Annotated in this window: 52 protein-coding genes and 1 pseudogene (2 of these 53 only partly in view); 30 read left to right on the forward strand and 23 right to left on the reverse strand. The window is 61.5% G+C overall.

Annotated elements, in window-relative coordinates:
- The 12 genes and pseudogenes from KW062_RS26770 to KW062_RS26825 form a co-directional block, all read left to right on the forward strand.
- Positions 1-18 (forward strand): annotated as a pseudogene (locus KW062_RS26770) (DUF4172 domain-containing protein); its annotated part reaches 203 nt to the left of the window's first position; the annotation flags it as partial.
- 173 nt (positions 19-191) lie between these two features.
- The gene (locus KW062_RS26775) at positions 192-986 is read left to right on the forward strand and encodes a lipopolysaccharide biosynthesis protein (protein WP_105755169.1); all 795 of its coding nucleotides are present in this window, start codon (positions 192-194) and stop codon (positions 984-986) included.
- An 81-nt stretch (positions 987-1,067) separates the two neighbouring features.
- Entirely contained in the window at positions 1,068-1,529 is a 462-nt protein-coding gene (locus KW062_RS26780; protein ID WP_027617153.1) for an Lrp/AsnC family transcriptional regulator, read from the forward strand.
- A gap of 140 nt (positions 1,530-1,669) precedes the next feature.
- On the forward strand, positions 1,670-3,352 hold the full coding sequence (locus KW062_RS26785) for a flavin monoamine oxidase family protein (protein ID WP_027617152.1): 1,683 nt from the start codon (positions 1,670-1,672) through the stop codon (positions 3,350-3,352).
- Positions 3,353-3,364: 12 nt separating this feature from the next.
- Positions 3,365-4,159, forward strand: a complete 795-nt coding sequence (locus tag KW062_RS26790) for a carbon-nitrogen hydrolase family protein (protein ID WP_105755170.1) — start codon at positions 3,365-3,367, stop codon at positions 4,157-4,159.
- 48 nt (positions 4,160-4,207) lie between these two features.
- Positions 4,208-6,673, forward strand: coding sequence for a pyrroloquinoline quinone biosynthesis protein PqqF (pqqF, locus tag KW062_RS26795; RefSeq protein WP_105755171.1), 2,466 nt, complete (start codon positions 4,208-4,210; stop codon positions 6,671-6,673).
- Between the two features lie 137 nt (positions 6,674-6,810).
- Positions 6,811-6,885, forward strand: a complete 75-nt coding sequence (pqqA, locus tag KW062_RS26800) for a pyrroloquinoline quinone precursor peptide PqqA (RefSeq protein WP_003194766.1) — start codon at positions 6,811-6,813, stop codon at positions 6,883-6,885.
- 85 nt (positions 6,886-6,970) lie between these two features.
- The gene (gene pqqB, locus KW062_RS26805) at positions 6,971-7,882 is read left to right on the forward strand and encodes a pyrroloquinoline quinone biosynthesis protein PqqB (RefSeq protein WP_105755172.1); all 912 of its coding nucleotides are present in this window, start codon (positions 6,971-6,973) and stop codon (positions 7,880-7,882) included.
- 68 nt (positions 7,883-7,950) lie between these two features.
- Positions 7,951-8,703 carry a pyrroloquinoline-quinone synthase PqqC gene (gene pqqC / locus KW062_RS26810; RefSeq protein ID WP_027617148.1) on the forward strand — a complete coding sequence of 251 codons (753 nt, stop codon included), beginning with the start codon at positions 7,951-7,953 and terminating at the stop codon, positions 8,701-8,703.
- Positions 8,700-8,975, forward strand: a complete 276-nt coding sequence (gene pqqD / locus KW062_RS26815) for a pyrroloquinoline quinone biosynthesis peptide chaperone PqqD (RefSeq protein ID WP_027617147.1) — start codon at positions 8,700-8,702, stop codon at positions 8,973-8,975. The genes pqqC and pqqD overlap by 4 nt, the downstream gene beginning before the upstream one ends.
- Positions 8,947-10,116: a pyrroloquinoline quinone biosynthesis protein PqqE gene (gene pqqE / locus KW062_RS26820; RefSeq protein WP_105755173.1), complete on the forward strand. Its 1,170-nt coding sequence runs from the start codon at positions 8,947-8,949 to the stop codon at positions 10,114-10,116. Before pqqD ends, pqqE begins: the two co-directional genes overlap by 29 nt.
- Positions 10,082-11,914 carry a S9 family peptidase gene (locus KW062_RS26825; protein WP_027617145.1) on the forward strand — a complete coding sequence of 611 codons (1,833 nt, stop codon included), beginning with the start codon at positions 10,082-10,084 and terminating at the stop codon, positions 11,912-11,914. Before pqqE ends, KW062_RS26825 begins: the two co-directional genes overlap by 35 nt.
- A 33-nt stretch (positions 11,915-11,947) precedes the next feature.
- Here the strand turns inward: KW062_RS26825 and KW062_RS26830 are convergent, their stop codons facing one another.
- The 3 genes from KW062_RS26830 to KW062_RS26840 all read right to left on the reverse strand — a co-directional run bounded on the left by KW062_RS26830 (position 11,948) and on the right by KW062_RS26840 (position 14,285).
- A complete protein-coding gene (locus KW062_RS26830) occupies positions 11,948-12,106 on the reverse strand; it encodes a YqaE/Pmp3 family membrane protein (protein ID WP_003228885.1) in 159 nt (52 codons plus the stop codon).
- Positions 12,107-12,363: 257 nt separating this feature from the next.
- A complete protein-coding gene (locus tag KW062_RS26835) occupies positions 12,364-13,590 on the reverse strand; it encodes an aspartate aminotransferase family protein (RefSeq protein WP_105755174.1) in 1,227 nt (408 codons plus the stop codon).
- A complete protein-coding gene (locus KW062_RS26840) occupies positions 13,587-14,285 on the reverse strand; it encodes an MOSC domain-containing protein (RefSeq protein WP_027617143.1) in 699 nt (232 codons plus the stop codon). The genes KW062_RS26835 and KW062_RS26840 overlap by 4 nt, the downstream gene beginning before the upstream one ends.
- A 101-nt stretch (positions 14,286-14,386) precedes the next feature.
- Here KW062_RS26840 and KW062_RS26845 point away from each other — a divergent pair, with 101 nt between their 5' ends.
- Positions 14,387-15,316, forward strand: a complete 930-nt coding sequence (locus KW062_RS26845) for a LysR family transcriptional regulator (protein ID WP_027617142.1) — start codon at positions 14,387-14,389, stop codon at positions 15,314-15,316.
- Positions 15,317-15,554: 238 nt separating this feature from the next.
- On the opposite strand, the gene KW062_RS26850 is transcribed toward KW062_RS26845, so the two are convergent.
- The 10 genes from KW062_RS26850 to bioB all read right to left on the reverse strand — a co-directional run bounded on the left by KW062_RS26850 (position 15,555) and on the right by bioB (position 28,007).
- Positions 15,555-17,333 (reverse strand): acyl-CoA dehydrogenase C-terminal domain-containing protein, encoded by a 1,779-nt coding sequence (locus KW062_RS26850; protein ID WP_027617141.1) that lies wholly within the window; start codon positions 17,331-17,333, stop codon positions 15,555-15,557.
- A 214-nt stretch (positions 17,334-17,547) separates the two neighbouring features.
- Entirely contained in the window at positions 17,548-19,344 is a 1,797-nt protein-coding gene (locus KW062_RS26855; RefSeq protein WP_027617140.1) for an acyl-CoA dehydrogenase C-terminal domain-containing protein, read from the reverse strand.
- 90 nt (positions 19,345-19,434) lie between these two features.
- Entirely contained in the window at positions 19,435-20,724 is a 1,290-nt protein-coding gene (locus KW062_RS26860) for a GGDEF domain-containing protein (RefSeq protein WP_105755175.1), read from the reverse strand.
- A 209-nt stretch (positions 20,725-20,933) separates the two neighbouring features.
- Positions 20,934-22,739 carry a phenylacyl-CoA dehydrogenase gene (locus tag KW062_RS26865; protein WP_105755176.1) on the reverse strand — a complete coding sequence of 602 codons (1,806 nt, stop codon included), beginning with the start codon at positions 22,737-22,739 and terminating at the stop codon, positions 20,934-20,936.
- A gap of 273 nt (positions 22,740-23,012) precedes the next feature.
- Complete coding sequence (locus KW062_RS26870; protein ID WP_027617137.1) at positions 23,013-23,309, reverse strand: hypothetical protein; 297 nt, start codon at positions 23,307-23,309, stop codon at positions 23,013-23,015.
- 101 nt (positions 23,310-23,410) lie between these two features.
- Positions 23,411-24,091 carry a dethiobiotin synthase gene (gene bioD, locus KW062_RS26875; protein ID WP_027617136.1) on the reverse strand — a complete coding sequence of 227 codons (681 nt, stop codon included), beginning with the start codon at positions 24,089-24,091 and terminating at the stop codon, positions 23,411-23,413.
- The gene (gene bioC / locus KW062_RS26880; protein WP_105755177.1) at positions 24,088-24,900 is read right to left on the reverse strand and encodes a malonyl-ACP O-methyltransferase BioC; all 813 of its coding nucleotides are present in this window, start codon (positions 24,898-24,900) and stop codon (positions 24,088-24,090) included. The genes bioD and bioC overlap by 4 nt, the downstream gene beginning before the upstream one ends.
- The gene (locus KW062_RS26885; protein ID WP_027617134.1) at positions 24,893-25,624 is read right to left on the reverse strand and encodes an alpha/beta fold hydrolase; all 732 of its coding nucleotides are present in this window, start codon (positions 25,622-25,624) and stop codon (positions 24,893-24,895) included. Before KW062_RS26885 ends, bioC begins: the two co-directional genes overlap by 8 nt.
- Positions 25,617-26,795, reverse strand: coding sequence for an 8-amino-7-oxononanoate synthase (gene bioF, locus KW062_RS26890; protein ID WP_027617133.1), 1,179 nt, complete (start codon positions 26,793-26,795; stop codon positions 25,617-25,619). The genes KW062_RS26885 and bioF overlap by 8 nt, the downstream gene beginning before the upstream one ends.
- Positions 26,796-26,951: 156 nt before the next feature.
- On the reverse strand, positions 26,952-28,007 hold the full coding sequence (bioB, locus tag KW062_RS26895) for a biotin synthase BioB (protein WP_027617132.1): 1,056 nt from the start codon (positions 28,005-28,007) through the stop codon (positions 26,952-26,954).
- A 103-nt stretch (positions 28,008-28,110) separates the two neighbouring features.
- Here bioB and KW062_RS26900 point away from each other — a divergent pair, with 103 nt between their 5' ends.
- The 5 genes from KW062_RS26900 (at position 28,111) to rarD (ending at position 33,853) form a co-directional block, all read left to right on the forward strand.
- The gene (locus tag KW062_RS26900) at positions 28,111-28,851 is read left to right on the forward strand and encodes a ComF family protein (protein ID WP_105755178.1); all 741 of its coding nucleotides are present in this window, start codon (positions 28,111-28,113) and stop codon (positions 28,849-28,851) included.
- A 58-nt stretch (positions 28,852-28,909) separates the two neighbouring features.
- On the forward strand, positions 28,910-29,674 hold the full coding sequence (locus KW062_RS26905) for a TOBE domain-containing protein (protein ID WP_105755179.1): 765 nt from the start codon (positions 28,910-28,912) through the stop codon (positions 29,672-29,674).
- Between the two features lie 70 nt (positions 29,675-29,744).
- A complete protein-coding gene (locus KW062_RS26910; protein WP_027617129.1) occupies positions 29,745-31,646 on the forward strand; it encodes a PhoX family protein in 1,902 nt (633 codons plus the stop codon).
- A gap of 180 nt (positions 31,647-31,826) precedes the next feature.
- Positions 31,827-32,801: a serine/threonine protein kinase gene (locus KW062_RS26915; RefSeq protein WP_027617128.1), complete on the forward strand. Its 975-nt coding sequence runs from the start codon at positions 31,827-31,829 to the stop codon at positions 32,799-32,801.
- A gap of 164 nt (positions 32,802-32,965) precedes the next feature.
- Entirely contained in the window at positions 32,966-33,853 is an 888-nt protein-coding gene (rarD, locus tag KW062_RS26920) for an EamA family transporter RarD (protein ID WP_027617127.1), read from the forward strand.
- A 213-nt stretch (positions 33,854-34,066) separates the two neighbouring features.
- Here rarD and KW062_RS26925 read toward each other — a convergent pair whose 3' ends face one another.
- Positions 34,067-34,585 carry a glycine cleavage system protein R gene (locus tag KW062_RS26925; RefSeq protein ID WP_027617126.1) on the reverse strand — a complete coding sequence of 173 codons (519 nt, stop codon included), beginning with the start codon at positions 34,583-34,585 and terminating at the stop codon, positions 34,067-34,069.
- A 546-nt stretch (positions 34,586-35,131) separates the two neighbouring features.
- Here KW062_RS26925 and KW062_RS26930 point away from each other — a divergent pair.
- A complete protein-coding gene (locus tag KW062_RS26930; protein WP_027617125.1) occupies positions 35,132-37,309 on the forward strand; it encodes a malate synthase G in 2,178 nt (725 codons plus the stop codon).
- A 54-nt stretch (positions 37,310-37,363) separates the two neighbouring features.
- Here KW062_RS26930 and KW062_RS26935 read toward each other — a convergent pair whose 3' ends face one another.
- Complete coding sequence (locus tag KW062_RS26935; protein WP_027617124.1) at positions 37,364-37,822, reverse strand: response regulator; 459 nt, start codon at positions 37,820-37,822, stop codon at positions 37,364-37,366.
- A gap of 238 nt (positions 37,823-38,060) precedes the next feature.
- Between KW062_RS26935 and KW062_RS26940 the strand changes: the two genes are divergently transcribed.
- The 8 genes from KW062_RS26940 (at position 38,061) to KW062_RS26975 (ending at position 47,048) form a co-directional block, all read left to right on the forward strand.
- The gene (locus tag KW062_RS26940; RefSeq protein WP_027617123.1) at positions 38,061-39,995 is read left to right on the forward strand and encodes a putative nucleotidyltransferase substrate binding domain-containing protein; all 1,935 of its coding nucleotides are present in this window, start codon (positions 38,061-38,063) and stop codon (positions 39,993-39,995) included.
- Positions 39,992-40,702: a 3'-5' exonuclease gene (locus tag KW062_RS26945; protein WP_027617122.1), complete on the forward strand. Its 711-nt coding sequence runs from the start codon at positions 39,992-39,994 to the stop codon at positions 40,700-40,702. Before KW062_RS26940 ends, KW062_RS26945 begins: the two co-directional genes overlap by 4 nt.
- A gap of 120 nt (positions 40,703-40,822) precedes the next feature.
- Entirely contained in the window at positions 40,823-41,341 is a 519-nt protein-coding gene (locus KW062_RS26950; RefSeq protein WP_027617121.1) for an RNA polymerase sigma factor, read from the forward strand.
- Positions 41,338-42,315, forward strand: a complete 978-nt coding sequence (locus KW062_RS26955; protein WP_027617120.1) for a FecR domain-containing protein — start codon at positions 41,338-41,340, stop codon at positions 42,313-42,315. The genes KW062_RS26950 and KW062_RS26955 overlap by 4 nt, the downstream gene beginning before the upstream one ends.
- Before the next feature lie 142 nt (positions 42,316-42,457).
- Positions 42,458-44,884 carry a TonB-dependent siderophore receptor gene (locus KW062_RS26960; RefSeq protein WP_105755180.1) on the forward strand — a complete coding sequence of 809 codons (2,427 nt, stop codon included), beginning with the start codon at positions 42,458-42,460 and terminating at the stop codon, positions 44,882-44,884.
- A 72-nt stretch (positions 44,885-44,956) separates the two neighbouring features.
- Positions 44,957-46,087 carry a PepSY-associated TM helix domain-containing protein gene (locus KW062_RS26965; protein ID WP_105755181.1) on the forward strand — a complete coding sequence of 377 codons (1,131 nt, stop codon included), beginning with the start codon at positions 44,957-44,959 and terminating at the stop codon, positions 46,085-46,087.
- The gene (locus KW062_RS26970; protein ID WP_027617117.1) at positions 46,084-46,263 is read left to right on the forward strand and encodes a hypothetical protein; all 180 of its coding nucleotides are present in this window, start codon (positions 46,084-46,086) and stop codon (positions 46,261-46,263) included. Before KW062_RS26965 ends, KW062_RS26970 begins: the two co-directional genes overlap by 4 nt.
- Before the next feature lie 155 nt (positions 46,264-46,418).
- Positions 46,419-47,048, forward strand: a complete 630-nt coding sequence (locus KW062_RS26975; protein ID WP_105755182.1) for a glutathione S-transferase — start codon at positions 46,419-46,421, stop codon at positions 47,046-47,048.
- A 123-nt stretch (positions 47,049-47,171) separates the two neighbouring features.
- On the opposite strand, the gene creD is transcribed toward KW062_RS26975, so the two are convergent.
- The 3 genes from creD to creB form a co-directional block, all read right to left on the reverse strand.
- Entirely contained in the window at positions 47,172-48,524 is a 1,353-nt protein-coding gene (gene creD / locus KW062_RS26980; protein WP_105755183.1) for a cell envelope integrity protein CreD, read from the reverse strand.
- Between the two features lie 88 nt (positions 48,525-48,612).
- Positions 48,613-50,034, reverse strand: coding sequence for a two-component system sensor histidine kinase CreC (creC, locus tag KW062_RS26985; RefSeq protein ID WP_027617114.1), 1,422 nt, complete (start codon positions 50,032-50,034; stop codon positions 48,613-48,615).
- The gene (gene creB, locus KW062_RS26990; protein ID WP_027617113.1) at positions 50,034-50,714 is read right to left on the reverse strand and encodes a two-component system response regulator CreB; all 681 of its coding nucleotides are present in this window, start codon (positions 50,712-50,714) and stop codon (positions 50,034-50,036) included. The genes creC and creB overlap by 1 nt, the downstream gene beginning before the upstream one ends.
- A 180-nt stretch (positions 50,715-50,894) precedes the next feature.
- On the opposite strand from creB, the gene KW062_RS26995 reads away from it, so the two are divergent.
- Positions 50,895-51,959, forward strand: a complete 1,065-nt coding sequence (locus KW062_RS26995) for an RHS repeat-associated core domain-containing protein (protein ID WP_105755184.1) — start codon at positions 50,895-50,897, stop codon at positions 51,957-51,959.
- Positions 51,960-51,985: 26 nt separating this feature from the next.
- Here the strand turns inward: KW062_RS26995 and rloA2 are convergent, their stop codons facing one another.
- Positions 51,986-52,489, reverse strand: a complete 504-nt coding sequence (gene rloA2, locus KW062_RS27000) for a retropepsin-like aspartic peptidase RloA2 (RefSeq protein WP_027617111.1) — start codon at positions 52,487-52,489, stop codon at positions 51,986-51,988.
- Positions 52,490-52,672: 183 nt separating this feature from the next.
- Here rloA2 and KW062_RS27005 point away from each other — a divergent pair, with 183 nt between their 5' ends.
- Positions 52,673-53,560 (forward strand): acyltransferase, encoded by an 888-nt coding sequence (locus KW062_RS27005; protein ID WP_105755185.1) that lies wholly within the window; start codon positions 52,673-52,675, stop codon positions 53,558-53,560.
- Between the two features lie 6 nt (positions 53,561-53,566).
- Here KW062_RS27005 and KW062_RS27010 read toward each other — a convergent pair whose 3' ends face one another.
- Positions 53,567-54,112, reverse strand: coding sequence for a DUF2780 domain-containing protein (locus KW062_RS27010; RefSeq protein ID WP_027617109.1), 546 nt, complete (start codon positions 54,110-54,112; stop codon positions 53,567-53,569).
- A 399-nt stretch (positions 54,113-54,511) separates the two neighbouring features.
- Here KW062_RS27010 and KW062_RS27015 point away from each other — a divergent pair, with 399 nt between their 5' ends.
- Positions 54,512-54,784: a hypothetical protein gene (locus KW062_RS27015; protein WP_027617108.1), complete on the forward strand. Its 273-nt coding sequence runs from the start codon at positions 54,512-54,514 to the stop codon at positions 54,782-54,784.
- 57 nt (positions 54,785-54,841) lie between these two features.
- Here KW062_RS27015 and fdhA read toward each other — a convergent pair whose 3' ends face one another.
- From fdhA to KW062_RS27030, 3 genes are all read right to left on the reverse strand, one after another.
- A complete protein-coding gene (gene fdhA / locus KW062_RS27020) occupies positions 54,842-56,041 on the reverse strand; it encodes a formaldehyde dehydrogenase, glutathione-independent (RefSeq protein WP_027617107.1) in 1,200 nt (399 codons plus the stop codon).
- 134 nt (positions 56,042-56,175) lie between these two features.
- Complete coding sequence (purU, locus tag KW062_RS27025) at positions 56,176-57,033, reverse strand: formyltetrahydrofolate deformylase (protein WP_027617106.1); 858 nt, start codon at positions 57,031-57,033, stop codon at positions 56,176-56,178.
- 142 nt (positions 57,034-57,175) lie between these two features.
- Positions 57,176-57,671, reverse strand: partial view of a sarcosine oxidase subunit gamma gene (locus tag KW062_RS27030; protein ID WP_105755979.1) — the 3' portion only. It continues 137 nt past the right edge of the window; 496 of the gene's 633 nt are visible here — the last part of the coding sequence; the start codon falls outside the window, past its right edge; it ends in the stop codon at positions 57,176-57,178.

Consider the following 57,671-nt stretch of genomic DNA (forward strand, 5'->3'; position numbering starts at 1 on the left):
GGGCTCGACGCCGAGTAGACACCAGCAACTTTTTCCCAAATTTGCGACCGCCCGACCATTCGTGCACGTTAGGGTTGGTCGCATCTGCAATGTTTTGTTAGATTCGGGCACAGCCCACACCGCAACACATCAGCTTTCAGGAAACAAAAACAACCACGATCAGCCAGCCGTACAACTATCGGACACCGAACATGGATGCAGTTCAGGTACAGCCATTCGTTGACTCCAGATTGAGTCATGCGCGTGATTTCAACGAGTGTCGCAACACCGAGTCCGGTGCGGTGTTCATTATTGCGTCCGGCAACTCGGCCAAAGACTTCCCGCTGGAAGACTTCGCCCACGTCCCGATGATTACCATGAACGGGGCGATTTCGCTGTTCAGTGGCACGGATATCAAGCCGTACTTCTACATCTGTACCGACATGAGCTTTCCCAGCCAGCAACCTGAGTTTTTCGAGCACGCGATGCGCATCAGCCAGCGGGTCGCGCTGTGGGCGGAGTTCGCTCGGCGCACCAACGCGCGGCCCAAAGGCCAGCTGTATACCCTCAAGCGCGCACCGAAACAGACTTGGCTCGACTACTTTTTCAGGAGCAACAAGAACCTGGTGCAGAGTCAGTCTTTGCTCGGGCACCGGGCGAAAAGCATCGGTTTCAGCAAGAACCTCAGCCAAGGCTTCTACGATGCCCGCACTGTCGCCTACCTGGCGCTGCAACTGACCTATCACCTGGGCTTCGACAAGGTCATCCTGGTGGGCGTCGACCTTGACCAGTCCAGCGGGCGTTTCTATGAAAAACCCGGCTCGGTGCTCTCCCCTTGCGGTCTCGACCAGCACTACCCCACGCGCATACTGCCTTCGCTGAAATTGATGAAGAAGAAAGTCATGGGCGAGCGCTTTGCGGTGTACAACCTGTCGCAGAACTCGCGTATTCCAACCACCATCATTCCGAAAATCGACTTGCAGGCGCTGCACACGCTGCTTGGCTGAAACCGCCGACAGACCCGCCATGACGCTGCCGGGGCAGGCATGTACCATGCTCGTCCATCGCTACCCGTGTCGGAGAACACCTTGCCTGTCCCACGCCCGCCTGCGCTCGATGAGATCGACCGCCAACTGATTGCCGCCCTGCAAATCAACGCGCGCGAAAGCGTGGCCATGCTCGCCCGGCAATTGGGCATCGCCCGCACCACGGTGACCTCACGGCTGGCACGCCTGGAAAAAGCCAAGGTGATCACCGGTTATGGCGTTCGTCTCGGCCAACGGGTCGTCGACGGCGGGTTGCAGGCTTACGTCGGCATCACCGTGCAGCCCCGTTCCGGCAAGGAAGTGCTGCGACGCCTAAGCAGCATGGCTCAGGTCCAGCAACTCTGTGCGGTGAGTGGCGAATTCGATTACGTGGCCTGGCTGCGCACTGACTCGCCCGAGCAACTCGACCAGTTGCTCGACCAGATTGGCAGTGTCGACGGCGTCGAGAAGACCACCACGTCGATCATCCTCAGCAGCAAGATCGATCGCGCACAACCAATCTGACCAAAATCTTCGTCAAAATGCATCACAGATATGCAAAACGACGACACTTTGCGTCTTATTAACGTGCGCTACGCTCCCTAGAATGGCGACAGTCTTTTCCTATACTCAGCCTCCCGTGCGAGTCGCCAGCAAGGTCAGCCATGAACAAGAACAATCGCCATCCTGCAGACGGTAAGAAACCGATCACCATCTTCGGCCCGGACTTTCCCTTCGCCTTCGACGACTGGATCGAACACCCGGCCGGCCTGGGCAGCATCCCTGCGCACAACCATGGCGCCGAAGTGGCGATTGTCGGTGCCGGAATCGCGGGCCTGGTGGCCGCGTACGAGCTGATGAAACTAGGCTTGAAACCGGTCGTCTACGAAGCCTCGAAAATGGGCGGGCGTCTGCGCTCCCAGGCGTTTGAAGGGACCGAAGGCATCGTCGCCGAACTCGGTGGCATGCGTTTCCCGGTGTCGTCCACCGCCTTCTACCACTACGTCGACAAACTCGGTTTGCAAACCAAGCCGTTCCCCAACCCACTGACCCCGGCGTCCGGCAGCACGGTGATCGACCTCGAAGGTCAGACCCACTACGCGCAGAAGCTTGCCGATCTGCCAGCGCTGTTCCAGGAAGTCGCCGACGCGTGGGCCGATGCCCTGGAGGACGGCTCGCGCTTTGGCGAGATCCAGCAGGCGATCCGCGACCGCGACGTACCGCGCCTCAAGGAGCTGTGGAACACCCTGGTGCCGCTGTGGGACGACCGCACCTTCTACGACTTCGTCGCCACCTCAAAAGCGTTCGCCAAGCTGTCGTTCCATCACCGCGAAGTGTTCGGTCAGGTAGGCTTCGGCACCGGCGGCTGGGACTCGGACTTCCCCAACTCGATGCTGGAAATCTTCCGGGTGGTAATGACCAACTGCGATGACCACCAGCATCTGGTGGTCGGCGGCGTCGAGCAGGTGCCGCTGGGCATCTGGCGCCATGTGCCGCAGCGCTGCGCCCACTGGCCGGAAGGCACCAGCCTCAGTTCGCTGCACAACGGCGCGCCACGCACCGGGGTCAAGCGCATCGCCCGCGCCGCCGATGGCCGCTTCAGTGTCACCGATAACTGGGGTGACACCCGCGAATACGCGGCTGTGCTGACCACCTGCCAGAGCTGGCTGCTGACCACCCAGATCGAGTGTGAAGAATCGCTGTTCTCGCAAAAGATGTGGATGGCCCTGGACCGCACCCGCTACATGCAATCGTCGAAGACCTTCGTCATGGTCGACCGGCCGTTCTGGAAAGACAAAGACCCGGAAACCGGCCGCGACCTGATGAGCATGACCCTCACCGATCGCCTGACCCGTGGCACCTATCTGTTCGACAATGGTGACGACAAGCCTGGCGTCATCTGCCTGTCGTACTCATGGATGAGCGATGCCCTGAAAATGCTCCCGCAACCGATCGACAAGCGGGTGAAACTGGCGCTGGATGCCCTGAAGAAGATCTACCCGAAAGTCGACATCGCCGCGCGGATCATCGGCGACCCGATTACCGTGTCCTGGGAAGCCGATCCGCATTTCCTCGGTGCATTCAAAGGCGCGCTGCCGGGCCACTACCGCTACAACCAGCGGATGTATGCGCACTTCATGCAGCAGGACATGCCGGCCGAACAGCGCGGGATTTTTATTGCCGGCGACGACGTATCCTGGACCCCGGCCTGGGTCGAAGGCGCGGTACAGACCTCGCTCAACGCGGTGTGGGGCATCATGAACCACTTTGGCGGGCAGACCCATGCCGAGAACCCGGGACCGGGTGATGTATTCAACGAGATCGGTCCGATTGCACTGCCCGAGTAAGAGGAGTCCGAAATGCGCGTAGCCCTTTACCAATGCCCGCCGCTGCCGCTCGACGTCGCCGGCAATCTGCGACGCTTGAAGCAGGTTGCCAATGAAGCCAGCGGCGCCGATTTGCTGGTGTTGCCGGAAATGTTCCTGACCGGCTACAACATCGGCGCCGAAGCGGTGGGTGCATTGGCGGAGGTCAGCAACGGCGATTCCGCACAGCAGATCGCCAGCATCGCCAAGGCTGCCGGGATGGCCATTGTCTATGGCTATCCCGAACGTGCCGAGGACGGGCAGATCTACAACGCCGTGCAACTGATCGACGCGAAAGGCGAGCGCCTGTGCAACTACCGCAAGACGCACCTGTTTGGCGACCTCGATCAGTCGATGTTCAGCGCCGGGCAGGATCAGTTGCCGATTGTCCAGCTCAACGGCTGGAAGCTCGGCTTCCTGATCTGCTACGACCTCGAGTTCCCGGAAAATGCCCGGCGCCTGGCCCTGGCCGGAGCCGAGCTGATCCTGGTACCGACCGCCAACATGACGCCCTTTGACTTCATCGCCGACGTCACCGTGCGCTCGCGGGCCTACGAGAATCAATGCTACGTGGCCTATGCCAATTACTGCGGCAGTGAGGAGCAAATTCACTACTGCGGTCAAAGCAGCATTGCCGCTCCGGATGGCAGCCGCATCGCCCAGGCCGGACTGGATGAAGCCCTGATCGTTGGCACCCTCGATCGGCCGTTGATGGTCAAATCACGCTCCGAAAACCGCTATTTCCTCGACCGGCGTCCCGAGCTGTACGGCGAGCCGGACAAGCACTGACCCGGGCTTTTCGCTAGCATGAGCACTTACCCAGTTGCGGAAGTGCTCATGCCTGCGCCGATCCACCTTCTCCCCCATAGCGAAACCCTGGCCAATGGCTTGCGGGTATCGCTTCGTCACGCCCCCGGCTTGCAACGCTGCGCCGCAGTCTTGCGTGTCGCTGCCGGCAGCCACGATGCACCCTCGGCCTGGCCAGGGCTGGCGCATTTTCTTGAGCACCTGTTGTTTCTCGGGACTGAACGCTTCCCCGCCGCTGACGGGTTGATGGCTTACGTGCAACGTCACGGTGGCCAATTGAACGCGCGGACCAACGATCGCCACACCGACTACTTCTTCGAGTTACCGCCGCAGACCTTTGCCGGCGGACTGGAGCGTTTGTGCGACATGCTGGCACACGCCCGCCTCGACCCCGAAGATCAACTGCGTGAGCGAGAAGTGCTGGAGGCGGAATTTATCGCCTGGTCGCGGGATGCCACGGCCCAACAACGCCAGGCCTTGTTTGCCGGATTGGCGGAGGATCATCCACTGTGTGGCTTCCACGCCGGCAACCGGGACAGCCTGGCGGTCCAACAGCCGCAGTTCCAACAGGCCCTGAACCACTGGTATCGACACTTTTACCAGACCGGGCAGATGACCCTGAGCCTGGTCGGCCCTCAGCCTGTGGATGAATTGCGCCAACTGGCGCAAAGCCTCAGCGCCCCGCTCCCCAACGGTGAGCGCCAGGGGCAAACGCCTCCTCCAGCCTTGATGACGACGACCGAGCAGCATTATCAACAGACTGACGGACACCGGCTCAATCTGCTGTTCGTCCTGCATGGGTTGCCGGACGGGGCCGAGCAGGCACTGGATTTCCTCTGCACCTGGCTCAACGCCTCGAAGCCCGGTGGCCTGCTGGCCGAATTACGCAATCGTCAATGGGTCGACAGTCTGAGCGCCAACCCGCTATACCACTTTACCGGCCAAGCCTTGCTGCACGTTGAGTTTGATCTCAGTGACGCTGGCCGAAACCACACCGAGAGCATCCGTGATCTGCTCAACGATTGGCTGAGTTTTTTTGCCCGACAAGCGGACTGGCCGGCGTTGCGCGAAGAGTACGCCCTGCTGCAACAGCGCAAGCGCCAATCAAGCAACGCCCTGGCCCTCGCCCGCCTGGACAACCAGGCGCTGCAGAGCTTCGCGCCCGAGAACCTGGTGCCAACGCTCAACACGATCGTGCAGCAACTCAATCCCGCACCTGTGGATAACCCGGCCAGCCAATGGCAGTTGCCGCCCCCCAATGGATTTCTGCGCAGCGCCGAAGAACCACCATCGGCCGGGCTGATTCGTGGGCAGACCAGCGCTCACCGCGGCCTGCGTACCTTCGCCCAGGACCGAACCCGTGGCCGCCGCGAGCGTTCGTCCATGCAGTTCAGCCAGGCCCTGCCCGATAGCAGCGGCGAAGGCGCGCTGTGTCTAAGCTGGCATTTCGATGCAGCGCCTGCGGGTGAGTTGCATGCCACCCTGGTACACAGCCTGCAGTCGCTGATCGAGGACGCGCGCCAGGCGGGCGTCGAGTTGTCGTTCAGCGAAATCGGCAATCAATGGCAGCTGAAACTTAGCGGCTGGCTCGAACCGCTGCCGGCGATCCTCGAACAGGCACTCCAACGCCTGACAAGCCCCGACGCAGCATCCCGCTCAGCCGCTGCGACGCCCGTCCCGTTAATCGCGATTCGACAACTGCTCAAGGCGTTGCCACAGGTTTGCCTCGACGCCCCGGCCGCCCCCGCTCTCAATGATCTGCATTCATTCTGGGCCAGCGCACAGTGGCATGGCCTGGCGGCAGGCCTGCCCGCCAGCGTGCAAACGGTGGTGACCCGCGTGCTCGCTCGAGTGCCCGGGACACCCGCCAATGAGCTGCCTTCATCGATGTCGATTAACGGACAACGCCTGTGGAGTGAGTTTCCGGACCACGGCACCGAGCAGGCTATCCTGCTGTTTTGTCCCACACCTACTCAGTCATTGGCTGACGAAGCCGCCTGGCGAATGCTTGCCCACCTCTGTCAGACGCCCTACTACCAGCGCCTTCGCGTCGAGTTGCAACTGGGCTACGCAGTGTTCAGCGGGGTGCGGCAAATCAACGGCCAAACCGGACTGTTGTTCGGTGTGCAGTCGCCAAATGTCAGCGCAACTGATCTTCTCGAGCACATCCTGACCTTCTCGCAGAGCCTGCCCCAGTTGATCGATAGCCTCTCTGACCAGGTGCTCCAGGATCAATTGCAGAGCCTCGCGGGACAACTTGAGCGCAGCAACCTGACATTGCCCCAGGCATTCGAGCTGCTGTGGCAGGGCAAACTGGCCAACCACTCGTCGGAATACCTGGTGCAACTGCATCAGTCCATTTTGCAGCTGCAACGCAGTGAGCTGCTGGACGCGGCTCGGCGCCTGAATCAGGCCGAGGGCGGCTGGAGAGGCCTGGCGAATGCGGCTTGCCCGCCGGATTGGCAACCAAACCCGCGATCCTTACCGCAGGTGTAACGGCTTTTCTTCAAGAGAGGACTGCAATAAGAAGAAACGTTTCAGTAAGATAGGCACCTAAGCATCTGAACATCTCCCGCTGGAGGTGGACTATATGTATAGGTTCAGTCGTACTACCCGCTTGAAGGAGCTTTCTCATGACTTGGTCAAAACCTGCTTACACCGATCTGCGTATCGGCTTTGAAGTCACCATGTACTTCGCCAGCCGTTGATCCTGCCTTCGGGTAGAACATGCGGTATCACGCCTCGGCCAACCCGGGGCGTTTTCATTTTTAGCGTTGATGTCTTGGAGCACCCATGTTTATCCAGATCCTCGGCTCCGCGGCTGGCGGCGGCTTCCCCCAATGGAACTGCAACTGCGCCAACTGCGCCGGCTTTCGCGACGGCAGCTTGCGGGCACAGGCGCGCAGCCAATCGTCCATCGCGATTTCCGATGATGGCCTGAACTGGGTCCTGTGCAACGCCTCTCCGGATATCCGCGCGCAACTCCAGGGTTTTGCGCCGATGCAGCCCGGCCGCGCCCTGCGTGATACCGGAATCGGCGCGATCATCCTGATGGACAGCCAGATCGACCACACCACCGGCCTGCTGATGCTGCGCGAAGGGTGCCCGCATCAGGTCTGGTGCACCGACATGGTCCATGAAGACCTGAGCAGCGGCTTCCCGCTGTTCACCATGCTCAGCCACTGGAATGGCGGTTTGAACTGGAACCGCATCGAGCTGGACCAGAGCTTCAGCATCCCGGCCTGCCCGAATCTGCGTTTCACCCCGCTGCCCCTGCGCAGTGCCGCGCCGCCGTACTCCCCGCACCGCTGCGACCCGCACCCGGGCGACAACATCGGCCTGATCGTCGAGGACCTGCGCACCGGCGGTAAATTGTTCTACGCCCCGGGCCTGGGCAAAGTCGACGGTCCCTTGCTGGAGATCATGAGCGACAGCAATTGCCTGCTGGTAGACGGCACCCTGTGGGACGACGACGAAATGCAGCGTCGCGGCGTCGGCACCCGCACCGGTCGGGAGATGGGCCATCTGGCGCAGAACGGCCCGGGCGGCATGCTCGAAGTGCTCGAACAATTGCCTCGCCAGCGCAAGGTGCTGATCCACATCAACAACACCAACCCGATCCTTGACGAGGATTCGCCCGAGCGCGCGGAGCTGGTGCGGCGCAATGTCGAAGTGGCGTATGACGGCATGAGTATCGAGTTGTAGCGGATAGCCCTATCACGGGCGCCCGACCAGACACCCAGAATCCACCGGCCATACCCCGGAGCCCCGCAATGACCAACCTCCCCCTATCCCCCGCAGATTTCGAAGCCGCCCTGCGTGCCAAGGGCGCCTATTACCACATCCACCACCCGTACCACGTGGCGATGTATGAAGGCCGGGCCACCCGCGAGCAGATCCAGGGCTGGGTCGCCAACCGCTTCTACTATCAGGTGAACATCCCCCTGAAGGACGCGGCGATCCTCGCCAATTGCCCGGACCGCGAAATCCGCCGCGAATGGATTCAGCGCCTGCTCGACCACGATGGCGCCCCCGGCGAGGACGGCGGCATCGAAGCCTGGTTGCGCCTGGGCCAGGCCGTCGGGCTCGACCCGGACCAACTGCGCTCCCAGGAACTGGTGTTGCCCGGGGTGCGTTTCGCCGTGGACGCTTACGTCAACTTCGCCCGCCGCGCCAATTGGCAGGAAGCCGCCAGCAGCTCACTGACCGAACTGTTCGCCCCGCAGATCCACCAATCGCGCCTCGACAGCTGGCCACAGCACTACCCGTGGATCGACCCGGCCGGCTATGAGTATTTCCGTACGCGCCTGGGCCAGGCGCGGCGCGATGTCGAGCATGGGCTGGCGATTACCCTGCAGCACTACACCACTTACGAAGGCCAGCAGCGCATGCTGGAAATTCTTCAATTCAAACTGGACATACTTTGGAGCATGCTCGATGCCATGAGCATGGCCTACGAACTGAATCGCCCGCCGTATCACAGCGTGACCGGACAACGGGTCTGGCATAAAGGGATCGCCCTATGAGTTTCGACCGCAGCAAAACCCCGACCTGGCGTCCTGGCTACCGCTTCCAGTACGAGCCGGCGCAAAAAGGCCACGTGCTGCTGTACCCCGAAGGCATGATCAAACTCAACGACAGCGCTGCGCTGATTGGTGGGCTGATCGACGGCCAGCGTGATGTCGCCGCGATCATTGCGGAACTCGACCAGCAGTTCCCCGGTGTGCCGGAGCTCGGCGAGGACATCGAGCAATTCATGGAGGTCGCCCGTGCACAGCACTGGATCGAACTCGGCTGAGCCATCGGCCCTGCCGGCCAAGCCCGAGATCGGCCTGCCGTTGTGGCTGCTCGCCGAGCTGACCTACCGCTGCCCCTTGCAATGCCCTTACTGCTCCAACCCGCTGGACTTCGCCGAGCAGGGCAAAGAGCTGACCACCGAGCAATGGCTCAAGGTGTTTCGCGAAGCGCGGGAGATGGGCGCCGCCCAACTGGGCTTTTCCGGCGGCGAGCCGCTGGTGCGCCACGACCTCGCCGAACTGATCGGCGAGGCACGCAAGCTGGGCTTCTACACCAACCTGATCACCTCCGGCATTGGCCTCACCGAACAAAAAATCAGCGACTTCAAGAAGGCTGGTCTCGACCACATTCAGATCAGTTTCCAGGCCAGCGACGAGCAGGTGAACAACCTCCTCGCCGGCTCGAAAAAAGCCTTCGCGCAGAAGCTGGAAATGGCCCGCGCGGTGAAAGCCCACGGCTATCCGATGGTGCTGAACTTCGTCACCCACCGGCACAACATCGACAAGATCGACCGCATCATCGAGCTGTGCATCGCACTCGAAGCGGACTTCGTCGAACTCGCCACCTGCCAGTTCTACGGCTGGGCCCAGCTCAACCGCGTGGGCCTGCTGCCAACCCGCGAACAACTGGTACGGGCCGAACGGATCACCAATGAATACCGGGCGAAACTCGAGGCCGAGGGCCATCCCTGCAAGCTGATTTTCGTCACCCCGGATTACTACGAAGAACGCCCCAAGGCCTGCATGAATGGTTGGGGCAGTATTTTTCTGACCGTGACTCCAGACGGCACCGCCCTGCCTTGTCATGGCGCCCGACAGTTGCCAGTGCAATTTCCCAACGTGCGCGAACACAGCATGCAGCACATCTGGTACGACTCGTTCGGCTTCAACCGCTTCCGTGGATACGACTGGATGCCGGAACCCTGCCGCTCCTGCGATGAGAAGGAAAAAGACTTCGGCGGCTGCCGCTGCCAGGCGTTCATGCTCACCGGCGATGCCAGCAATGCCGATCCGGTGTGCAGCAAATCCCCTCAGCACGGCGTGATCCTCAAGGCCCGCGAAGAAGCCGAGCACGCCACCCAGACCATCGAGCAACTGGCCTTTCGCAATGAACGAAACTCTCGCCTCATCGTTAAAGGCTGACGCCTTGAGCGCCCTGCAAGCCGTGTCCGCCGGTGTCGATTTTGCCGACTTGCGGGTCGGCAGCCAGGGCGTGTTCTGGAACGAATACCGCCCCGAAGACGCGGCCTGCCGAATCTGGCACTGGCAGAATGGCCGCGCCGTTTGCCTGACACCCACCGGGTTCAGCGTGCGCAGTCGGGTCTATGAGTACGGCGGCGGTTCGTTCTGCCTGAGCGATGGCGGCGTGGTGTTCGTCAACGAGACCGACCAGCAACTGTATTGCCAATCCCTGGCCGGTGAAGCTCCGAACGCGCTGACCTGCGGTGACTGTCGCTACGGCGATCTGCAATACAGCAACGGCCAGGTCTTGGCCGTCGAGGAACAGGGCAAACAGCACCGGCTGGTGGCCATCGACCTGCAAGGAGGGCAACGCCACCTGTTGGCAGAAGGCGCTGATTTTTACGCCGCACCGACCTTGAGTGCCGACGCTCGACAACTGGCCTGGATCGAGTGGAGCCGTCCACACCAGCCTTGGACCGCGACACGCTTGATGCTCGCCGAACGCAATGCCGCTGGCGACTTCGCCGCACCGCGCTGCGTGGCCGGCGCAACGTTCGAGGAGTCGCTGCAACAACCGCGCTTCGATGCCGCCGGGCGCCTGTATTGCCTGACCGACCGGGACGGCTTCTGGCAACCGTGGGTCGAGACTGAATCAGGTTTGCAGCCGCTCACCAGCAGCGCGGCGGACCACGCGCCGGCGCCCTGGCAACTGGGGGGCAGCAGTTGGCTGGCGCTGGGACCAGAGCACTACCTGGCGAGTTGGACCCTTGAAGGCTTTGGCCGCCTGGGTATCCGCGATGGCGAGCAGCTCGACGACTACACCGGGCGCTTCAGCCGCTTTCGCAACCTGGCGCTGGATGAGCAACACATCTACGCCATCGCCGCGTCGCCGGTCAGCCCTTCGGCGGTGGTCGCCATCGACCGGCGCAGTCATCAGGTCAAGGTGCTGGCTGGCGGCGTTGCGTTACTGCCCGCCGAGCAGATCAGCCACCCGCAAACCCTGCGCTATCCCAGCGGCGAGGGTGAAGCCCACGGGTTCTTTTATCCGGCCATGGGCGGCGCAACGAAACCGCCGCTGGTGGTATTCATCCATGGCGGACCGACCTCGGCCTGCTATCCGATGCTCGATCCGCGTATCCAGTATTGGGCACAGCGCGGGTTCGCCGTGGCCGACCTCAACTATCGCGGTAGCAGTGGCTACGGCCGGGCGTATCGGCAGGCGTTGCATTTGCGCTGGGGTGAGGTGGATGTCGAAGACGCCTGCGCGGTGGTCAGCTACCTCGCCGGACAGGGCTTGATCGATGGCGAGCAGGCGTTCATTCGCGGTGGCAGTGCCGGAGGCTACACCACCCTGTGCGCCCTGGCCTTTCACCAGGTTTTCAGTGCCGGCGCCAGCCTCTACGGGGTCAGTGATCCGGTGGCGCTGGGGCGCGCAACTCACAAATTCGAGGGCGATTACCTGGACTGGCTGATCGGCGACCCACAGGTCGACGCCAAACGCTACGCCGCCCGCACGCCGCTGCTGCACGCCGGAAATATTCGGGTGCCGGTGATTTTCTTTCAGGGTGAACTAGACGCCGTGGTCGTGCCGCAACAGACCCGCGACATGCTCAAGGCCCTGCAGGACAATGGCATCGCGGCCCAGGCCCACTACTACGCGGATGAGCGTCACGGCTTTCGCAAGGCCAGCAACCAGGCCCATGCGCTGGAGCAGGAGTGGCTGTTTTATCGCGAGGTGATGCAGCGCGGCAAAGATTGATCGCAGCGCGGGTTGGCGCTGCGATCCATAGGTTCAGCGTTTGGCGATGATGTACACCGCGTGGACGATACCCGGGATGTAGCCGCACAGGGTCAGCAGAATGTTCAACCAGAACGCGCCGCCAAATCCCACTTGCAGAAACACGCCCAGTGGCGGCAACAGAATGGCGATGATGATGCGAATGAAATCCATAGAGCGGCTCCTTGGTCAGGTGGGCTGCGATCAGCCACACAACTAATCGACCAATGGCGCTCGCCGGGGTTCCGTGGTGCGATTCAAACAGTAGTATCGCGAAACATACACGGCGCCCTCGGATTTCTCGCAAGCAAGCTCGCGCCTACAAAGCCTGGAGAAAGCCGCACAAAAAAAACGCCCCATACCAAAGGGATCAGGCATGGGGCGTTGCGTTAAACCGCGAGACGGTTCGGGAATTCGGGAGCGCGATCGACTCAGACGGCGATGCCTTTGCGGCATTGCAGTTGCGCGGTACGCACCCGGGAAAAGGCCCGCGCCAGGCGCAGGAGCATTTCGTCGATGTTGCCCTTGCTCACACTCAGGGCCGGGGTGAAGCGCAGGCAATCGGCGGTCGGGGCGCTGATCAGCAAGCCCTCGAACAACGCCGCCTTGACCACCGCTTCGGCGCAGTCATCGCTGAGGGTCAGGCCCCAGAGCAGCCCCTGACCACGCAGTTCGCCATGCCCATAACGATTAGCCAGGCGACTCAGGCCTTCGCGCAGGTGCTGGGCACTGTCGCGCAGGTGTTCGACGAAGCCGTGATCGAGCACGCTGTCGAGCACTGCCACGCCCGCCACGGCCATCAGGGCGTTGCCGTGAGGGCCGCCATCCAGATCGCCTGGTTCGAAACAACAGGCATTGCCACGGGCCAGCAAGGCCGCGACCGGCACGCCGCCACCGAGGCCGTTGCCCAGGGCTACGATGTCAGCTCGCACCCCGTAATACTGCTCAGCCAGGACATGCCCGCAACGGCCGACACCCGTCTGTACTTCGTCAAGAATCAACAGGATCCCCAACTCACGACACAAACGCTCGACACCCTTGAGGTAATGCTCGGTAGCGGGCACGACACCAGCGGCGGTCTGGATCGGCTCCAGCATGATCGCCACCGTTTGCGCGTCCACCGCCGCATGCAGCGCCGGCAAGTCATTGAAGGGCACGCAGTCAGAGGCCGGCAGGTGTTTAGCGTGACGGCTACCACAGGCGGTAATGATTCGCGAGGCACCGCCACGATGCAACTGGCCCCATTTACGCGCCAGGCGCATCGCTGCTTCGCAGGCTTCACTGCCGGTGTTGAGCAGATAAACCTGATCGCTGCCAGTGCTGGTGCACAAGCGCTCGGCCAGGTTCAACTGACTGCGGTTGAGCAGTCCGCAGCCCGGATTGATCAAGGCCTGAGCCTGCCCCGCCAGAGCTTTGACCAAAACCGTCGGGCTGTGACCGAGGCTATTGGCGCCCCCACCCTGAGTGAAATCCAGATAGGCGCGGTCGTCGCTGTCCCACAGCCAGGAACCCTGGCCACGAATAAAGACTTGCGCAGCGTGCTCGACACTCGTCATCAGATACTCGCGCGAAGGACTATGGCTGGCGGCAGATTGAAAACCCTCGGCCGCCAGGTCATCGAGGCTTGGCGGCGAGCGACGCAGATTGAACAGGTTCATGCACTCAAGCCCTCCAGGGGCAGGCCGAGCAAGCGGGCCGACCAGTCCTCGACACGACCAGTGCGCAAGCGCTTGATCGCCATGTCACGCCAGCGCGAAGACAGCGCCGGACAATCGATCAGTTTTTTCAAGCCGCCATGCTCCAGCGGTTCGCGATAGAAACTTCGCAACGCCGCGGCCACGCTCAGGCCGGGATAACTGCGCTGGATCAGTTCAAAAGGTTGCTCGGCGCTGACGAAGCCAGGCTTGAGCACACGGTAGAACCAGCCACAGCGCCCGGTGTCCTGGGCCAGTTGCGGCAGGATCGGCAGACCCCAGCGATGGCTCAGGCGATAGCACGGCGAGCGCGGCTGGCTCACCTGTAACAAGGCGCCGCCCCAGCGAAACAAATCGCCCAGGCACACATGCTCTTCGGTCAGGCCGTGGGTCGAAAGGTTTTCGCCGAACGCCGGGGCGCACCAATCGATCTGTGGATAACGTCTGCGCCAATAGGCGTAGTGCTCGGCCGGGTAGTGGTGCAGTGCGCGCTCAGGCCCGGTGTGAAAGCGCGGATCGCCGTGCTCGTCGCTGCCCAGGCCCTGTGGCCACAACCAGAGTCGATTGGCAATCAGCTGTTTGTCGGTATCGCTGATCAAACCCTGACCAAGATTTTTTGCCTTGCCTATGTAAACACCATCAACGTAAACGGTATTCATCGCCCTATCTGGACCTGTAAGCCTTGTGAATACGGTTAGACTAGGCTTCTGCAAGGCACTGAGCCATTTCGATTTCCCAGCTTTATCGATAAGAAATACTTATGGATTTTAAACAACTGCGTTATTTCGTCGCGGTGTACGAAGAAGGCCATGTCGGGCGGGCCGCCGAACGCCTGTCGATCTCCCAACCGGCGCTTTCGCAGCAGATCCGCCAACTGGAACAGAACCTCGACGTCAGCCTGTTCGAGCGCAGCAGCAAACGCCTGCTACCGACCCTGGCCGCGCACACCCTGTACAACCACGCCCTGCCCCTGCTCGACGGCTTGCAGCGGGCCCGCGAGGCGTTGGGCAACTTCAAGGGCCAAGCCCTGCGCACCCTGGCCATCGGCGTGCTGCAGACCGTGCATACCAGCCTGGTGCCGAAAATGCTCGAACGGGTGCGCACCGCGCAACCTCATCTGGTGGTGCAGATCTACGAATTGACCGGGCTGGAAATCGAAAGGCGCCTGCTCAACGGCTCGCTGGACATTGGCATCAGCTATCTGCCGCCGCGCCAGCCGGGTCTGCATGGGGTGTTGCTGTACGAAGATGAACTGACCCTGGTCATCCCCAACGACCATCCACTGCGGGAATTCAAGAAAGTCTCCATGAGTCAGGCGGCCGAACTGCCGATGCTGCTGTTGGGCGAAGAATTCCAGATCCGCCAGATCTGGCAGGGGCAACTGGCCAGCCTCGGACGCCGCCCGCAAGTGCAGGCCGAACTGAACAATATGGCGGGGATTCTCGACAGCTTGCCGCACACCCGGTTGGCAACCGTCCTACCCGGGCGTTCGCAACAGGAACACGCCAATCGGGCGCTGCTGTGGAAACCTTTGAGTGAGCCGCGAGTGCCGCTGAAGATCGGCCTGGTCTGTCGCGATGTGCAACGCCAGCAAGCGACGCTGGAGTTGTTACGCAATCTGCTGGAGGAGGTGATGCATGGCCCGGACGGGCGCTTGGCGAACCCTGGCGTGCTCGACGTACAGGGGTGAAAAACGAAGGCAACTTTTCTTGAGACCAAAGAAAACCCCGCCGAAGCGGGGCTTTGCAGACTGTTTCCCTGACATCCATTTCACTCCGCCGTCCTGGCAGAATCCTACGTGTCCGTGTTGTTGCTTTGCGCTTCCTGCGCGACGTCCATGTGAGCTAGATTAGCTTCGGATCCAATCTGCGAACAGGGGAGAACAGCAGCACGTCACGTAAGCAAATGCTTACATGCGGTTACATTCCTCAGAATTGCCCTGCATCCAGCAGGTACAACGACTCGCTACCGGCCTTGACCGAGGCGCTCAGCGAGTGAATCCGTGGTAGCAGGCGGGCAAAGTAGAAGCGTGCGGTGCCCAGTTTGCTGGCATAGAAATCGTCCTCTGTCTCCTTACCGAAAGCGGCCTTGGCCATCAGCGCCCACATGTAGGCATAAGCGACATAACCGAACACCTGCAAGTATTCGACCGAGGCCGCACCGATTTCGTTCGGGTTGTTTTTTACCCGATCCAGCAACCACGCCGTCAACTCGTCGAGAGTGTCCACTGCCGCGTTCAACGGCTGGATGAATTCGCTGAGGTCAGCATTGGCGGTTGCAGTGAAGTGACGGATTTCATCGGCAAACAACTTATAGAAAGCACCGCCGCTACCGACCACCTTGCGCCCCACCAGGTCCAGCGCCTGAATACCGTTGGTGCCTTCGTAGATCTGGGTGATACGCACGTCGCGCACCAGTTGCTCCTGGCCCCACTCGCGGATGTAGCCATGGCCGCCGAACACTTGCTGGCCGTGCACCGTGGTTTCCAGGCCGAGGTCGGTGAGGAAAGCCTTAGCCACAGGCGTCAGCAACGCCACCAGGTCCTCGGCGCGCTTGCGGGTGGCCGCGTCTTCGCTGAACTTGGCGGTGTCGAGTTGCATGGCGACATAGGTGGAGAACGCGCGACCGCCTTCGTTCGAGGCTTTCATGGTCAACAGCATGCGGCGTACGTCCGGATGGACGATGATCGGGTCGGCGACCTTGTCCTTGTTCTGCGCGCCGGTTGGCGCACGGCTTTGCAGACGATCACGGGCGTACTCGACGGCGTTCTGGTACGACCGCTCGCCCGTAGCCAGGCCCTGAATGCCGACACCCAGGCGCTCGTAGTTCATCATGGTGAACATCGCCGCCAGCCCTTTGTTCGGCTCGCCGACCAGGTAACCAACGGCTTCGTCAAAGTTCATGACACAGGTGGCGGACGCCTGGATGCCCATCTTGTGTTCAATCGAACCGCAGTTGGCCGGGTTGCGCGCACCCAGGCTGCCATCGGCGTTGACCATGAATTTCGGCACCAGGAACAGCGAAATGCCTTTCGGCCCCGCCGGCGCATCCGGCAGTTTGGCCAACACCAGGTGAATGATGTTTTCGGTCAGGTCGTGCTCACCGCCGGTGATGAAAATCTTGGTGCCGCTGACCTTGTACGAACCATCGGCCTGCGGTTCGGCCTTGGTGCGGATGATCCCCAGGTCGGTACCGGCGTGGGGCTCGGTCAGGCACATGGAGCCGGCCCAGACGCCGGCGTACATGTTCGGCAGGTAAGCGGCTTTCAGCTCTTCGCTGGCGTGGGCATTGATCGACAGGCAAGCGCCGGCGGTGAGCATCGGATACAGGCCGAATGACAGGCTGGCGGAGTTGACCATTTCCTCGACTTGGGCTGAGACCGCCTTGGGCATGCCCATGCCACCGAAGGCAGGATCACCGCCGACGCCGACCCAACCACCTTCAGCATAAGTCTGATAGGCCTGTGGGAAACCGGCCGGAGTGGTCACGGCACCGTCGCTCCAGTGGCAACCTTCTTCGTCAGCAGAACGGCTCAGCGGCGCGATACTTTTGCTGGTGACTTTGCCGGCCTCCTCGAGGATCGCCTCGACGGTTTCAGCATCGACGGTGTCGGCCAGCGCCGGGAGTTCAGCCCACAGCTTGGCGACCTCGAACACTTCATTGAGGACGAAGCGCATATCGCGCAGGGGCGCTTTGTAGTCAGCCATGGCAAACCTCGCAAGAACATGAAAAGTGAGTCCCAGGATCGGGATTCAAACAAGTCCCCGAGTGTACCCGAACAACTTTTGCGACACATAGGGTCAACTCGTGACTTGTTTGTAATTTTTAGTCATCAACAAAAAAGCCGCCGCCCGCAGCAACGACTACCAGCATAGCGGCAGGTTTACTGCAGACGGCGGCCTTGGCGATTCGCCGCTGCTTTTAGAGCGCGAACAACTCGGCCGGCAACTTCATCAGGCAATCGCTGCCCGCCTCCACGGCGGCGCGATGGGTGGCAGTGCGCGGCAGCAGACGCTTGAAGTAGAACTCACAGGTGGCCAGCTTGCCCTGGCAAAGCTCTTCATCACCCTCGCCTTCCTGCAATTGCGCCTGGGCCACCAGGGCCATGCGCAACCACAGGTAAGCCAGGACGATGTAACCGCTGTACATCAGGTAATCCAGCGCGGCAGCACCGACCTCGTCGGGATTCTTCATCGCCGCCATGCCGACCTGCGTGGTCAACTCGCCCCACTGCCGATTGAGTCCATCGAGCTGTGCCACATATGCCTTGAGTTGTGGATGCTCGGCGTTGGCTTCGCAGAATTTGTGGACAATCTTAGTAAAGCCGCGCAGCAGCTTGCCCTGGCTGCCCAGCACTTTGCGCCCCAGCAGATCCAGTGCCTGAATGCCGTTGGTGCCCTCATAGATCGGTGCAATGCGGCAGTCGCGCACAAGCTGTTCCATGCCCCACTCGCGGATAAACCCGTGGCCGCCAAACACCTGCATGCCATGGTTGGTCACCTCCAGGCCGGTCTCGGTCATGAACGCTTTGCAGATCGGCGTGAGGAACGCCAACAGGTCCTCGGCGTCCTGGCGCTGGCCGGGGTCGGCCGACAGATGCGCGGCATCGAGCAGTTGTGCGGTGAAATAGGTCAGCGCCCGATTGCCTTCGTTGAAGGCTTTCATGGTCAACAGCATGCGGCGCACATCGGGGTGGACGATGATCGGATCGGCGGCCTTTTCCGGCGCCTTGGGTCCGGTCAACGCGCGCATCTGCAGGCGCTCGTTGGCGTATTTAATCGCCCCCTGGAAGCTCGCTTCACCCAGACACAAGCCCTGCATGCCGGTGCCGAGCCGGGCGTGGTTCATCATGGTGAACATGCAATTGAGGCCCTTGTTCGCCTCGCCAATCAGGAACCCGGTGGCGCCATCGAAGTTCAGCACGCAAGTGGCCGACGCCTTGATGCCCATCTTGTGTTCAATCGAGCCACAGGACACGCCGTTACGCACTCCGGCCTCGCCCGCTGCATCGGGCAAAAACTTAGGCACGATAAACAGCGAGATGCCCTTGGTCCCGGCCGGTGCATCCGGCAACTTGGCCAGCACCAGGTGAATGATGTTGTCGCTCATGTCGTGCTCGCCGGCAGAGATGAAAATCTTGCTGCCGGAGATCGCGTAACTGCCGTCGGCCTGTGGTACCGCGCGGGTTTTGATAATGCCCAGGTCGGTGCCGCAATGGGCCTCGGTCAGGCACATGGTGCCGGTCCATTGCCCGGCCGTGAGTTTGCTCAGGTAGATGCTTTTCTGCTGCTCGGTGCCGTGAGCGTGGATCGCCGACATCGCACCGTGGGTCAGCCCCGGGTACATGCCCCAGGAGGTGTTGCTGGAGCCGACCATTTCACTGATCACCAGCCCCAGCGAACTCGGCAAGCCCTGGCCGCCATAGACCGGATCCGCCGCCAGACCGTGCCAGCCACCTTCGACATACTGGGCGAAGGCCTGCTTGAAACCCTTGGGCGTGGTCACCACGCCATTGTCGAAATGACAGCCCTCTTCGTCACCCGAGCGATTCAACGGCGCCAGCACGTTTTCGCAGAACCGCGCACCCTCCTCGAGAATCGCGCTGATCATGTCCGGGCTGGCGTCAACGGCGCCCAGCGCAGCGTAGTTGGCGTGGAAATCAAACACGTGGTCGATCAGAAAACGCATGTCACGCAGGGGAGCTTTGTACTCAGGCATGGTCATTCCTCAGTCAGCAGATCAGACCAAACTACTGCCCCGCATCACCCTGGACAATCACCGTGCAGACGCTGAATGCGTCATCATCACTCAATCCACAGCCTCGGCGCTGCGCACCGCGCCACGGCGGTTCTGACCGAAGGCCATGACACAATTTCGCCCCGCGCCCTTGGCACTGTAGAGCGCCTGGTCGGCGCTTTTCAGCACCTGGTCCGGCGTGCGCTGCTCGAGGCGTTCGGCCACGCCAATGCTGACCGTCACCGAGACCACCGAGGCGCTGGCACCGGAGCGCCGCTGGCGACCCTGCTGATCGTCCTTGGGGCGACTGTCCTGATTGCGCAGGTGCATCTGGTAGCTGGCAATCGACTCGCGGATTTCCTCCAGGTGCGGCAGGCATTCTTCGAGCGAACGCGCCGCGAACACCAGAGCAAACTCTTCCCCGCCATAACGATAGGCACGGCCGCCACCACCAATTTTCGACAGCTTGCTGGCCACCAGGCGCAGGACCTGGTCACCGACGTCGTGGCCGTGGGTGTCGTTGAATTTCTTGAAGTGATCGACGTCGCTCATGGCCAATACATAGTTACGGCCCAGGCGCTGCAAACGTTCATTCAGCGCCCGCCGTCCGGGCAAGCCGGTCAGCTCATCGCGAAACGCCATCTGATAAGCCTCATGCGCAACCGCCGCAGCGATCATCAGCATCACCTGGCTGCACATGATGTTCAGGGTGAAGGGCAGGATGAAGGTCTTGGGCAGCATCCAGAACAACCCGAGCAAGCCCACCAGTTGCGCCGCGTGCAGCGGCCGTGGATGGCGCCAGTACTGGAATGCCAGCAACAGGAAGGCGGCGATGAACGCCGGATACGACAGCTGGATCAGACTCATCCAGGCACCGTGCAGCGCCGGCCAGCGGATTTCGGCGAGCCAGCTTTGCAGCGCCTGGGGATAACTTTGCTCCAACCCCAGAGCCACACCGCCGACGGCAAACAGCACGGCGAAACGCGCCACCATGTCCTGGAACAAGTGAGTGCGCTCCTGCCACGCAGCGAAAGTGCCGTACATCAAGGGCAAGAGCAGGCAGCAGAGATGAAACACCACCGCCGCATCCACCCGCACCTGACCGAAGTCACGGTAGTAATCGGTCTGGGTGTCGAGCAGGAAGTAGGCGATATACACCGTGACCATCAGGAACAACTCCCGCTGGCGCCGATACACCGCGCAGTAGGCACCGCCGAGCAACAGCACCAGGGTCGGCAGGACATTGAACAGCGACGTAAAGAATACGTTGAGGTCCCTGACGTAAGCCGCCGCCAGCCCCGCCAGCAGTAACAGCACCGAGGGCAGAAAGTGACTGAAACGTACAGCAGAGGAACGCGGCAAAGGTAAAGCTCCGGCCCGGCAAATCGAATAGTGGCATTATGCCGTCATTCTTGGCACGACAGTACATGAAAGTGATGTCACTTTTGTTTAGCGGCCGACCGAACCCGGGATTGAAGGGTTTTACCCGCAGATCTGTATCGCGTTATTTCAGGTAAAAAAAAGCCGCTGCTCCCGAAGAAGCAGCGGCTTGTCGAAGGACTGCGTAGGGCTTAGTAACCCAGGGCGAAGTCTTCTTCTTTCATGTCCATCAGGTTGTTGGCGCCCGACAGCATGGTTGCAACGTGAGTGCGGGTCCGCGGCAGGATGCGCTGGAAGTAGAAACGCGCAGTCTGCAACTTGGCGGTGTAGAACGCCTCATCGGTGGTGCCGGCAGCCAGTTTCTCGGCAGCCAGGCGCGCCATGTCGGCCCAGAAGTAAGCCAGGCAGGCATAACCGGAGTACATCAGGTAGTCCACGGAAGCCGCGCCGACTTCTTCGCGGTCCTTCATGGCGGCCATGCCGACCTTCATGGTCAACTCACCCCACTCCTTGTTCAGTGCTGCCAGTGGTGCGACGAACTCTTTGACTGCTTCGTTGCCTTCGTTGGTCTGGCAGAACTTGTGCACGATCTTGGTGAAGCCTTTGAGGGCTTCGCCTTGAGTCATCAGCACTTTACGGCCCAGCAGGTCGAGTGCCTGGATGCCCGTGGTGCCTTCGTACAGCATGGAAATACGGCTGTCGCGAACGTTCTGCTCCATGCCCCACTCGGCGATGAAACCGTGGCCACCATAGATCTGTACGCCGTGGTTGGCCGACTCGAAGCCGACTTCGGTCATGAAGGCCTTGGCGATCGGCGTCATGAAAGCCAGCAGGGCGTCGGCTTTCTTTTTCTCTTCTTCGTCGACACCGTATTTGACGATGTCCACTTGCTTGGCGGTGAAGTACACCATGGCGCGGTTGCCTTCGGCGAATGCCTTCATGGTCAACAACATGCGGCGTACATCAGGGTGCACGATGATCGGATCAGCAGCTTTGTCTGGCGCTTTCGGGCCAGTCAGGGAGCGCATTTGCAGGCGATCGCGAGCGTACTTCAGGCCGCCCTGGAAACCGATTTCGGCGTGGGCCAGGCCTTGCAGCGCGGTGCCCAGGCGAGCGGTGTTCATGAAGGTGAACATGCAGTTCAGGCCTTTGTTCGCCGGGCCGATCAGGAAACCGGTGGCCTCGTCGAAGTTCATCACGCAGGTAGCGTTGCCGTGGATACCCATTTTGTGTTCCAGGGAACCACAGGACACCGCGTTGCGCGCACCCACGGTGCCGTCGGCGTTAGGCAGGAATTTCGGCACGATAAACAGCGAAATGCCTTTGGTGCCAGCCGGTGCATCCGGCAGGCGCGCCAGGACGATGTGGACGATGTTGTCGGCCATGTCGTGTTCACCGGCCGAGATGAAGATCTTGGTGCCGGAAACTTTGTAGGAACCGTCGGCCTGAGGTTCGGCCTTGGTGCGCAGCATGCCCAGGTCGGTGCCGCAGTGCGGTTCGGTCAGGCACATGGTGCCGGTCCATTCGCCGGACACCAGTTTGGTCAGGTAAGCCTCTTGCTGCTCTGGCGTACCGTGCTCGGAAATGGTGTTCATCGCGCCATGGGACAGGCCTGGGTACATGCCCCACGACCAGTTGGACTCGCCGACCATTTCACTGACTGCCAGACCCAGCGACTCCGGCAGGCCCTGACCGCCGTGCTCGACGTCATGCGCCAGGCTCGGCCAGCCGCCTTCTACGAATTGCTTGTAGGCTTCCTTGAAACCAGTCGGCGTCTTCACGCCCGACTCGCTCCAGGTGCAGCCTTCGGTGTCACCCACGCGGTTCAGCGGCGCCAGCACCTGCTCACAAAACTTGGCGCCTTCCTCGAGAATGGCGTTAACCATGTCCGGGGTAGCGTCCTGGCAAGCCGGAAGGCTCTGATAGTGCGCCTCGTAGCCGAGCAGCTCGTCACGAACGAAGCGAATATCACGCAAGGGGGCCTTGTAGTCAGGCATAGCGATAAACCTCTGCTGATGTAACCGGGAATGAACGACCGCGATGATTTGTTGTGACGGTCAAACAGTTGTTTGAAACATACGTTTACGCCGAAATCTTGTCAAGCGTCGATCTTTTGCCGTCTGTCATCCACTTCCTCAAATGCACGGGCACACAGCCGCGCAACCGCTGTAGATCGCGGCAGAGACTGTAGGAAAGATTAGTTGAACGCGAGGGAGACGCCCGAGCGACTGCCGGGAGAATGGCGTCGCCGGGTAGGGATCAGAAAGGAATCAAGCGTAGGTATCGATCAATGTGCCAAGCATTTCATCCGCGGCCTTGGCCACGTTGACGCCCAGTTCCACCTGCAATTTACCTTGGGCCATTTCCACGCGCTGGCTGGCGACGTCAGACTGCTGACTGCGGTCCACCCCACGCAGGCGGTCGACCTGGGCCTCCGAAGACTGGCTGCCGGCAGCCCGTTCAACGTAGGTGGTGGCGATCTGGCTGGCGGCCTGATCGACGCGGTTCTGGCCTGCGCTGATCGCGCTCAGGCCAGGGTAATAAGCCGTGCTTCCCGAAATGTCCATGGGATTACTCCATCTTGCAAACCAACCATCATTGAAGCAGAGCCGGGCGGGAAACGCCCGACAAAAACACTAATGGCACAGTGCCTTGTGATAGGCCGAAACTAGTCCAGCAAGTCCAGTTGCAAGTGTTGCGCTACCGCTTCTGCCGTCACTACCTTGAGCTTCGGCACCCGCCCCAGGCATGGCGCGGGCAGGCGCTCGGCTAGGGTGGCGAGGTTTTCTTCAAGCCGAGAAGTCTTCGCATCGATGATATTCGCCACCCAGCCCGCCAGTTGCAGGCCATCATTGGCAATCGCCTCGGCGGTCAGCAGGGCATGGCTGATGCAGCCCAGGCGCACCCCGACCACGAGGATCACCGGCAGGTCCAGAGCCATGGCCAGGTCCGACAAATTGTCCTGGCCAGCCAAGGGCACCCGCCAGCCTCCCGCGCCCTCGATCAGGGTGAAGTCGGCTTGTTTCTCGAGGATGTGCCGCATCGGCGCCTTCAGCGCCTGCACCGTCAATGCCACGCCTGCCTCGCGGGCTGCCAGGTGCGGAGCGATGGCCGGTTCGAAGGCCAACGGATTGACTTCGGCGTAGGTCAGCGGCAACGAGCATTCTGCCAGTAACGCCAAGGCATCGGCATTGCGCAGGCCTTTGGGGGTCACCTCGCAGCCGGAGGCCACCGGTTTGCCCGCCGCCGTGCTCAAGCCAGCCTGGCGTGCAGCGTGCAGCAAGCCGGCGGCGACGGTGGTTTTGCCGACATCGGTGTCGGTGCCGGTGATGAAATAGGCAGCGCTCATCGAGGTTTCTCCAGTACGGCGTAAACCACCTGATAGGTCGCGGGCAGTCCTTGCGCCTGACGAAAGTGCTCGTAGGCGCCAATCAAGCCACTGATCCGCGCCCTTCCGGTCAGTCCGCCCGGTCGCCCGGGATTGAGATTATGCGCGCCCAGGGCCTTGAGTTCATGGGTCAGGCTGCGCACATCGGGGTAGTGCAGCACATGTGGGCAACTTTGCAGGCTCAGCAGGCTGAAACTGCTGTCGGCACACAATTGCTGATAGCGACTGAACTCACGGAAACGGTTGACGTGGACCATGCCATCCACCTGACGCCAGCTGTCGCGCAATTCGTACAAGGTGCCGACACACAGGCTGGCAAAGGCCAGCACACCGCCCGGTTTGAGCACCCGATACGCCTCGTTCAGCACCGCTGCGAAATCGGCGCACCACTGCACCGCCAGGCTGGAGAACACGAGGTCGCAACTGGCGTCCTGCAGGGGCAGGCGCTCGGCATCGCCAGCAATGAAATACTGCGCGCCACCCAGCGGCCGGGCGTGATTGAGCATGCCTTCGGCGATGTCCAGCGCCAGCCCTTCTCCCAGGCTGAAGCTCTCGGCCAGTGCGCGGCTGAAGTAACCGGTGCCGCAACCCAGGTCCAACCACCGCTGCGGAGCGTGATCGGTGGGCAGGCGCCTGAGCAATTCGCTGCCAACGTCGCGCTGCAACTCGGCGACGCTGTCATAGCTGGCCGCGGCGCGGGAAAAGGACGCAGCCACCTGACGTTTGTCGGGCAGGCCACCGGGCAGTTTGGGGAAAGCCAAATCAGTCATCACCGCTCTCATGCAAAAAGGCCTGGATCGCCCCCGCCACTCCGTGGGGATCCTCCAGAAGGAACGCGTGACTGGCCTGTTCAATCAGACCAATTTCGACATCCGGAAGTAGCGCCAACAACGCGCTGGCCGCCTCGGCCGGGACCAGCCCATCGAGCCCGGCAAACAGATGCAACTGCGGCCCGCGAAAGGCCTGCAGCGCCTTACGCGTGTCCAGTTGCGCCAACAACTCCAGCCCGGCCATCAACACCGTGCCCGAGGTGCTCGGTGCGCCGCCCGACAGCAGCCGCGACAGACCGCGAGGATCTTCGGCGCCCTGGGCACACAGCAGGCTGAAGCGCTTGAGGGTGCTGCGCGGATCGGCGCTGCAGCCAGCGAGAAACTGATCGAAGGTTTCACCGGGCATCGCGGTCGGCCATTGCTCATGGGCGACAAACGCCGGATTGCTCGCCAGGGTCAGCAGGCCGCAACAGCGGTCGCCACGGCGCGCCGCCAACTCACTGGCGAGCATGCCGCCCAGCGACCAGCCACCCAGCCAGGCATCCTGTGGCACGCTGGCATCGAGTTCCTCCAGCCATTCCTCAAGATCGCTGGCGTCCAGCTCCGGCAGCGGCTCAATCTCCACTCGCAGGTGTTCGTCCAATCCCTGCAGGGCAGCCGCCAGCGGCTCCATCGGGGAGATACCGAGGCCCCAACCGGGCAACAGAATCAGTCGATCACGCATAGTCCGAGGTCGCTCCCAGTTGCTCAACACAATCGGCAAGACCTTGTAACAATAGCTCGACCTGGGCTTCGCTGTGGGCGGCGGTCAGGGTCACGCGCAAGCGCGCACTGCCGGCGGGCACGGTCGGTGGACGAATTGCCGTGACCAGCAATCCGCGTTGACGCAGCAGTTGCGAAAAAAGCATCGCCCGTCCGGCATCACCAATCATGATCGGCTGGATCGGCGTCGCACTGTCCATCAGTTGCAATCCGATCTGCTCGGCACCCCGGCGGAACTGTTTGATCAATACCTGCAGATGCTCACGCCGCCAATGCTCGCTGCGCAGCAGCTCGAGGCTCTTGAGGGTCGCGCAGGCCAGCGCCGGCGGCTGACTGGTGGTGTAGATGTAGGGCCGGGCGAACTGGATCAGACTTTCGATCAGCTCTTCACTGCCCGCGACAAACGCACCCGCCGTGCCGAACGCCTTGCCGAGGGTACCGACCAGCACCGGCACATCCTCCTGGCTCAAGCCGAAATGCTCGACAATGCCGCCGCCATTGGCACCCAAAGGACCAAAACCGTGGGCGTCGTCGACCATCAGCCACGCGCCCTTGGCCCGGGTTTCTCGGACCAGCGCTGGCAGATCGGCAATATCGCCATCCATGCTGAACACGCCATCGGTGACCACCAGGGTGTTGCCGGTGGCCTTTTCCAGGCGTTTGGCCAGGCTGTCGGCGTCGTTGTGCAGATAGCGGTTGAAACGTGCACCAGACAACAGTCCCGCGTCCAGCAGCGAGGCATGGTTGAGGCGATCCTCCAGCACCGTATCGCCCTGTCCCACCAACGCGGTGACCGCGCCGAGGTTGGCCATGTAACCGGTGGTAAACAGCAGCGCCCGCGGACGTCCGGTCAAATCGGCCAAGGCTTCTTCGAGGACGTGATGCGGGGTGCTGTGACCGATCACCAGATGCGACGCGCCGCCGCCCACGCCCCAGCGTTCGGCTCCGGCACGCCAGGCTTCGATCACCTGCGGGTGATTGGCCAGGCCCAGGTAGTCGTTGTTGCAGAAGGCCAACAAAGGCTGGCCATCGACCACTACCTGCGGCCCCTGGGGGGATTCAAGCAGTGGACGCTGGCGATAAAGATTGTCCGCGCGACGGGCAGCCAGGCGTGCGGCGAGATCGAAAGACATGCAGGCCTCGACAGTTGAATCACATGAATCAGAACGGACGCAGCCCCTGTAGGAGCGAGCCTGCTCGCGATGGCAATGGATCAGCCGACATCTTTTTTGAATGTCAGTCCGCAATCGCGAGCAGGCTCGCTCCTACAAGGGGTCGGTCAGGCCCGGTCAAACCGCAGCGTTATAAAACTGCTCGCTGCTCTTCTGCTCCACCAGCGCCTGTTCGATGGCCGCCTGGTGCACCTCGTCGGCGTGCTCTTCGCGGGCTTCGGGGAGGATGCCCAGGCGTGAGAACAGTTGCATGTCCTTGTCGGCTTGCGGGTTGGCGGTGGTCAGCAATTTGTCGCCGTAGAAAATCGAGTTGGCGCCGGCAAGGAATGCCAGGGCCTGCATCTGCTCGTTCATCGCTTCACGACCGGCCGACAACCGCACATGGGATTGCGGCATCAGGATGCGGGCCACGGCGAGCATGCGAATGAAATCGAACGGGTCGACGTCGTCCGCGTTTTCCAGCGGCGTACCGGCCACCTTCACCAACATGTTGATCGGCACCGACTCCGGATGCTCAGGCAGGTTGGCCAACTGGATCAGCAGATTGGCGCGGTCATCCAGCGACTCGCCCATGCCGAGAATCCCGCCGGAGCAGATCTTCATCCCCGAATCACGCACGTACGCCAGGGTTTGCAGGCGCTCGCTGTAGGTACGGGTGGTGATGATGCTGGTGTAGAAATCCGGCGAGGTGTCGAGGTTGTGGTTGTAGTAGTCGAGACCGGCCTTGGCCAGGGCAGCGGTCTGCTCCTGATCGAGACGGCCGAGGGTCATGCAGGTTTCCAGGCCCATGGCCTTGACGCCTTCGACCATTTTCAACACGTACGGCATGTCCTTGGCCGACGGATGCTTCCACGCCGCACCCATGCAGAAACGGGTAGAGCCAATGGCCTTGGCGCGAGCGGCCTCTTCGAGGACCTTCTGCACTTCCATCAGTTTTTCTTTTTCCAGGCCGGTGTTGTAGTGACCGGACTGCGGACAGTATTTGCAATCTTCCGGGCAGGCACCGGTCTTGATCGACAACAGGGTCGAAACCTGGACGCGGTTGGCATCGAAATGCGCGCGGTGCACCGTCTGCGCCTGGAACAACAAGTCATTGAAAGGCTGAACGAACAGCGCTTTGACTTCGGCCAAGGACCAATCGTGACGCAATTTGGCGGTGATGCTGGCGCTCATCGGTTCATTTCCTTTCTTATGCTTGATGCTTGAAACGTGTCCGGGCAACAAGACGAAACCCACAGACACAACACGGATGTTTCAGCATATTTAAGGAAGAGTCATGCACTGTCAACCTCATCACAAAGGACAGGTTTACATCTGGCTAAAAAACAATCAGCTCTGTTTGCTATGCGGCGAAGCTTCCGACACCCAACTTCCCATTTGTACGCCGTGCGAAAGCGAATTGCCTTGGCTGGGCGACGCCTGCCAAATCTGTGCCCTGCCCTTGCCGATAAATGGCCTCACCTGCGGCCAATGCCTAAAGGTCCCGCCGGCCTTTACCCAGGTCGTGGCACCCTGGACTTACGGGTTTCCCATCGACAGCCTGATCACCCGCTTCAAGCACTCCGCCAACTGGCCCTATGGCCACCTGTTGGCCGAACTTCTCGTTCAATCACTGCATTTTCGCTTCTCTGAGGATCTACCACGTCCTTGCGCGCTGATCCCCGTGCCGCTGTCACGCAAGCGCTTGCGTCGACGAGGGTTCAACCAGGCCGCGATGCTGGCTCGATGGCTCAGTGACAACCTTGAGATCGCCTGTGATGAGCAACTGGTCATTCGCACCCAGGACACCAGCGCCCAGCAGGACCTGAACGCCAAGGCCCGCCAGCACAACTTGCGCAGAGCCTTTGCCCTGCACCCGCAGGCGACGATTCGCGGGCGACACCTGGCGTTGGTCGACGACGTCCTGACCACAGGCGCCACCGCACGCACTCTGGCGCGGTTATTGATGGACGCCGGCGCCAGCCGGGTCGATGTGTATTGCCTGGCGCGCACCGCGAAACCCGGCGATCCGGCTTGACGGCGAGGCGTCGAGCGGCCAACGTCCTGTCTTATTACCCGCGCCCGTAGTCCAATTCATGTCCCTACCCAGCTTGTTGTCCCAACACATCGTCCGTCGCCCGCAACGCATAGCGCTGCTGCAGCACATTGCTGAACAGGGTTCGATCACCCGCGCCGCGAAAAGCGCCGGGCTCAGCTATAAGGCGGCGTGGGATGCCATCGATGAAATGAACAACCTGGCGCAAAAGCCACTGGTGGAGCGCAGCGTCGGCGGCAAGGGCGGCGGCGGTGCGCGACTTTCCAGTGAAGGTGAGCGAGTGCTGCGCCTGTACCAGCGCTTGCAAACCTTGCAGGCGCAAGTACTGGAAGCCGCCGAAGATGCCAGCGATCTCGACCTGCTCGGACGCCTGATGCTGCGCACCAGCGCGCGCAACCAGTTGCACGGCACCGTCGCGGGCATCGAGGCCCAAGGCCGCAACGACCTGATCACCTTGACCCTGGCCGAAGGTCTGACATTGCACGCACAAATTACCCACGACAGCACCCAGCGCCTGGACCTGCAAACCGGCACCGAAGTGGTGGCGCTGATCAAGGCCGGCTGGCTGGAGTTGCTGCCCCTCGACCAAGCGCCAACCCCGGGCTACAACCACTTGACCGGGACGCTTGAACAAATCCTCGACGCAGACGATGGCCCCAGCGAAGTGCGCATCAGCCTGGCTAACGGCCAGACCCTCTGCGCGCTGGCCGAGCCCATGTACCTGCGCACCAAGGGTCTTTTGCCCGGCCAACCGGTGCAGGTGCAATTCTCGCCGTCCAATGTGCTGATCGGCACGCCGCTCTAAGCGGCCGACTGAAACAATTACGTCATGATTCGACATTAAGGTGACTGCCAAAACCAGCAGGGAGCCTGATGTGAGCCTATTAGAAGAAAACCAAGCCACCGACCTCGAACAGATCGTTGGCCTCAGCCGCCGCGGCTTTATCAGTGCCGGCGCACTCAGTGCAGCGGCCTTGTTCCTGGGCGGCAACCTGCTCAGTCGCAGCGTATTGGCTGCCAGCGTCAGCGCCGCTTCGAGCAAACTGCTCGGCTTTGAAAGCATTGCCGCCGCCACCAGCGACACCCTCAGCCTGCCGACCGGCTACACCGCCTCGGTGCTGATCAGCTGGGGCCAGCCCCTGCAGAAAGACGGCCCTGCGTTCGACCCTTCGGGCAACGGCACGGCGCTGCAGCAGGAAGTCCAGTTCGGCGACAACAATGACGGCATGAGCCTGTTCCCGTTTCCCGGTGACGACAACCGTGCGCTGATGGCCATCAACAACGAATACACCAACTACCGCTACCTCTACCCCCATGGCGGCATGCCGCAGTCGGCGGAAGAAGTGCACAAGGCCCAGGCGTGCGAAGGGGTGTCAGTGATCGAAGTGCAGCGCAAGGACGGCCAGTGGCACTTCGTCCAGGGCTCGCGCTACAACCGCCGCATCCACGGCAATGCGCCGATCCGCGTCGGTGGTCCGGCCGCCGGTCACGCGTTGCTCAAGACCGCTGCCGACCCCAAGGGTGAACGGGTACTGGGCACGTTCCAGAACTGCGCCAACGGCAAGACCCCGTGGGGCACTTATCTGACGTGCGAAGAGAATTTCACCGACTGTTTCGGCAGCAGCAACCCGGAGCAGAAGTTCGACGCCGCGCAAAAACGCTACGGCGTGGTGGCCGCCAGCAAGGAAATCAACTGGCACCCTCACGACCCGCGCTTTGACATGGCAAAGAACCCCAACGAACTCAACCGCCATGGCTGGGTGGTGGAAATCGATCCGTTCGACCCGCAATCGACGCCGGTCAAGCGCACCGCCCTGGGCCGTTTCAAGCACGAAAACGCCGCCCTTGCCGAAACCCATGACGGCCGCGCCGTGGTCTACATGGGCGACGACGAACGCGGTGAGTTCATCTACAAGTTCGTCAGCCGCGACAAGATCGACCACAAGAACCCCAAGGCCAATCACAATCTGCTCGACCACGGCACCCTGTACGTCGCCCGCTTCGACGCTGGCGACAGCAACCCTGATCGCCCCAAGGGCCAGGGCCAGTGGATCGAGTTGAGCCATGGCAAAAACGGCATCGACGCCAGCAGCGGTTTCGCCGACCAGGCCGAAGTGCTGATTCATGCGCGACTGGCGGCCACTGTGGTCGGCGCCACGCGCATGGACCGCCCGGAATGGATTGTTGTCAGCCCTACCGATGGCCAGGTCTATTGCACCCTGACCAACAACGTCAAACGTGGCGAAGACGGGCAGCCGGTGGGCGGCCCCAACCCACGGGAGAAGAACGTCTACGGGCAGATTCTGCGCTGGCACACCGCTGGCGACGATCATGCATCCATGACCTTCGCCTGGGACCTGTTCGTGGTCGCCGGCAACCCGACGGTGCATGCGGGCACGGCCAAGGCGGGCTCCGCGAACATCACTCCGCAGAATATGTTCAACAGTCCTGATGGCCTGGGTTTCGACAAGGCCGGGCGCCTGTGGATCCTCACTGATGGCGACTCCAGCAACAGCGGCGACTTCGCCGGCATGGGCAACAACCAGATGCTCTGCGCCGACCCGGCCAGCGGTGAAATCCGCCGTTTCATGGTCGGTCCGGTCGGCTGTGAAGTGACCGGGATCAGCTTCTCTCCTGACCAGAAAACCCTGTTCGTCGGGATTCAGCATCCTGGTGAAAACGGCGGCTCGACCTTCCCCGAGCATTTGCCCAATGGCAAGCCGCGCTCGTCGGTGATGGCGATTCGGCGTGAAGATGGCGGGATCGTCGGCGCCTGATCGCGCCATAATCGTCGGAACGCCGCCCGGGGCTTGCCCACGATGGCCTAGGCACTGATATCGCAAGGTTCAAGGCCGCCATCGCGAGCAGGCCGCAAGCGGGCGCTCGTTCCTACAACCGCATTGTCTGCGCTACCATGTCTGGCCGGACGCAGCAGCCTGCTGCGCGCAGGAGTCAGCATGGCCCACCCGTTTGAAACCCTCACCCCAGACCTCGTACTCGATGCCGTTGAAAGCATCGGTTTTCTCAGCGACGCGCGCATCCTGGCGCTGAACAGCTACGAGAACCGCGTCTATCAAGTCGGCATCGAAGACAGCGAACCGCTGATCGCCAAGTTCTATCGCCCGCAGCGCTGGAGCAACGAAGCGATCCTCGAAGAGCACCGGTTCACTTTCGAACTGGCCGAGGTCGAGGTGCCGGTGGTCGCACCGCTGATTCACAACGGCGAAACCCTGCACGAACACAACGGCTTTCGCTTCACCCTGTTTCCTCGTCGTGGCGGACGGGCGCCGGAGCCTGGCAATCTCGACCAGCTGTATCGCCTCGGACAGTTGCTCGGGCGCTTGCACGCCGTGGGCTCGACCCGCCCGTTCGAGCACCGCGAAGCGCTGGGAGTGAAAAACTTCGGCGAAGATTCACTGAATACCTTGCTCGAAGGCAATTTCGTACCGCGCAGCCTGCTGCCGGCCTACGAATCGGTGGCCCGCGACCTGCTCAAGCGCGTGCAAGAGGTCTACAACGACACCCCGCACCAGAACATCCGCATGCACGGCGATTGCCACCCGGGCAACATGATGTGCCGCGACGAGATGTTCCACATCGTCGACCTCGATGACTGCCGCATGGGCCCGGCGGTGCAGGACTTGTGGATGATGCTCGCCGGCGATCGCCAGGATTGTCTGGGCCAACTCTCGGAGCTGATGGACGGTTACAGCGAATTCCACGACTTCAACCCTCGCGAACTGGCCTTGATCGAACCCCTGCGCGCCTTGCGCCTGATGCACTACAGCGCCTGGCTGGCACGCCGCTGGGACGACCCGGCGTTCCCGCGCAGCTTCCCGTGGTTTGGCAGCGAACGGTACTGGGGCGATCAGGTACTGGCCCTGCGTGAGCAGTTAGCGGCGCTGAATGAAGAGCCGTTGAAGTTGTTTTGAATCACCCCGAATTCCACTGTGGAAAACTAATCACTGTAGGAACGCCGCCCGGGCTGCTCCTACAGGTTCTGTTGTTCACAAATACCCAACCAATACAGCAGGACATTTGCAGACAAATCTCCTTACAATCCTTGCTTTGTTAGCTACCTAAGCAAGGATTCTGCATGCCAGCCGCCAACCTGCGTCGCGGTTACGTTCTGGGCCTGACCGCCTACATCATCTGGGGCTTGTTCCCGCTCTATTTCAAAGCCATCGCCAGCGTGCCCGCCGTGGAGATCATCATTCACCGGGCGATCTGGTCAGCGCTGTTCGGTGGCCTGTTGCTCATGGTCTGGAAGCATCCCGGCTGGTGGCGGGAATTGCGAGACAACCCCAAACGCCTGGCGATCCTCGCCCTGAGCGGCACGCTGATCGCCGCCAACTGGCTGACCTACGTCTGGTCGGTGAACAACGGGCGCATGCTCGAAGCCAGCCTGGGTTATTACATCAACCCGCTGGTCAACGTGTTGCTGGGCATGCTGATCCTCGGCGAACGGTTGCGGCGCATGCAGTGGGTTGCCGTGGGACTGGCGGCGGTCGGTGTGGCGCAGCAGGTGTGGCAAGTCGGCAGCTTGCCATGGGTATCGCTGGTGCTGGCGTTGACGTTCGGCTTCTACGGCTTGATCCGCAAGCAGGCCCCCGTCAAGGCGCTGCCCGGCCTGGTGGTGGAAACCTGGATGCTGGTGCCGCTGGCCATCGCCTGGCTGTTGTTCAACCAAACCGCAATGACCGCCCAACCCGAGTTCTGGACGACCAGCGAAGCCTGGTGGCTGATCGCCGCCGGGCCGGTCACCCTGGTGCCGCTGGTCTGCTTCAACGCCGCCGCGCGCGACCTGCCCTACACCACCCTGGGCTTCCTGCAATACCTGGCGCCGACCCTGGTGCTGTTGCAGGCGGTGCTGCTGTTTGGCGAGCACCTCTCGTCCAGTACCCTGATCGCCTTCATGTTTATCTGGGCAGGCCTGGCGGTGTACAGCGTCGATGCATGGCTGAGTTTGCGTCGACGTCGCTGATCAAAAACTGCACAAAGCCTTGCAGGCCATGGCAACCGTGGCCTGCAAGCATCCTTCCCAAGGTTATCCACAGCGTGATCCCCGCCGTTTGTGCACAAGCGCTTGAAATTGCTGGTTTTTTGATCAACTTCCGCAGAGGCCCGGCCCGCCGGGGCTGCAGAGCGGTCTCTACAGCTTATCCACAGGCAGGTGCAGGATTTCCTTGGATAACGCTCAAGAGTCGCTGCGCAGTACCAGTTCCACCATCAAATCGTCTGCCAGAGTCTCCAGGCGTGACTGCAAGACATCCAGCGACAGGGTCAAGGGCACCGCCAGAATGGCCTCGGCATGAAACAGCGGCTCACTGCTCATCGGCGCCGGCCGTACTTCGGTGACCAGACGTTCCAGACTCACTCCCTGCTCACTGAGTAGACGCGTGATGTCACGCACAATCCCTGGCCGATCGTTGCCCACCAACTCCATGGCGATTGGCTTCCAGGTACAGGCCTGTTCAATGCCGCTTTCGGCAATCAGCACCCGGATCCCCTGGCTGGATAACGCCTGCAGCGCATCCACCAATTCGTCGTAAGCCTCGGCCGGAACCCCCACCCGCAGAATCCCGGCGAATTGCCCGGCCATCCGCGACATGCGGCTTTCCAGCCAGTTGCCGCCATGCTCGGCAATGCATTGGGCGATGCGCTCGACCTGACCGGCTTTGTCCGGGGCGAATACGGTGAGTACGAGATGATCCATGGCGCAGCCCTCTGGTCATGATTTTTCTGGTCGAGAGGCAAGTATAGGCAACAGGGATTGCTGCGTTGAATGAGAAGGCCCCATCGCGAGCAGGCTCGCTCCTACAGGGGAATTGTACTCCCCGTGTAGGAGCGAGCCTGCTCGCGATGGGGGCACCGCCGATCCGGGCGAAGCACAAATCGTGTACAACTTTTTATATTTAACTGGAACAATCCACTGGTTTTTTGAGAACATCCTGTGCCCCGTCGTGACTGCAATGCGTCATGGGGTCGCAGAACGACGTAATTAGTCTAATTTTCACAACCGCAGTTCATCATGTAGTATGCCGCAGCGCGCACTACATAATCCTCGATCGATGCCTGCCGCGGGCCTGATCGCAACCCTGAAAGCCCTGTCAGCAAGGCCTCCAAGCCGTTGATCGAGCCAAACCCAGCCGCCCGCAATGGCATGTACTGGTAGACGGGTTTGTGGTTTAAATGGCCAGGGGCTTGATGGTCAAAATTGAAGAGCTGAAAAGCGAAATAGCTGAGCAGAGTGAGGCAAGCAATGACTGAACACGTTCAAGTCGGTGGCCTGCAGGTCGCCAAAGTCCTGTTCGACTTCGTGAACAACGAAGCCATTCCCGGAACCGGCCTCACCGCCGAACAATTCTGGGCCGGTGCCGACAAGGTCATTCATGACCTGGCGCCGAAGAACAAAGCCCTACTCGCCAAACGCGATGATTTCCAGGCCCGTATCGATGCCTGGCACCAGGAGCGTGCAGGCCAGGCGCACGACGCCGTGGCCTACAAAGCCTTCCTGCAAGACATCGGTTATCTGCTGCCAGAAGCGGTCGATTTCCAGGCTACGACGCAAAACGTCGATGAAGAAATCGCCCGCATGGCCGGCCCACAACTGGTGGTCCCGGTGATGAACGCCCGCTTCGCTCTCAATGCCTCGAACGCCCGCTGGGGTTCGTTGTACGACGCGCTCTACGGCACCGACGCCATCAGCGAAGCCGATGGCGCGGAAAAAGGCAAAGGCTACAACAAGGTGCGTGGCGACAAAGTCATCGCCTTCGCCCGCGCCTTCCTCGACGAAGCCGCGCCACTGGCTGCCGGCTCCCATGTCGACTCCACCGGCTACAGCATCGTTGATGGCAAACTGGTGGTCGCGCTCAAAGGCGGCAGCAACAGCGGCTTGCGCAACGACGCACAACTGATCGGCTTCCACGGCACGGCCAAGGCACCGACTGCCGTGCTGCTCAAGCACAACGGCCTGCACTTCGAAATCCAGATCGACGCCAGCACCCCGGTCGGCCAGACCGACGCAGCCGGCGTCAAAGACCTGCTGATGGAAGCCGCACTGACCACCATCATGGACTGCGAAGACTCGGTCGCCGCTGTCGATGCCGATGACAAGGTGGTGATCTACCGTAACTGGCTCGGCCTGATGAAGGGCGATCTGTCGGAAGAAGTCAGCAAGGGCGGCCAGTCGTTCACCCGCACCATGAACCCCGACCGCACCTACACCGCGCCGGATGGCAGCGAGCTGAGCCTGCACGGTCGGTCGTTGCTGTTCGTGCGTAACGTCGGGCACCTGATGACCATCGACGCGATCCTCGACAAGGACGGCAATGAAGTCCCTGAAGGCATCCTCGACGGTCTGGTGACCAACCTCGCGGCGATCCACAGCCTGAACGGCAACACGACGCGCAAGAACAGCCGTACCGGGTCGGTCTACATCGTTAAACCGAAAATGCACGGTCCGGAAGAAGCGGCGTTCACCAATGAACTGTTCGGCCGCATCGAAGACGTTCTGCAGTTGCCACGCAACACCCTCAAAGTCGGGATCATGGACGAGGAGCGTCGTACCACGATCAACCTCAAGGCCTGCATCAAGGCCGCCAGCGAGCGTGTGGTGTTCATCAACACCGGCTTCCTCGACCGCACCGGCGACGAAATCCACACCTCCATGGAAGCCGGGCCGATGGTGCGCAAGGCTGACATGAAAGCCGAGAAATGGATCGGCGCCTACGAGAACTGGAACGTCGACATCGGTCTGAGCACCGGCCTGCAAGGTCGCGCGCAAATCGGCAAAGGGATGTGGGCAATGCCTGACCTGATGGCCGCCATGCTCGAGCAGAAAGTCGCTCACCCACTGGCTGGCGCCAACACCGCCTGGGTCCCGTCGCCAACCGCAGCCGCCCTGCACGCGCTGCACTACCACAAGGTCGACGTGTTCGCTCGCCAGGCCGAACTGGCCAAGCGTGCGCGCGCCTCGGTCGACGACATCCTGACCATCCCGCTGGCGGTCAACCCGCAGTGGAGCGCCGAGCAGATCAAGAACGAACTGGACAACAACGCCCAGGGCATTCTCGGTTATGTGGTGCGCTGGATCGACCAGGGTGTCGGCTGCTCGAAAGTGCCGGACATCAACGACGTCGGCCTGATGGAAGACCGTGCCACGCTGCGCATTTCCAGTCAGCACATCGCCAACTGGCTGCGTCACGGCATCGTCACTGAAGAGCAGGTCATGGAAAGCCTCAAGCGCATGGCGCCGGTGGTTGACCGCCAGAACGCCAACGACCCGCTGTACCGTCCATTGGCGCCGAACTTCGACAGCAACATCGCCTTCCAGGCCGCGGTTGAACTGGTGATCGAAGGCACCAAACAGCCCAACGGCTACACTGAGCCGGTCCTGCACCGTCGTCGTCGCGAGTTCAAGGCGGCCAACGGCCTCTGATCCAACGCTGATGCGGTAAGCAAAAGGCCCTGATCTTTCGATCAGGGCCTTTTTTCATGGCGCCGGCGTCAACCCAAGCTCATGCCGGACTAACTCCAGCAACTTGCCGGTATCGAAGGGTTTAAGCAGAAAATCCACCACGCTCAAATGCATTGCCGCAATGGCGTCCTTAACATTGGCATCGCCGGAAACGATGATCACGGGCAGCGCGGCCCTAACTGACTCACGAATCTGCCGGATCAGATCCAGACCATCGACATGGCCCATGCGCAAATCCGTGATCAGCAGCCCGATCGAGGGAGTGATTTCCAGTAGATTCAACGCACGCTCGCCACTTTCCGCCGTCAGACAATGGATGCCCTCAAGGGCCAGGACCTCCGCGAGCAACTCTCGGGCGTCCTGGTCATCATCGACAATCAGCACCCGTTGCAGTTGTGGCGGCAGATCCGACTCCTGCATAACCGCACTCAGCGCTTCACGCTCGGCGTCGCTCAAAATATCGTGGTCGGACATGGCTCTCTCTAAAGGTTCGATTCGTTCCCTTGGCACAAAAGTCAGACATCGCTGGGCAGAGCTTAAATGTGCGCTTCGTCGGATACTTTTCCAATAGGGCGCAGAAAAGGTTTTCTCCCCTTCAATGGCACTGAAACGCCTGTGGATATCTACCGACCTAGACTTACGTCCAATGGGCACCCTGCCTGCGTGGGACGACCATGGCCGCTACCCACAACAACAAAATCGAAAAACGGTCATGAGCAAGACGGACGCCTTCACCCAGGCAGGGAAAACTGCGGTGCTGCAAAACATCCAGGGCACCCTGCAATTCCTGCAGCGGTTTCCGCCGTTCAATCAGATGGAGCACGGACACCTGGCCTATCTGGTGGAGCAGTGCCAACTGCGTTTCTACGGGCCTGGCGAGAGCATCATCAAACCTGCCGACGGCGCCGTGCAGCACTTCTATATCGTCAAGCAGGGTCGGGTGGTCGGCGAGCGTCCGCACACGGCCAAGGGCGGCACCGAGACCACCTTCGAGATCACCACCGGCGAATGTTTTCCACTGGCAGCACTGCTCGGCGAACGCGCCACCCGCACCGAGCACCTGGCCGCTGAAGACACCTTCTGCCTGCAACTGAACAAACTCGCCTTCATCAAGCTGTTTGCGCTGTCCAGCACCTTCCGCGACTTCGCCCTGCGCGGCGTCAGCAGCCTGCTGGATCAGGTGAATCAGCAGGTCCAGCAAAAAGCCGTGGAAACCCTCGGCACTCAGTACTCACTCAATACCCGGCTCGGTGAATTGGCCATGCGCCACCCCGTGACCTGTGGTCCGACCACACCCTTGCGCGATGCCGTGACCCTGATGCATGAACAACAGGTGGGCAGCATTGTGGTGGTTGATGATCTAAAGGCGCCGGTCGGCATTTTCACCCTGCGCGACCTGCGTCAGGTGGTGGCCGACGGCGCCCGCGACCTCGATCAACCGATCGCAGGGCACATGACCCAGGCGCCGTTTTACTTGAGTCCCGACCACAGCGCGTTCGACGCTGCGATTGCCATGACCGAGCGGCACATCGCCCACGTTTGCCTGGTCAAGGACCAGCGCTTGTGCGGCGTGGTTTCGGAGCGCGATCTGTTTTCCCTGCAACGGGTCGACCTGGTGCACCTGGCACGGACCATCCGCAATGCGCCACGGGTCGACAGTCTGGTAGCGATTCGCGGCGAGATTGGCCAACTGGTCGAGCGCATGCTGGCCCACGGCGCCTCCTCGACCCAGATCACCCAGATCATCACCCTGCTCAACGACCACACGGTGTGTCGGGTGATCGAACTGACCCTACAGGAAAAAGGCAACCCGGGGATTCCCTTCAGTTGGCTGTGTTTCGGCAGCGAAGGCCGCCGCGAACAGACCCTGCACACCGATCAGGACAATGGCCTGCTGTTCGAGGCCCGCGATGCCGCGCACGCCGCCGAGATCCGCGGCCGGCTGCTGCCCATTGCGCAACAGATCAACCACAGCCTGGCGCTATGCGGCTTCACCCTGTGCAAAGGCAATATCATGGCCGGCAACCCCGAGCTATGCCTGTCCCGTGCCGAGTGGGCCCGCCGCTTCGCTGCGTTTATCCGCGAGGCGACGCCTGAGAACTTGCTGGGTTCGAGTATCTATTTCGACCTACGGGTGGTCTGGGGTGACGAGCAGGGCTGCGAGCAACTGCGCCGGGCGATCCTCGACCAAGTGGCCGACAACCGACTGTTCCAGCGCATGCTGGCCGAGAATGCCTTGCGTCAGCGGCCGCCCGTGGGTCGCTTCCGCGAGTTTGTGCTGGCAAAGAAAAACGGTGAAAAAGCCACCCTCGATCTCAAAGTCCAGGGCCTCACCCCCTTTGTCGACGGCGCCCGCCTGCTGGCCCTGGCCAACGGCATCGAGAGCAACAACACCCTGGAACGTTTTCGCCAACTGGTGGCCAGGGAAGTCATCGATCCCCTGGACGGTGCCGCCTATGAAGAGGCCTACCATTTCATCCAGCAGACGCGCATGCAGCAACATCAACGGCAAACCCGCGAAAACCTGCCCTACTCCAACCGCGTCGATCCGGACAGCCTGAATCACTTGGACCGGCGCATCCTGCGCGAATCCCTGCGCCAGGCCCAGCGCCTGCAAGCCAGCCTGGCCCTGCGGTATCAGCTATGAAGCTATTTTCGTGGCTGCGTCCTGCCCCCTGCCCGACCCTGAACGTCGAGCAACAACAGCGCCTGGTGCAATTGCCCGACACCGCGCCATTGTCCGATTGCAGCCTGCGCGAACAACGCTGGGTGGTGGTGGACCTGGAAACCAGCGGCCTCAATTTGAACAAGGATCAGGTGCTGTCGATCGGCGCCGTGGTCATCGAAGACGGGGCGATCGATTTCAGCCAGCAGTTCGAACGCACCTTGCATCGCCGCGAACACAAGCTCGCCCCCAGTGTGCTGATTCATGGCTTGGGACCCAGCGCGATTGCCGCCGGTTGCGACCCGGCCGAGGCTTTGCTCGATTTCATGGAGTTTGTCGGTGACAGCCCGCTGCTGGCGTTCCACGCCGCGTTCGACCAGCACATGCTCGGACGCGCCTTGAAAGACAGCTTGGGGTATCGCCTGCAACATACGTTTCTCGATGTTGCCGAGATCGCCCCACTGGTCTGCCCCCAGGCGCATCTCCGCGAGGCCGGTCTGGATGACTGGATCGACTGGTTCAAGCTGCAAGTCAGCGAACGCCACAACGCCAGCGCCGACGCCATGGCCACCGCCGAGCTGGCTTTGATCCTGTTCAGCCGCGCCCAAGCCCAGCAGATTCACAGCCCGTTGAACCTGCAGCAGCGCGTTGGCCAGTGGAAAAGGCGGCAGCAAGCGCCGTCGTTCTAAATTTCCTTGTAGGAGCGCCCCTCCAAACTACCCGACCAACGCCAATTGCTTACACACCCCGCCTCTGAGACAATCGCGAACTATTCTCGTTAGTTAAACCTTCCCAATCGGTAATGCGCCGTGTCGTCAGTCCCAAGCCCTCAGAGTGAGTTGGTGGGTGCGTTGTATCGCGACCATCGCACGTGGCTATTGGCCTGGCTGCGGCGCAATGTGGCGTGCCCTTCCAAAGCCGAGGACCTGAGCCAGGACACTTTCGTCCGCCTGCTCGGCCGCGAGGCAGTGACCGTTCCTCGCGAACCCAGGGCCTTCCTGGTGGCGATCGCCAAGGGCCTGCTGTTCGACCATTTCCGTCGCGCCGCCCTGGAACAGGCCTACCTCAATGAATTGATGCTGATCCCCGAAGCGGAACACCCCTCGGTGGAAGAACAGCAGATGATCCTCGAAGACCTCAAGGCCATCGACCGACTGCTCGGCAAACTGTCGAGCAAGGCCCGCGCAGCCTTCCTCTATAACCGTCTCGACGGCCTGAGCCATGGCGAAATCGCCGAGCGCCTGGGCGTCTCGGTGCCCCGCGTGCGCCAATATCTGGCCCAGGGCATTCGCCAGTGCTACGTGGCGCTGTACGGCGAGCCGACATGAGCCCGGTCAGTTCCCGGCCGGTCTCGGCCGCGGTGCTCGACGCCGCCATCGCCTGGCAATTGACCCTCGATGGCGGCAGCGCCAGTCCGGTGGAGCGTGAGGAGTTCGCCAAGTGGTACGCCAGCCACGAAGAACACGCCCGCGCCTGGCGCCAACTGGGGATGCTCGACCAGCGCTTCAGCGTGGCCAGCGGTCCGGCCCGGGTCGCCCTGTTGCAATCGCGCGAAAGTATCCGACGTCGAGTACGAAAAATCAGCAGTGGCGCGGCCAGCGTGATGCTGGCGCTGGGTGTGGCGCTGTTCGCCGGCGAGCGTTATCTGCCGATCGACTATTGGTTGGCCGACCAGCGCACCGCCACGGGTGAACAGCGCACCCTGCGCCTGACGGACGGCACGCTGATCAATCTGAATACGCACAGCGCACTGGACGTGCGCTTTGATGAGAAAGAGCGGCGGATCGTCCTCCAGGAAGGCGAAATACTCATCGAGACCGGGCATAACGATGCCCGACCGTTCATCGTCGAGACCCGCGACGGGCACATGCGCGCCCTCGGCACCCGCTTCCTGGTCAAGCGTGAAGACCAAGGCACGCGCTTGAGCGTGTTGCAGTCAGCGGTGGCTGCGCGTCCCGAAACCCGATCTGACGAGCAGATTCTCAAACAAGGGCAGCAAGTGCTCATGCACGCCGACGGCCTCGGCCCGCTGCTGGCGATTAACCCAGGCGCGGACGCCTGGACCCGCGGCATGCTGGTGGTGGACAACGCACGCCTGGAAGACCTGGTCGCCGAACTCGCCCGCTACCGCCCCGGCCACCTGGGCGTAGCCCCGGAAGTCGCCAACCTGCGCATCACCGGCAGCTTCCCGCTGCACAACACCGACTTGGCATTGACCGCCCTGCTGCCGACCTTGCCGGTGCAGATCGAAAAACATACGGCGTGGTGGGTGACGGTCGGTGCTCGGGCTAGCGAACTGTAGGAGCCGGCTTAGGCCATCAGCCACGCCGCATCTGCTGCCTCTTATTTGCGGAATAAAAATTATTTTCATCCTGCCCTATCACTTTTTCAGTTTCGTTCGGCACACAGGCAATTGAGAAATATTTCCATTCAGGAGCCGCCGTATGCCACGCTCGCTAAACACCTTGTTACGCCCCAGTCTGCTGGCCCTGGCCATTGCCTTCGGTACCCCGCTGACCAGCACCTTGCTGCTGGCCGCCGAGCAGACGTCCAGTGTGCGTGCCTACAACCTGCCCGCCGCGCCCTTGGCCACCACCCTCAACCAGATCGCCAGCCAGGCCGGACTCGCGCTGAGCCTCAACCCGTCGCTGGCGGCCGGTAAAACCTCGGCCCCGGTCAATGGCCAGTACGACGCGGCTGGCGCCCTCAGCCAGGCCCTGCGCGGCACCGGTCTGCAGCTGGAACAAAGCAGCGCCGGCACCTACAGCCTGGTGGCGGTGCCCGAGGGTGTGCTGGCGTTGCCGGAAACGGCGGTGATTGGTGTCGAGAACAGCGAAACGGCCTGGGGCCCGGTCGACGGTTACCTCGCAACTCGCACCGCCGCCGGCACCAAAACCGACACCTCGCTGCTCGAAGCACCGCGCTCGATCTCTGTAGCAACGCGCCAGCAAATGGACGATCGCGCCGTACAAAACCTCGACGACGCCGTGCGCTACATGCCCGGTATCGTCGCCAGCAGCTACGGAAGCGACACCCGTGCCGACTGGCTGCGCGTACGTGGCTTCGAGCCGACCCAATTCCTCGACGGCCTGCCGCTACCCAAGGGCGTCTACGCCAACCCGAAAATGGAAACCTGGAACCTCGATCGCATCGCCCTGCTGCGCGGCCCGGCCTCCTCGGTATACGGCCAGACTCCACCGGGCGGCCTGCTGGACATGGTCAGCCGGCGCCCCAGTGAAGAAGCCAGCAGTGAAGTGCAGGTCCAGTACGGCAGCGACAACCATCGCCAGATCAACTTCGCCAGCACCGGCAAGATCGACGAAGAGGGTCAGTTCCTCTACGGTTTCAGCGGCGTGGTGCGCGACAGTGACACCCAGATCGACGACGTTCCCGACAAACGCTACAACATCGCGCCGAGCCTGACCTGGAACATCGACCCCGACACCAAGCTGACCTTCCTCTCGCAGTTCACCCGCGACGACACCGGGATCACCAGCCAGTTTCTGCCGATCCAGGGCACCAAGATCGACATGCCGTTCGGCGATATCTCCCACAGTAAAAACCTCGGCGATCCGGAGTGGGAATACTACGACCGGACCTACTACGCCCTGGGTTATGCCTTCGAGCACCGCCTGAACGACGTCTGGCAGTTCCGTCAGAACCTGCGCTACACCAAGTCGGATCTTTCCTTCCAGGCCATCACTGTCGGCTCCTACCCGTTCACCGAGGTGGATGACGCAGGCAACGTCGGGCGCACCACCACCAGCACTGACGAAGACATCAGCCAGTTCGCCGTCGACAACAACTTCCAGGCCGACTTCGACACCGGCGAGATCCGCCACACCGTGCTGCTCGGCCTCGACCACCAGCGCACCAATACCAACTACACCTCGATCTTCGGCAGCGCGCCGCCGATCAACGTCAACGACCCGGCCCACGGCCTGCCGATCACCCGGCCGCCGCGCTCCAGCGCGTTCTATGACTACGACCAGAAGACCTACCAGACCGGCCTCTACGTCCAGGACCAGATGGCCCTCGACCAATGGCGCCTGACCCTCGGCGGGCGTGAAGACTGGGTCCACACCGGCACCAAGTACTTCAACAAAAACGACGCGACCAATACCGATCGCAACAAGAACTTCAGCGGCAACGCGGCGATCAGCTACGTCTTCGACAATGGTTTTGTGCCGTACCTGTCCTACGCCGAATCGTTCCAGCCGGCGAGCAACGCCAGCACTTCGCCGGACGACTCGTTCAAACCCACCGAAGGCAAGCAATGGGAACTGGGCATCAAGTACCAGCCACCAGGCACCAACACCCTGCTGAGCGCGGCGGTGTATGACCTGACCCAGAAAAACGTCGACGTCACCACCAACGTCGGCGGCGTCAACATCACCAGCCAGACCGGTGAAGTGAAAGTGAAGGGCCTGGAGCTGGAAGCGGTCTCCGACGTCACCGAAAACCTCAAAGTGATTGCCGCCTACACCCTGGCCAAGTCCGAAGTCCAAGAGGGCATCTACAAAGGCAATCGCCTGCAACTCATGCCGAACCAGCAAGCCTCGTTGTGGACTGACTACACCTGGCACAGCGGCGTGCTCGACGGTTTCGGCGTCGGCGGCGGTGCGCGCTACACCGGCAACACCTACGGCGACCAGGCCAACACCTGGCTGGGCAAGGCCGACGCCTACACCGTGTTCGATGCCGCCGTGCACTTCGACCTCGGTCGCCTGGACAACAGCCTCAAAGGTGCCTCGGTCGCGCTCAACGCCACCAACGTGTTCGACAAGGACTACATCTCCACCTGCGACAGCTTCTATTGCTACTACGGTGACGAGCGCAGCGTCGTCGCCAGCGCCACCTACAAGTGGTAATCCACTGACGTCATCAGCGTCACGACCGAGCCGCCTTCCCTAGGCGGCTTTGGTCTTTTCAAAGGCCATGAGATGAAAAGCAAAACCATCCGCTGCTGGTCCCTGATCCACACCTGGACCAGCCTGATCTGCACTCTGTTCCTGTTGCTGCTGGCCCTGACCGGCCTGCCGCTGATCTTTCATCACGAGATTGATCACCTGCTCGGCGATGCTCCTGAGCTTCGGCAAATGCCCGCCGACACCCCGCACCTCGACCTGCAGCAACTGGTGGCCAAGGCCGAGACTCATCGTCCCGGCGAGGTCATGCAGTACTTTGGCTGGGATGAGGAAGACCCCAATGGCGTGATCGCGATCATGGCCAAAACCGCCGGCACCGAGCCCAATCTGTCCCACACGTTCATGCTCGACGCGCGCACCGGCGAGGCCGTGGAAATGCCCTCGGCCAATGGCGGCCTGATGATGGTCATGCTGCGTCTGCACGTCGACATGTTCGCCGGCCTGCCCGGCAAGTTGCTGCTGGCGTTCATGGGCCTGTTGTTCGTCATCGCGATAATCTCGGGGACGGTGCTGTACCTGCCGTTCATGCGCCGCCTGAACTTCGGCACCGTGCGTCAGGACAAATCCACCCGCGTGCGCTGGCTCGACCTGCACAACCTGATCGGCGTGGTAACGCTGACCTGGGCCTTGGTGGTGGGCGTCACCGGAGTCATCAGCGCCTGCGCCGACCTGCTGATCGCCGCCTGGCGCAACGAAGCCCTGAGCGCGATGATCGAACCCTATCGCGACGCGCCACCGCTGACCCAATTGGCCCCCGCCAGCCAACTGCTCGACATCGCCAAGCGTGCCACGCCGGAGATGACACCGGACTTCATCGCCTTCCCCGGCACCCGTTTCTCCAGCGAGCACCACTACGCGGTGTTCATGAAAGGCAGCACCCACCTGACCTCGCACCTGCTGACCCCGGTGCTGATCGACGCCAGCACCCTCAACGTCACCGCCATCGCTGAACGGCCTTGGTACATGGACGCCATGGGCATGTCGCAACCCCTGCATTTTGGCGACTACGGCGGCATGCCGATGAAGATCCTCTGGGCGGCACTGGATGTGTTGACCATCATTGTTCTCGGCAGTGGCCTGTACCTGTGGATCGTGCGGCGCAAGGCGGCGAAACCGCTGCCGATAAAAGCGCAGGCCCCGGCATGAGACCGCGCCAGTCGAACTTCTGGAAAGTCTTCACCACCCCACTGGTAATCGCCCTCCTCAGCGCCGCCGGGCTGTTTTCAGCGCTGCTGGGCGACGGCATTTGGGATGGCCTGAGTTGGTTGGGCCTGGGTGTGCCAGCGGTGCTGGGGCTGCGCGGATTGTTGCGGCGCAGGTGATCTGTGGGAGCTGGCTTGCCAGCGAAGCGGACACCAAGGTCCACCTGGCCCACCATCGCCCCTACAATGTTGATCGCGATCGAACGCCCCCTCGCCAGCCAACCCGCAACTGTTTACCCTACCCCTCTGCTCCCCGATGACCGCCGAGGAATGCCATGTCCACGCCCAGCATGACCCTGTTCCACAACCCCGCCTCGCCCTTCGTGCGCAAAGTGATGGTGCTGTTGCACGAGACCGGGCAGACCGACCGCGTCGCGCTGCAGCTCAGCCAACTGAGCCCGGTCAGCCCCGACCCGGTATTGAACCAGGACAACCCGCTGGGCAAGATCCCGGCGCTGCGCCTGGCCGACGGCAACGTGCTGTACGACAGCCGAGTGATCCTCGACTACCTCGACCAGCAACACGTCGGCAATCCGCTGATCCCCGCCGAAGGCACAGCCCGCTGGCGGCGTCTGACCCTGGCGGCACTGGCCGACGGGATCATGGATGCGGCGGTAATGGTGCGCTACGAATTGGCCCTGCGCGCCCCGGAAAAACACTGGCCGGAATGGCTCGACGCCCAGCGCGAAAAAATCCGCCGCGCCCTCGCGGTGCTCGAAGCCGACGCCATCGCCGAACTGACCTGCCACTTCGACGTCGCCGCCATCAGCGTCGCCTGCGCCCTGGGCTACCTCGACCTGCGCCACCCCGACCTGCACTGGCGCGACGCCCAACCGCAACTGGCGGCTTGGTATTTCGAAGTCAGCCAGCGCCCGTCGATGCTGGCGACGGTACCGAAGGTGTAATTCTCCGGTCGCAGCGCGACGTGTCGGGCAACGGCACGCCGCGCTGCGCCACCAACCATCCACTGATGTGCAGCAGCAATCGCGCTACCTGCACCCGCTCCTCACGCAAGCCCAGCGACCGGCTCATGCCGCCACCTGCGTCTTGCTCGTTTTACCTACCCCATACCAATCCAGCCGACGGGTCAGCACCATGAATACGCCGAGCAACCCGAACAGCAACAACGAACCCATCAACAGCGCGTAATCCTCGGCACTCAGCAGGCCAAACAACAGACCGTACAAGGCCGCCAATCCTGCCGAGAACCCCAGGCCATGGGCCACGCTGCGCAGCACGTGGCAGACGTAAAAGCCGATCAGCGACACGCAGGCACTGGCCGACAACAGGTAAGCCAGAGCGAAACCCAAGTGCTCGGACAGCGACAACAACAGCAGGTAGAAGAACGCCAGCGCCACCCCGACCAAGGCGTATTGCACCGAGTGCACCGCCAGGTTTTTCAGCACTTCGAAGAGGAAGAAGCCGGCAAAGGTCAGGACGATAAACAGCAGCGCGTATTTGATCGCCCGGTCGCTCTTGAGGTACTGGTCCACCGGGTCGATAAAGCTCACGCCAAAACTTCGGCCCTTGAATGCTTCACAGCGGGCGAAGGCCACGCAGTTATCCAGCGCCTCTTGCAGGTTGGTAGAGAAAAACGAGGTCTGCCATTGCGCATTAAAACCCTCGGCGCTGATTTCGCGCTGGGCCGGCAAGTAGTTGCCGATAAAGCTCGGATGCGGCCAGTTGGCGGCCAACTTTACCTGGCTGGTTTTGCCCACCGGAGTCACCTGCAATTGCCCGGTGCCCTGCAGCCGCAGGTCGAAGGCAAACGGCAATTCTGTGACCTTGCTCGCATCCAGCGCCGGCAACGTGACGTGTACCCCTTCCCCCAGCCAACCCACCTGACTGCCCGGCACGAAGTCCAGACGCTGGGTCCCGAGTTCAAGCTGCAAGGCATTTTCGATGCCACGAATATCGCTGATGCCAACCGCCAGATAGGGCTGCTCGAATTGGTAATCGGCAAAATCCTGCTTGATCCCCAAGCGCTCCGGCAGCGTGAAATGCCCACTGATGCGGTTCTCGGCATGGAACAGCCGCGCCTCATAAATGCCCCGGGCGCGCAGCTCGGTGCTGACATTGCCATTGAGTTCGAAGCGCTCCGGCAAGAAGTACAGCCGCCCGCTTTCCTCGCTCGGCTCCTGATAGCGCTCATTGGTTTTTTCGTTGAGTTTCCAGATACGCACGGTCTTGCGATACGGCACCACCAGCAACGGCCCGCTCAGTTGCTGGCTGTAGCTGGAGCTGCGGGCGATGTCGTCGAGCACGCCATCGCGCAGTTGCTGCCGGTCGCTGATCACCCCGCCGATCATCAACAGCGGGATCAGCAACAACAGAATCAATAGGGCAATGGCCCCGAGTTTTATAGCCAGGCTGCGGTTCATGTGGGCTCTCCCTGTTCGAATGAGGGAGAGTCTGGGCGGTCTGTGTGGAGGCTTTATGCAGACAGTGTGCAGAGTCTGTGGAGAAGCCTCAGGCCGGCAGGCGCAGCGTCACTTCGACGCCGCCTGCGACGTTGCCGATCTGCAAGCTACCGCCGTGCAGTTGCAGCACCTCCTCGACAAAATTCAGCCCCAGGCCGGTGCTTTTGCGTCCACTGTCCGGGCGCGGCAGCGAGTAGAAGCGTTCGCTCAAGCGCGCCAGGGCGTAGTCGGGAATCGGCTCGGCCTGATTGAACAGACTGAACTCGATCTGCGCGCCCTGCCGCTGCGCACTGAGGCGCAACACACCATGGGGTGGGCTGAAATCCAGGGCGTTTTCCAGCAGATTGCCCAGCGCCTGGCGCAGCAGAAAGGCTTCGCCCAGCAGGTTGAGGTCGGGGGCAATCTGCCGCTCGATGCGCAATTGTTTACGCTCGATGCGCGCGTGTTGAGTGTCGAGCAACTCATCCACCAGGGCCGCCAGCGGCACCGTCACTCGCTCTTCCAGACCCTGACGTTGCTCGACCTGGGCGAGGTTCAGCAGGCGTTCGATCAGCTGCTGCATGCGCGCGCTTTCGCTGTCGATATTGCTGACGAAACGCTGGCGCTGGGTAGCCGGCATTTCGTCCTGCAGCAATTCGGCAGCACCGCGAATCGCTGCCAGCGGGCTTTTCAATTCGTGGGTCAGGGTGTGCACGTAGCGCTCGACGTACGCCTTGCCTTCCAGCTGAGTGCGCATGTGCTCCACCGCCGTCGCCAGTTGCTCCAACTCGCCGCCGCGATAATGCGGCAGCTCGGCGCGACGGCCCTCACTGACCGCCTGGGCGTAGGCGGTCAAGCGACGTAATGCACGGCTCAGCCACCAGGACAACAGCGCGCCGAACAACAAACCTAGGCCAATCAACCCAGCACCGTAGCCCAGCAAGCGCCGCTCGGTGCGGTCGACATAGGGCTGCAACGAGCTGTTGGGTTTGGCCACGGTGACGACACCAATGATCTGCCCGTTGTCGCGAATCGGCGCACCGACGTGCATCACCGAGGAAGCCGGGTCATCAGGATCGCTGCGGGTCGAGCGCGCGCCGTATTCGCCACGCAAGGTCAGGTACACATCATTCCAGCGCGAGTAATCCTGGCCCACGGCCGCTGCGCTGGAATCCAGCACCACGATGCCCTGGGCGTCAGTGACGTAGATCCGATGGTTAACCTGGTTTTTCGCCAGGCCCCAGATACTCGCCGCCGGCTGGCGCTCGCCGTAAGCCTTGAGCAGTTCCGGCCAGCGATTCTGGTTAAGGGTGCCGGTCTTGAAATCGTCCCGCAGGATTTCCGCCATCAGGTTGGCGGTGTCCACCAGGGTTTCCTCGGTGGACTGGCGCACGCCGGGGCGGATTTCTTCCATCACCGTGTTCAGCACGAAGTAACCGGTGAGGCCAACGAACAGCAGGTAGACCAGAAAAATCCGGATCGCCAGGGGCATCAGCTGTGGCTCGGACTGTGGCTGTAGCCGAGGCCGCGATGGGTCTGGATCGGCTCGGCATTGGCCGCCACCAGACGCAGTTTGGCGCGCACACTCTTGATGTGACTGTCGATGCTGCGTTCATACCCGGCATCGCGGGCGACCCCCAGCGCATCGAGCAATTGCTCGCGGCTGAACACCCGTTCGGGTTGCTCGAGCAAGCACTGCAACAGGCGAAATTCGTGACGGGTCAGGTTCAGCGACTGGCCGCGATAGGTGATCAGCACCCGGTCGCTGTCGATAACGAACAAAGCACTGCTGGACTCGATCCCCGCACGCGGCACCATGCGCTTGAGAATCGCCCGCACCCGCGCCGCGACTTCCCGTGGGCTGAAGGGTTTGACCACGTAATCGTCGGCACCGATTTCCAGGCCCACCACCCGGTCGATCTCGGCATCGCGGGCACTCAGGAACAGCACCGGCACTTCACTGAAGCGGCGCAACTGGCGGCAGGTTTCAAAGCCGCTGATGTCCGGCAGGCCGATGTCGAGGATGATCAAATCAGCCGGTGTCTCCCGCTGCAGGTCAAGCGCCGCCAATCCCAGGCTGACCCAGGTGGTGGTAAAGCCTTCGCCCTGCAAAGCGAAAATCAGGGTGTCGGCAATCGCCGCTTCGTCTTCGACAATCAGGATATGAGGCATGGCATCCGGGCCCGGTGGTGAGGTGGGCGAACGGTGCCCCAGGTGGCAGGTGGCGTCAATCGGACAAATCTGAAATGGCGGCTCGGTCTGTAATACCTAGCAGTTCTGATAGTAGGCAAAGGCTGATAGAGCGCCGATGCTTAAAGCATTGCTGGTTAGCTGCTGCTCGGAGCCTCGCCCATGACTAAACACTCCGATAAGACCGAATTGTGCCGCTATCACTACGACCCTCTGGACCGTCAGTGCGGCTGTACGATAGTTCTGCAACCCGCCCACCAGCGCTTTCATTGCAAAAGCCGCTTGGTTACTGAAATCCAGGGTGCTGCGCGGTGGAGCCTCTTCCAGCACGACGACCAATTGTTGGCTCAGCGAAATCATGTAGGCGCAAATGCAACCACCCTGTTGCTGGCGAGCGATCAACAGCGCTCGGTGCTCAACGCCCTCGACGCCGCACGGCTGCACCCTCTCGCTTATTCACCCTACGGCCATCGTGCGGCGCAAAGTGGTTTGCTCAGCCTGCTCGGGTTCAACGGCGAACGGGCCGATCCGGTGACCGGGCATTATCATCTGGGTAATGGCTATCGGCAGTTCAATCCGCTGTTGATGCGGTTTAACAGTCCGGATGGTTGGAGTCCGTTTGGCGAGGGTGGGTTGAATGCGTATGGGTATTGCGAGGGGGATCCGGTGAATCGGAGTGATCCGACCGGACACAGATCAAATGTCGTCATGAGACTATTGAAGGGTATTGCGAATAAGTTCGGAAGAACGCCCAGCAAACTCAGACCTGCCAAAGTCAAAAATCCAGTTACCGCGACTACAGCTAGTATCGATTCAATGCCGCCGCCTCAAAGCGCTCCCGTTCACCATCACTCCCAACCCACAGTCCTCGAACATTTAAAAAAACAAGCGGAGACTGACCGTAGAAAATTCAGAAGCACAGACTTCACAGGGCGTCAGACAAGCCCCAAGCCAGGAACAAGTAGAGCGGTTGGAGCAGTTAACTATTCCAAAGAGCCGGACAGCACCCTACAACTACCAGCTTTTGTCAAAGGCAATAAAACTGACAGCGAAAAACTAGCCAGCCTTACCGCCACGAGAGACAGGATATTTAGCAGACTGGTTACCGACCGTGATGAAATAAATATACTGCGTCGCCAAGTGCTGCTAAACCAAGTCAATAAGGACATAACCAAACTCACTACACAAGTCACCGATATACGATCCGGTCAGAGTGTACAAATATAAAATTTAGAATTGTCCGACACGCTCAATTAACACCCCGGTTTATCCGCCGTAAACCGCCGAGCCGGATTCACCGCCGCGCCAAACTCACGCAGCGCCTTGGCGCCAATCAACAGCGGGTAGTTGAAGCTGCTGCGGTCAGTCAGGTTGACCTCGACCGTGCGCTTGACGTCGCCCAGGCACAGTTCCAGATCGACCACCGGACGTTTGCTCGGTGCCGCTACTTCTTCGTCCTCGTCCTCTTCGGAGCGGGTCTTGATCTTGCTGATCCGCGCGATCTTATGTTCGTAGACCTTGTTGCTCGCATCTTTGGTGGCCAGGCGGAAGCGGACCCAATCCTCGCCATCGCGGGTGAAGGTTTCGATGTCCTTGGCTGACAGCGAGGCGGTCAGGGCGCCGGTGTCCATCTTGGCCTTAAGCACCTCGCCGCCGATTTCCGGCAACTTGATGTATTCGTAGCGGCCATACAGGGTCGGCTCGGCGGCCATCACCGGGAGGGCCAGGAGGGATAACAGTGCGAGAACGGATTTCACGTGGTGGATTCCCTGAAAGTAGGACAGCGGGATTTTAGACCGTCTGAAATGGATTGGTTCGTTCTTTGGATGGCATCCCCCCAACATACCCCCGCCCCTGTGAAACATTCGTCAGCCCGCTGATTTGGCCTAATCGCCGAAGCTGCTTATCATGCCCCGTCCACCCGCTTGCAAGAGTTCCCTATGCGCCGCCTGCTCACCGGCTGTTTCGTCACCCTCCTGCTGTTGCTCAACACCCTGGTCCTGATTGGCCCGCTGCTGCTGTTTGCCCTGCTCAAACTGGTCCTGCCCGGGCGTGGCCGCGATGTCGCCAGCGGCGCGGTGATGTGGATCGCCGAAACCTGGGCGGAAATCGACAAGCTGATTTTCGCCCTGTGCATCCCCACCCAATGGGACATCCGTGGCGGCGAAGGCCTGCAGGTCGACACCTCATACCTGGTGGTCAGCAACCACCAGTCATGGGTCGACATTCCGGCGCTGATCCAGACCCTCAACCGGCGCACGCCGTTCTTCAAGTTCTTCCTGAAAAAGGAACTGATCTGGGTGCCGTTCCTCGGCCTCGCCTGGTGGGCGCTGGATTACCCGTTCATGAAGCGCTACAGCAAGGCCTTCCTGCAAAAGCACCCGCACTTGCAAGGCAAGGACCTGGAAATCACCAAAGCTGCCTGCGAACTGTTCAAGCGCCAGCCGGTGACCGTGGTCAACTACCTCGAAGGCACCCGCTTTACCCTGGCTAAACGCGACCAGCAGCAGTCGCCGTTCAAGCATTTGCTCAAACCCAAGGCCGGTGGCGTGGCGTTTGTGTTGGCGGCGATGGGCGAACAACTGGACGCCATGCTCGACGTCACCGTGGTCTATCCACAGGCGAAGATTCCGGGGTTTTGGGATTTGATCAGCGGCGCGGTGCCACGGGTGATCATCGACATCAAGACCCGTGAGCTGGACCCGGCGCTGTGGCAGGGCAACTACGAAAACGATCCGGCATTTCGCCAGCGCCTCCAGAACTGGGTCAACCAGCTCTGGAGCGAGAAAGACGCACGCATCGACGCCTTGCGCGCCGAGCGTGACTGAGGCGAATTACACGCCCCAGATGCTGCCCAGGCTGGTCAACAGGTTGCCGGCGACGCCTTGGTTACCCAGGTATTGCAGGAGGATCGGGGCAAACTGACCGACCATGCCGCTGTCCATGCCCAGGGCGCTGAAGGCGGTGTTCAGGTCATTGGTATCCTTGACGTTGCCCAGAGCATTTTCCAGGCCTGCGGCCTTGCCCGACGATCCGAGCATACCGGCCAGCGCGCCAAGATTGCCGGCACCACCGGAGAGCTTGTCGATGCCTGGTACGCTCTTCGCCAATTCGGCGTAGTCATTGGCGCTCAACTTGTTTTTTGCCAGGCCGAGCATCGCGCTGGTGCCACCGATGGCTTGTTCCGGCTTGACGTTCAGCGCAGTCAGGGCGCCCAACAGTTCGGCGGTCTGCGGCGTCGGTGCAGCGGCTGCCGCCTTGTCGCCACCTTGCATACCGGCGACCGCGCCCGCCACGTCGTTGAGGCTGAAGCCGGCAAACACCGGGCCGGCCGCCACGGTCATCAGCGAAGCCAGAACAAAACCGCGTGCAATTTTCATCAAAAACTCCTGAACCTGAAAATGCCCTGGAACGGGCGCAAAGCTGGCATTTTGACTCAAAAACAGCGGGGATTGTTCCGCAATTGACGTAGGATTTCTGCCGGGTGGTCATTGGAGGCAGATGTCCGCTTCTCTGTGGGAGCGAGCCTGCTCGCGAAAAACGATAACCCGGTCATCCTGAATGCACGCGGCGGCCTCAGGTTCTTCGCGAGCAGGCTCGCTCCTACAGAGTTCAGCGTTTGTCTGACAGGTTTTGGCGCCGCTGCTTATTGTTGCTGGCTGCAAGGGCGCCTATAGTCCCGCCGTCGCCCACATGGCGACTCGGGTTTGGCGACTCGGAAAAACAACGGAGAAGGCTCCATGCACTTTTGCAATGGACCCATACCGGAGAATTTATCCATGCATCGCTACCAACCCACCACCAGCATCGACTGCACCCCCGCCGCCCTGCTGATCGATACCCAGGCGCCCCTCGACGTCCTCCACGAAAACGCCGCCCAGCGCATCCGCACCGTCACCCAATGGCTGGAACACCTCGCCGCGGACCCGCATCGCAGCAACGATACGATCGTCCCCCGCGACTTCGCCCAATTGCTGGCCGTGACCCTGCGCGACGGCTGTGACCTGCTCAACGTTATCGGCCGCCGCTTGCAAGCCAGCCCCTCGCAGTAAAGTCGCAAAACGCAAAAAGGGTGACTTGAAGTCACCCTTTTCGGTTACGCCTGAGCGTTACGCCGCACTAAACATCTTATGCGGATCAATCACAAACTTCTTCGGCACGCCGGCATCGAACTCGCCATACCCCTCAGGCGCCTGATCCAGGCTGATCACCTGCACACCCACCACTTCAGCGATGTTGATGCGGTCCCACATGATCGCCTGCATCAGTGCGCGGTTGTACTTCATCACCGGGGTCTGGCCGGTGTGGAAGCTGTGGGATTTGGCCCAGCCCAGGCCAAAGCGGATGCTCAGGCTGCCCATTTTTGCCGCAGCGTCGACTGCGCCCGGGTCTTCGGTAACGTACAGGCCGGGGATGCCGATCTTGCCCGCTACACGGACGACGCCCATCAGGGAGTTGAGTACGGTGGCAGGGGCTTCGTGTTTGACGCCGTCGTGACCGTGGCCACGGGCTTCGAAGCCCACGCAGTCAACGGCGCAATCGACTTCCGGTTCGCCCAGCAGTGCGGCGATCTGTTCGTGCAGCGGTGCGTCTTTGGACAGGTCGACGATTTCAAAACCCTGGGCCTTGGCGTGGGCCAGGCGGATGGTGTTGACGTCGCCGATGATCACCACCGCAGCGCCCAGCAGGCGTGCCGAAGCGGCAGCGGCCAGGCCGACTGGGCCGGCGCCAGCGATGTATACGGTGCTGCCCGGGCCGACACCGGCGGTGACGGCACCGTGGTAACCGGTAGGGAGGATGTCGGACAGGCAGGTCAGGTCGCGGATTTTCTCCATGGCCTTGTCGCGATCCGGCAGTTTCAGCAGGTTGAAGTCGGCGTACGGCACCAGCACGTATTCAGCTTGGCCGCCAGTCCAGTCGCCCATGTCGACGTAGCCGTAAGCACCACCAGCACGCGCCGGGTTGACGGTCAGGCAGACGCCGGTGTGTTGCTCTTTGCAGGAACGGCAGCGCCCACATGCAACGTTAAAGGGTACCGAGACCAGGTCGCCGATTTTCAGGTTTTCGACGTCGCTGCCCTTCTCGATCACTTCACCGGTGATCTCATGACCCAGCACCAGGCCGGTCTGGGCGGTGGTACGGCCGCGCACCATGTGCTGGTCGGAACCACAGATATTGGTGGACACCACACGCAGGATCACACCGTGCTCGATCTTCCTGCCGCGTGGATCCTGCATTTTCGGATAGTCGATTTTCTGTACTTCGACCTTGCCCGCGCCGAGATACACCACACCACGATTGCCAGACATGCTTTCACCTCGCTGTTATTTTTATGGAACCGCGTTGCCCAAAAGGGGCAGCGCGTTAAGTGCTCGGGTACAGATGCTGTTTCTTGGGTTGCCTGTCAGGGCCCTTTCGCGGGCAAGCCGCAAGCGATAGCAATTTAGAGAACGACCGTACGATTGGCGTTCAAGAACACCCGCCGCTCAATGTGATACCCAACGGCTCGCGCCAATGTTAGGCCCTCGATATCCCGCCCCTTTGCGATCAAATCCTCGGGGTAGTGACTGTGGTCAACCACCTCGACACCCTGGGCGATGATCGGCCCTTCATCCAGATCGTTGTTGATGTAGTGCGCCGTCGCGCCGACCAGTTTCACGCCCTTGTTGTAAGCCTGGTGATACGGCTTGGCGCCCTTGAAGCCGGGCAGCAGCGAGTGGTGGATATTGATCGCCCGGCCGTCGAGCTTGCGGCACAGTTCCGGCGACAGCACTTGCATGTAGCGCGCAAGGACTACCAGTTCGGCACCGGACTCCTCGATCACCTGCAACACCTGGCGCTCCTGCGCCGGCTTGTCGTTGGGGTCGAGGGGGAAATGGTAGTAGGGAATCTGGTGCCAGTCGGCCAGCGGCTTGAGGTCCGGGTGGTTGGAGACCACGGCGGCGACGTCCATCGACAACTGGCCGATGCGCTGGCGGTAGAGCAAGTCGTTGAGGCAGTGATCGGCCTTGGAGACCATAATCACCACTTTCGGCCGGTAATGCGGCGGGGTCAGTTCGAAGATCATGCCGAAGCTGGCCCCGCGCTCGGCCAGGCCGGCACGGAATGATTGCTCGTCGAAGCCATCGGGCTGGCGGAATTCCACACGAATGAAAAAGCGCCCTGAAAGGCGGTCATCGAAGGAGTGGTGTTCGGTGACGTAGCAGCCCTGTTCGAACAGAAAGCGCGTCACCGCGTCCACCGTGCCGAGCACGCTGGGGCAGTCGGCGGTGAGGATCCATGTGTCTGGGGCGCGGCTCATAGTGCGGTGACTCCTGTTCGTTTATTGGCAATCAACCTGTAGGAGCGAGCCTGCTCGCGATGGACTTGAAAACGACGCGTTGAATCAGGATGCACGCGTTATCGTTGACGTCCATCGCGAGCAGGCTCGCTCCTACAGGGGTTCAGGCCTGCACGCTCAAGCCGTATTCAGCCGACGCATCCTGCAGCCACAACCACCAGTAGTCCGAGAAGCTGCGGCGGATCAGCAGTTCCCAGGTGTCTTCGGCAGTGTGGCGAATCATCAGTTGCGACTTGGCGAACACCGTGCCCACGGCCTTGCCCACCGGGAAGTTGTTGGGGTGCACGTCGTAGCTGGTGGACTTCATCAGCACCTGGCGCACGTTCGGGCCGCTCAGTTCGAGGATCTGCTGGCCGCCGCTGACGTTGACGATCTGGATGTGCAACTCGCCCAGCGCCTCGCGCAATTTTTGCTCGGCGGCGAATTCTTCACCGCTGGGCACGATCAGCAGCCACTCATCCGGGCCCATCCACTGCAGGCTGGTATCGCCCTTGACGATGACGCTCAGGGCGCCGGGCAATTCGATGCCCAGGGCCTTGTGCACGCCGGCGGCGAAAGCCGCGTCGTGGCCATCGCCGCGGATAGTCAGGTGGCCGAGG

The sequence above is a fragment of the Pseudomonas fluorescens genome, from assembly GCF_019212185.1.
Classification (GTDB): Bacteria; Pseudomonadota; Gammaproteobacteria; order Pseudomonadales; family Pseudomonadaceae; genus Aquipseudomonas.

Excerpts from the sequence above, each read along its gene's own strand:
- KW062_RS26835 (WP_105755174.1), bottom strand. The coding sequence starts at position 13,590 with ATGAACCTGTTCAATCTGCGTCGCTCGCCGCCAAGCCTCGATGACCTG.
- KW062_RS26945 (WP_027617122.1), top strand. The coding sequence starts at position 39,992 with ATGAAGCTATTTTCGTGGCTGCGTCCTGCCCCCTGCCCGACCCTGAAC.
- KW062_RS26900 (WP_105755178.1), top strand. The coding sequence starts at position 28,111 with ATGCACTGTCAACCTCATCACAAAGGACAGGTTTACATCTGGCTAAAA.
- KW062_RS26960 (WP_105755180.1), top strand. The coding sequence starts at position 42,458 with ATGCCACGCTCGCTAAACACCTTGTTACGCCCCAGTCTGCTGGCCCTG.
- KW062_RS27010 (WP_027617109.1), bottom strand. The coding sequence starts at position 54,112 with ATGAAAATTGCACGCGGTTTTGTTCTGGCTTCGCTGATGACCGTGGCG.
- KW062_RS27005 (WP_105755185.1), top strand. The coding sequence starts at position 52,673 with ATGCGCCGCCTGCTCACCGGCTGTTTCGTCACCCTCCTGCTGTTGCTC.
- KW062_RS26825 (WP_027617145.1), top strand. The coding sequence starts at position 10,082 with ATGAACGAAACTCTCGCCTCATCGTTAAAGGCTGACGCCTTGAGCGCC.
- pqqD (WP_027617147.1), top strand. The coding sequence starts at position 8,700 with ATGAGTTTCGACCGCAGCAAAACCCCGACCTGGCGTCCTGGCTACCGC.
- KW062_RS26855 (WP_027617140.1), bottom strand. The coding sequence starts at position 19,344 with ATGCCTGAGTACAAAGCTCCCCTGCGTGACATGCGTTTTCTGATCGAC.
- creC (WP_027617114.1), bottom strand. The coding sequence starts at position 50,034 with ATGCCCCTGGCGATCCGGATTTTTCTGGTCTACCTGCTGTTCGTTGGC.
- KW062_RS26935 (WP_027617124.1), bottom strand. The coding sequence starts at position 37,822 with ATGTCCGACCACGATATTTTGAGCGACGCCGAGCGTGAAGCGCTGAGT.
- rarD (WP_027617127.1), top strand. The coding sequence starts at position 32,966 with ATGCCAGCCGCCAACCTGCGTCGCGGTTACGTTCTGGGCCTGACCGCC.
- KW062_RS26915 (WP_027617128.1), top strand. The coding sequence starts at position 31,827 with ATGGCCCACCCGTTTGAAACCCTCACCCCAGACCTCGTACTCGATGCC.
- KW062_RS26840 (WP_027617143.1), bottom strand. The coding sequence starts at position 14,285 with ATGAATACCGTTTACGTTGATGGTGTTTACATAGGCAAGGCAAAAAAT.
- KW062_RS26830 (WP_003228885.1), bottom strand. The coding sequence starts at position 12,106 with ATGGATTTCATTCGCATCATCATCGCCATTCTGTTGCCGCCACTGGGC.
- KW062_RS26845 (WP_027617142.1), top strand. The coding sequence starts at position 14,387 with ATGGATTTTAAACAACTGCGTTATTTCGTCGCGGTGTACGAAGAAGGC.
- KW062_RS26870 (WP_027617137.1), bottom strand. The coding sequence starts at position 23,309 with ATGGACATTTCGGGAAGCACGGCTTATTACCCTGGCCTGAGCGCGATC.
- pqqF (WP_105755171.1), top strand. The coding sequence starts at position 4,208 with ATGCCTGCGCCGATCCACCTTCTCCCCCATAGCGAAACCCTGGCCAAT.
- creD (WP_105755183.1), bottom strand. The coding sequence starts at position 48,524 with ATGAACCGCAGCCTGGCTATAAAACTCGGGGCCATTGCCCTATTGATT.
- KW062_RS26975 (WP_105755182.1), top strand. The coding sequence starts at position 46,419 with ATGTCCACGCCCAGCATGACCCTGTTCCACAACCCCGCCTCGCCCTTC.
- KW062_RS26930 (WP_027617125.1), top strand. The coding sequence starts at position 35,132 with ATGACTGAACACGTTCAAGTCGGTGGCCTGCAGGTCGCCAAAGTCCTG.
- purU (WP_027617106.1), bottom strand. The coding sequence starts at position 57,033 with ATGAGCCGCGCCCCAGACACATGGATCCTCACCGCCGACTGCCCCAGC.
- KW062_RS26925 (WP_027617126.1), bottom strand. The coding sequence starts at position 34,585 with ATGGATCATCTCGTACTCACCGTATTCGCCCCGGACAAAGCCGGTCAG.
- bioB (WP_027617132.1), bottom strand. The coding sequence starts at position 28,007 with ATGAGCGCCAGCATCACCGCCAAATTGCGTCACGATTGGTCCTTGGCC.
- KW062_RS26785 (WP_027617152.1), top strand. The coding sequence starts at position 1,670 with ATGAACAAGAACAATCGCCATCCTGCAGACGGTAAGAAACCGATCACC.
- KW062_RS26885 (WP_027617134.1), bottom strand. The coding sequence starts at position 25,624 with ATGCGTGATCGACTGATTCTGTTGCCCGGTTGGGGCCTCGGTATCTCC.
- KW062_RS26940 (WP_027617123.1), top strand. The coding sequence starts at position 38,061 with ATGAGCAAGACGGACGCCTTCACCCAGGCAGGGAAAACTGCGGTGCTG.
- KW062_RS27015 (WP_027617108.1), top strand. The coding sequence starts at position 54,512 with ATGCATCGCTACCAACCCACCACCAGCATCGACTGCACCCCCGCCGCC.
- KW062_RS26955 (WP_027617120.1), top strand. The coding sequence starts at position 41,338 with ATGAGCCCGGTCAGTTCCCGGCCGGTCTCGGCCGCGGTGCTCGACGCC.
- fdhA (WP_027617107.1), bottom strand. The coding sequence starts at position 56,041 with ATGTCTGGCAATCGTGGTGTGGTGTATCTCGGCGCGGGCAAGGTCGAA.
- bioF (WP_027617133.1), bottom strand. The coding sequence starts at position 26,795 with ATGTCTTTCGATCTCGCCGCACGCCTGGCTGCCCGTCGCGCGGACAAT.
- KW062_RS26965 (WP_105755181.1), top strand. The coding sequence starts at position 44,957 with ATGAAAAGCAAAACCATCCGCTGCTGGTCCCTGATCCACACCTGGACC.
- pqqB (WP_105755172.1), top strand. The coding sequence starts at position 6,971 with ATGTTTATCCAGATCCTCGGCTCCGCGGCTGGCGGCGGCTTCCCCCAA.
- bioD (WP_027617136.1), bottom strand. The coding sequence starts at position 24,091 with ATGAGCGCTGCCTATTTCATCACCGGCACCGACACCGATGTCGGCAAA.
- pqqC (WP_027617148.1), top strand. The coding sequence starts at position 7,951 with ATGACCAACCTCCCCCTATCCCCCGCAGATTTCGAAGCCGCCCTGCGT.
- KW062_RS26850 (WP_027617141.1), bottom strand. The coding sequence starts at position 17,333 with ATGGCTGACTACAAAGCGCCCCTGCGCGATATGCGCTTCGTCCTCAAT.
- KW062_RS26995 (WP_105755184.1), top strand. The coding sequence starts at position 50,895 with ATGACTAAACACTCCGATAAGACCGAATTGTGCCGCTATCACTACGAC.
- KW062_RS26970 (WP_027617117.1), top strand. The coding sequence starts at position 46,084 with ATGAGACCGCGCCAGTCGAACTTCTGGAAAGTCTTCACCACCCCACTG.
- creB (WP_027617113.1), bottom strand. The coding sequence starts at position 50,714 with ATGCCTCATATCCTGATTGTCGAAGACGAAGCGGCGATTGCCGACACC.
- KW062_RS26865 (WP_105755176.1), bottom strand. The coding sequence starts at position 22,739 with ATGCCTGACTACAAGGCCCCCTTGCGTGATATTCGCTTCGTTCGTGAC.
- KW062_RS26905 (WP_105755179.1), top strand. The coding sequence starts at position 28,910 with ATGTCCCTACCCAGCTTGTTGTCCCAACACATCGTCCGTCGCCCGCAA.
- bioC (WP_105755177.1), bottom strand. The coding sequence starts at position 24,900 with ATGACTGATTTGGCTTTCCCCAAACTGCCCGGTGGCCTGCCCGACAAA.
- KW062_RS26775 (WP_105755169.1), top strand. The coding sequence starts at position 192 with ATGGATGCAGTTCAGGTACAGCCATTCGTTGACTCCAGATTGAGTCAT.
- KW062_RS26790 (WP_105755170.1), top strand. The coding sequence starts at position 3,365 with ATGCGCGTAGCCCTTTACCAATGCCCGCCGCTGCCGCTCGACGTCGCC.